General features: G+C 65.1%; 63 protein-coding genes and 1 pseudogene (1 of these 64 running past the window's edge). 46 read left to right on the forward strand and 18 right to left on the reverse strand.

What is annotated here, in order from left to right; genetic code table 11:
* The 15 genes and pseudogenes from tuf to J2X67_RS04355 all read left to right on the forward strand — a co-directional run.
* Positions 1–411 (forward strand): annotated as a pseudogene (tuf, locus tag J2X67_RS04285) (elongation factor Tu); the annotation flags it as partial.
* A gap of 21 nt (positions 412–432) precedes the next feature.
* Positions 433–747, forward strand: a complete 315-nt coding sequence (rpsJ, locus tag J2X67_RS04290; RefSeq protein ID WP_007838118.1) for a 30S ribosomal protein S10 — start codon at positions 433–435, stop codon at positions 745–747.
* A gap of 304 nt (positions 748–1051) precedes the next feature.
* On the forward strand, positions 1052–2503 hold the full coding sequence (locus J2X67_RS04295) for a hypothetical protein (protein WP_309950853.1): 1452 nt from the start codon (positions 1052–1054) through the stop codon (positions 2501–2503).
* 11 nt (positions 2504–2514) lie between these two features.
* Entirely contained in the window at positions 2515–3051 is a 537-nt protein-coding gene (locus J2X67_RS04300) for a hypothetical protein (protein ID WP_309950855.1), read from the forward strand.
* 243 nt (positions 3052–3294) lie between these two features.
* Positions 3295–3975: a 50S ribosomal protein L3 gene (gene rplC / locus J2X67_RS04305; RefSeq protein ID WP_157616207.1), complete on the forward strand. Its 681-nt coding sequence runs from the start codon at positions 3295–3297 to the stop codon at positions 3973–3975.
* Positions 3975–4595: a 50S ribosomal protein L4 gene (gene rplD / locus J2X67_RS04310; protein ID WP_028259871.1), complete on the forward strand. Its 621-nt coding sequence runs from the start codon at positions 3975–3977 to the stop codon at positions 4593–4595. The genes rplC and rplD overlap by 1 nt, the downstream gene beginning before the upstream one ends.
* On the forward strand, positions 4592–4927 hold the full coding sequence (rplW, locus tag J2X67_RS04315; protein WP_007838129.1) for a 50S ribosomal protein L23: 336 nt from the start codon (positions 4592–4594) through the stop codon (positions 4925–4927). The genes rplD and rplW overlap by 4 nt, the downstream gene beginning before the upstream one ends.
* A gap of 2 nt (positions 4928–4929) precedes the next feature.
* The gene (gene rplB, locus J2X67_RS04320) at positions 4930–5754 is read left to right on the forward strand and encodes a 50S ribosomal protein L2 (RefSeq protein ID WP_309950857.1); all 825 of its coding nucleotides are present in this window, start codon (positions 4930–4932) and stop codon (positions 5752–5754) included.
* A gap of 10 nt (positions 5755–5764) precedes the next feature.
* Complete coding sequence (rpsS, locus tag J2X67_RS04325) at positions 5765–6043, forward strand: 30S ribosomal protein S19 (protein WP_007838132.1); 279 nt, start codon at positions 5765–5767, stop codon at positions 6041–6043.
* A 9-nt stretch (positions 6044–6052) separates the two neighbouring features.
* On the forward strand, positions 6053–6385 hold the full coding sequence (gene rplV, locus J2X67_RS04330; protein ID WP_007838134.1) for a 50S ribosomal protein L22: 333 nt from the start codon (positions 6053–6055) through the stop codon (positions 6383–6385).
* Between the two features lie 17 nt (positions 6386–6402).
* The gene (rpsC, locus tag J2X67_RS04335; RefSeq protein WP_093017295.1) at positions 6403–7329 is read left to right on the forward strand and encodes a 30S ribosomal protein S3; all 927 of its coding nucleotides are present in this window, start codon (positions 6403–6405) and stop codon (positions 7327–7329) included.
* A gap of 28 nt (positions 7330–7357) precedes the next feature.
* A complete protein-coding gene (gene rplP, locus J2X67_RS04340; protein WP_021012789.1) occupies positions 7358–7774 on the forward strand; it encodes a 50S ribosomal protein L16 in 417 nt (138 codons plus the stop codon).
* Positions 7775–7829: 55 nt separating this feature from the next.
* Positions 7830–8039: a 50S ribosomal protein L29 gene (gene rpmC, locus J2X67_RS04345; RefSeq protein WP_026284221.1), complete on the forward strand. Its 210-nt coding sequence runs from the start codon at positions 7830–7832 to the stop codon at positions 8037–8039.
* 9 nt (positions 8040–8048) lie between these two features.
* Positions 8049–8318 carry a 30S ribosomal protein S17 gene (gene rpsQ / locus J2X67_RS04350; protein ID WP_015867662.1) on the forward strand — a complete coding sequence of 90 codons (270 nt, stop codon included), beginning with the start codon at positions 8049–8051 and terminating at the stop codon, positions 8316–8318.
* A 94-nt stretch (positions 8319–8412) separates the two neighbouring features.
* Entirely contained in the window at positions 8413–8919 is a 507-nt protein-coding gene (locus tag J2X67_RS04355) for a peroxiredoxin (protein ID WP_309950860.1), read from the forward strand.
* A gap of 5 nt (positions 8920–8924) precedes the next feature.
* Here the strand turns inward: J2X67_RS04355 and J2X67_RS04360 are convergent, their stop codons facing one another.
* Positions 8925–9512: a GNAT family N-acetyltransferase gene (locus J2X67_RS04360; protein WP_309950862.1), complete on the reverse strand. Its 588-nt coding sequence runs from the start codon at positions 9510–9512 to the stop codon at positions 8925–8927.
* Positions 9509–10222 carry a cytochrome b/b6 domain-containing protein gene (locus tag J2X67_RS04365; RefSeq protein ID WP_309950864.1) on the reverse strand — a complete coding sequence of 238 codons (714 nt, stop codon included), beginning with the start codon at positions 10220–10222 and terminating at the stop codon, positions 9509–9511. Before J2X67_RS04365 ends, J2X67_RS04360 begins: the two co-directional genes overlap by 4 nt.
* Positions 10223–10380: 158 nt before the next feature.
* Between J2X67_RS04365 and J2X67_RS04370 the strand changes: the two genes are divergently transcribed.
* Positions 10381–10827 carry a cytochrome c gene (locus tag J2X67_RS04370; protein WP_309950866.1) on the forward strand — a complete coding sequence of 149 codons (447 nt, stop codon included), beginning with the start codon at positions 10381–10383 and terminating at the stop codon, positions 10825–10827.
* Between the two features lie 30 nt (positions 10828–10857).
* On the opposite strand, the gene J2X67_RS04375 is transcribed toward J2X67_RS04370, so the two are convergent.
* Positions 10858–11355: a TlpA disulfide reductase family protein gene (locus tag J2X67_RS04375; protein ID WP_309950867.1), complete on the reverse strand. Its 498-nt coding sequence runs from the start codon at positions 11353–11355 to the stop codon at positions 10858–10860.
* A gap of 89 nt (positions 11356–11444) precedes the next feature.
* Between J2X67_RS04375 and J2X67_RS04380 the strand changes: the two genes are divergently transcribed.
* The 11 genes from J2X67_RS04380 (at position 11445) to J2X67_RS04430 (ending at position 20674) form a co-directional block, all read left to right on the forward strand.
* Positions 11445–11990, forward strand: a complete 546-nt coding sequence (locus J2X67_RS04380; protein ID WP_309950870.1) for a hypothetical protein — start codon at positions 11445–11447, stop codon at positions 11988–11990.
* Entirely contained in the window at positions 11987–13255 is a 1269-nt protein-coding gene (locus J2X67_RS04385; protein WP_309950871.1) for an MFS transporter, read from the forward strand. Before J2X67_RS04380 ends, J2X67_RS04385 begins: the two co-directional genes overlap by 4 nt.
* Complete coding sequence (locus J2X67_RS04390) at positions 13252–13707, forward strand: PTS sugar transporter subunit IIA (protein ID WP_307704013.1); 456 nt, start codon at positions 13252–13254, stop codon at positions 13705–13707. The genes J2X67_RS04385 and J2X67_RS04390 overlap by 4 nt, the downstream gene beginning before the upstream one ends.
* Entirely contained in the window at positions 13676–13945 is a 270-nt protein-coding gene (locus tag J2X67_RS04395) for an HPr family phosphocarrier protein (protein WP_157616201.1), read from the forward strand. The genes J2X67_RS04390 and J2X67_RS04395 overlap by 32 nt, the downstream gene beginning before the upstream one ends.
* A gap of 103 nt (positions 13946–14048) precedes the next feature.
* Complete coding sequence (gene ptsP / locus J2X67_RS04400) at positions 14049–15842, forward strand: phosphoenolpyruvate--protein phosphotransferase (RefSeq protein WP_309950874.1); 1794 nt, start codon at positions 14049–14051, stop codon at positions 15840–15842.
* A 106-nt stretch (positions 15843–15948) separates the two neighbouring features.
* Positions 15949–16320: a DUF4148 domain-containing protein gene (locus J2X67_RS04405; protein WP_309950876.1), complete on the forward strand. Its 372-nt coding sequence runs from the start codon at positions 15949–15951 to the stop codon at positions 16318–16320.
* A 42-nt stretch (positions 16321–16362) separates the two neighbouring features.
* Positions 16363–16830, forward strand: coding sequence for a Spy/CpxP family protein refolding chaperone (locus tag J2X67_RS04410; protein WP_309950877.1), 468 nt, complete (start codon positions 16363–16365; stop codon positions 16828–16830).
* A complete protein-coding gene (locus J2X67_RS04415; RefSeq protein WP_309950879.1) occupies positions 16823–17317 on the forward strand; it encodes a DUF4260 domain-containing protein in 495 nt (164 codons plus the stop codon). Before J2X67_RS04410 ends, J2X67_RS04415 begins: the two co-directional genes overlap by 8 nt.
* A gap of 115 nt (positions 17318–17432) precedes the next feature.
* Entirely contained in the window at positions 17433–18137 is a 705-nt protein-coding gene (locus J2X67_RS04420; protein ID WP_309951794.1) for a response regulator transcription factor, read from the forward strand.
* A 38-nt stretch (positions 18138–18175) separates the two neighbouring features.
* Positions 18176–19528: a HAMP domain-containing sensor histidine kinase gene (locus J2X67_RS04425; protein WP_309950881.1), complete on the forward strand. Its 1353-nt coding sequence runs from the start codon at positions 18176–18178 to the stop codon at positions 19526–19528.
* A 102-nt stretch (positions 19529–19630) separates the two neighbouring features.
* Complete coding sequence (locus J2X67_RS04430) at positions 19631–20674, forward strand: NADP-dependent oxidoreductase (protein ID WP_309950883.1); 1044 nt, start codon at positions 19631–19633, stop codon at positions 20672–20674.
* Between the two features lie 7 nt (positions 20675–20681).
* Here J2X67_RS04430 and J2X67_RS04435 read toward each other — a convergent pair whose 3' ends face one another.
* From J2X67_RS04435 to J2X67_RS04505, 15 genes are all read right to left on the reverse strand, one after another.
* On the reverse strand, positions 20682–21005 hold the full coding sequence (locus J2X67_RS04435) for a hypothetical protein (protein WP_157616194.1): 324 nt from the start codon (positions 21003–21005) through the stop codon (positions 20682–20684).
* 73 nt (positions 21006–21078) lie between these two features.
* On the reverse strand, positions 21079–21930 hold the full coding sequence (locus tag J2X67_RS04440) for a DMT family transporter (RefSeq protein WP_309950886.1): 852 nt from the start codon (positions 21928–21930) through the stop codon (positions 21079–21081).
* Positions 21931–22005: 75 nt separating this feature from the next.
* The gene (locus J2X67_RS04445) at positions 22006–22722 is read right to left on the reverse strand and encodes an AraC family transcriptional regulator (protein WP_309950888.1); all 717 of its coding nucleotides are present in this window, start codon (positions 22720–22722) and stop codon (positions 22006–22008) included.
* 41 nt (positions 22723–22763) lie between these two features.
* Positions 22764–23894 carry an SLC13 family permease gene (locus J2X67_RS04450; protein WP_309950889.1) on the reverse strand — a complete coding sequence of 377 codons (1131 nt, stop codon included), beginning with the start codon at positions 23892–23894 and terminating at the stop codon, positions 22764–22766.
* Complete coding sequence (locus J2X67_RS04455; protein ID WP_409050460.1) at positions 23875–25413, reverse strand: class I adenylate-forming enzyme family protein; 1539 nt, start codon at positions 25411–25413, stop codon at positions 23875–23877. The genes J2X67_RS04450 and J2X67_RS04455 overlap by 20 nt, the downstream gene beginning before the upstream one ends.
* Entirely contained in the window at positions 25410–26564 is a 1155-nt protein-coding gene (locus J2X67_RS04460) for a DegT/DnrJ/EryC1/StrS family aminotransferase (RefSeq protein ID WP_309950891.1), read from the reverse strand. The genes J2X67_RS04455 and J2X67_RS04460 overlap by 4 nt, the downstream gene beginning before the upstream one ends.
* Positions 26561–27484, reverse strand: coding sequence for a Gfo/Idh/MocA family oxidoreductase (locus tag J2X67_RS04465; protein WP_309950893.1), 924 nt, complete (start codon positions 27482–27484; stop codon positions 26561–26563). Before J2X67_RS04465 ends, J2X67_RS04460 begins: the two co-directional genes overlap by 4 nt.
* 10 nt (positions 27485–27494) lie before the next feature.
* Entirely contained in the window at positions 27495–28388 is an 894-nt protein-coding gene (locus J2X67_RS04470) for a sulfotransferase (RefSeq protein WP_309950895.1), read from the reverse strand.
* Positions 28385–28936: an adenylyl-sulfate kinase gene (gene cysC / locus J2X67_RS04475; protein WP_309950897.1), complete on the reverse strand. Its 552-nt coding sequence runs from the start codon at positions 28934–28936 to the stop codon at positions 28385–28387. The genes J2X67_RS04470 and cysC overlap by 4 nt, the downstream gene beginning before the upstream one ends.
* Positions 28926–29702, reverse strand: a complete 777-nt coding sequence (locus J2X67_RS04480; protein WP_309950900.1) for a hypothetical protein — start codon at positions 29700–29702, stop codon at positions 28926–28928. Before J2X67_RS04480 ends, cysC begins: the two co-directional genes overlap by 11 nt.
* Complete coding sequence (locus J2X67_RS04485; protein ID WP_309950902.1) at positions 29699–31183, reverse strand: glycosyltransferase family 4 protein; 1485 nt, start codon at positions 31181–31183, stop codon at positions 29699–29701. Before J2X67_RS04485 ends, J2X67_RS04480 begins: the two co-directional genes overlap by 4 nt.
* Positions 31180–32181, reverse strand: a complete 1002-nt coding sequence (gene lipA, locus J2X67_RS04490; protein ID WP_309950905.1) for a lipoyl synthase — start codon at positions 32179–32181, stop codon at positions 31180–31182. The genes J2X67_RS04485 and lipA overlap by 4 nt, the downstream gene beginning before the upstream one ends.
* Positions 32182–32188: 7 nt before the next feature.
* Positions 32189–32890, reverse strand: a complete 702-nt coding sequence (gene lipB, locus J2X67_RS04495) for a lipoyl(octanoyl) transferase LipB (RefSeq protein ID WP_309950907.1) — start codon at positions 32888–32890, stop codon at positions 32189–32191.
* Positions 32891–32905: 15 nt separating this feature from the next.
* Positions 32906–33217, reverse strand: coding sequence for a DUF493 family protein (locus J2X67_RS04500; protein ID WP_309950910.1), 312 nt, complete (start codon positions 33215–33217; stop codon positions 32906–32908).
* Complete coding sequence (locus J2X67_RS04505; RefSeq protein WP_309950913.1) at positions 33214–34119, reverse strand: D-amino acid aminotransferase; 906 nt, start codon at positions 34117–34119, stop codon at positions 33214–33216. The genes J2X67_RS04500 and J2X67_RS04505 overlap by 4 nt, the downstream gene beginning before the upstream one ends.
* A gap of 156 nt (positions 34120–34275) precedes the next feature.
* On the opposite strand from J2X67_RS04505, the gene J2X67_RS04510 reads away from it, so the two are divergent.
* The 19 genes from J2X67_RS04510 to J2X67_RS04600 all read left to right on the forward strand — a co-directional run.
* Positions 34276–34749 carry an ATP synthase subunit I gene (locus J2X67_RS04510; RefSeq protein WP_309950915.1) on the forward strand — a complete coding sequence of 158 codons (474 nt, stop codon included), beginning with the start codon at positions 34276–34278 and terminating at the stop codon, positions 34747–34749.
* Positions 34750–34773: 24 nt separating this feature from the next.
* Entirely contained in the window at positions 34774–35652 is an 879-nt protein-coding gene (gene atpB, locus J2X67_RS04515) for a F0F1 ATP synthase subunit A (protein WP_309950918.1), read from the forward strand.
* Between the two features lie 49 nt (positions 35653–35701).
* Entirely contained in the window at positions 35702–35959 is a 258-nt protein-coding gene (gene atpE / locus J2X67_RS04520) for a F0F1 ATP synthase subunit C (protein ID WP_309950920.1), read from the forward strand.
* Between the two features lie 34 nt (positions 35960–35993).
* Positions 35994–36464 (forward strand): F0F1 ATP synthase subunit B, encoded by a 471-nt coding sequence (locus J2X67_RS04525; protein ID WP_157616184.1) that lies wholly within the window; start codon positions 35994–35996, stop codon positions 36462–36464.
* Between the two features lie 7 nt (positions 36465–36471).
* Positions 36472–37002: a F0F1 ATP synthase subunit delta gene (locus J2X67_RS04530; protein ID WP_309950921.1), complete on the forward strand. Its 531-nt coding sequence runs from the start codon at positions 36472–36474 to the stop codon at positions 37000–37002.
* A 49-nt stretch (positions 37003–37051) separates the two neighbouring features.
* The gene (gene atpA, locus J2X67_RS04535) at positions 37052–38605 is read left to right on the forward strand and encodes a F0F1 ATP synthase subunit alpha (RefSeq protein ID WP_309950923.1); all 1554 of its coding nucleotides are present in this window, start codon (positions 37052–37054) and stop codon (positions 38603–38605) included.
* A gap of 21 nt (positions 38606–38626) precedes the next feature.
* Positions 38627–39502: a F0F1 ATP synthase subunit gamma gene (atpG, locus tag J2X67_RS04540; protein ID WP_281146723.1), complete on the forward strand. Its 876-nt coding sequence runs from the start codon at positions 38627–38629 to the stop codon at positions 39500–39502.
* Positions 39503–39550: 48 nt separating this feature from the next.
* Positions 39551–40966, forward strand: coding sequence for a F0F1 ATP synthase subunit beta (gene atpD / locus J2X67_RS04545; protein WP_309950925.1), 1416 nt, complete (start codon positions 39551–39553; stop codon positions 40964–40966).
* An 18-nt stretch (positions 40967–40984) separates the two neighbouring features.
* A complete protein-coding gene (locus tag J2X67_RS04550) occupies positions 40985–41404 on the forward strand; it encodes a F0F1 ATP synthase subunit epsilon (protein ID WP_126749114.1) in 420 nt (139 codons plus the stop codon).
* A 241-nt stretch (positions 41405–41645) separates the two neighbouring features.
* Positions 41646–42815 (forward strand): ROK family protein, encoded by a 1170-nt coding sequence (locus tag J2X67_RS04555; protein ID WP_309951798.1) that lies wholly within the window; start codon positions 41646–41648, stop codon positions 42813–42815.
* Positions 42812–44347, forward strand: coding sequence for a sugar ABC transporter ATP-binding protein (locus tag J2X67_RS04560; protein WP_309950927.1), 1536 nt, complete (start codon positions 42812–42814; stop codon positions 44345–44347). Before J2X67_RS04555 ends, J2X67_RS04560 begins: the two co-directional genes overlap by 4 nt.
* The gene (locus J2X67_RS04565; protein ID WP_309950929.1) at positions 44334–45335 is read left to right on the forward strand and encodes an ABC transporter permease; all 1002 of its coding nucleotides are present in this window, start codon (positions 44334–44336) and stop codon (positions 45333–45335) included. The genes J2X67_RS04560 and J2X67_RS04565 overlap by 14 nt, the downstream gene beginning before the upstream one ends.
* A gap of 46 nt (positions 45336–45381) precedes the next feature.
* Positions 45382–46344 (forward strand): substrate-binding domain-containing protein, encoded by a 963-nt coding sequence (locus tag J2X67_RS04570; protein ID WP_309950931.1) that lies wholly within the window; start codon positions 45382–45384, stop codon positions 46342–46344.
* A gap of 62 nt (positions 46345–46406) precedes the next feature.
* On the forward strand, positions 46407–47570 hold the full coding sequence (locus J2X67_RS04575; RefSeq protein WP_309950934.1) for a Gfo/Idh/MocA family oxidoreductase: 1164 nt from the start codon (positions 46407–46409) through the stop codon (positions 47568–47570).
* A gap of 52 nt (positions 47571–47622) precedes the next feature.
* Positions 47623–48327: a phosphatase PAP2 family protein gene (locus J2X67_RS04580; protein ID WP_309950936.1), complete on the forward strand. Its 705-nt coding sequence runs from the start codon at positions 47623–47625 to the stop codon at positions 48325–48327.
* Positions 48328–48405: 78 nt separating this feature from the next.
* Positions 48406–48918, forward strand: coding sequence for a DUF3617 family protein (locus tag J2X67_RS04585; RefSeq protein WP_309950938.1), 513 nt, complete (start codon positions 48406–48408; stop codon positions 48916–48918).
* A 70-nt stretch (positions 48919–48988) separates the two neighbouring features.
* Complete coding sequence (locus tag J2X67_RS04590; protein WP_309950941.1) at positions 48989–50110, forward strand: ligase-associated DNA damage response exonuclease; 1122 nt, start codon at positions 48989–48991, stop codon at positions 50108–50110.
* A complete protein-coding gene (locus J2X67_RS04595) occupies positions 50107–51762 on the forward strand; it encodes an ATP-dependent DNA ligase (RefSeq protein ID WP_309950943.1) in 1656 nt (551 codons plus the stop codon). The genes J2X67_RS04590 and J2X67_RS04595 overlap by 4 nt, the downstream gene beginning before the upstream one ends.
* On the forward strand, positions 51759–53831 hold the 5' portion of the coding sequence (locus tag J2X67_RS04600) for a ligase-associated DNA damage response DEXH box helicase (RefSeq protein WP_309950945.1). Its footprint extends 678 nt past the window's final position; only the first 2073 of its 2751 coding nucleotides appear in the window; it begins with the start codon at positions 51759–51761; its stop codon lies off the right edge, out of view. Before J2X67_RS04595 ends, J2X67_RS04600 begins: the two co-directional genes overlap by 4 nt.

The following is a 53831-nucleotide window of genomic DNA, read 5'->3' on the forward strand; positions in this document are numbered from 1 at the left end:
GAAATGTTCCGCAAGCTGCTGGACCAGGGTCAAGCGGGCGACAACGTGGGCGTGCTGCTGCGCGGCACCAAGCGCGAAGAAGTCGAGCGCGGCCAGGTGCTGTGCAAGCCCGGCTCGATCAAGCCGCACACGCACTTCACCGCCGAGGTGTACGTGCTGTCCAAGGACGAAGGTGGCCGTCACACGCCGTTCTTCAACAACTACCGTCCGCAGTTCTACTTCCGCACGACGGACGTGACCGGTGCGATCGAGTTGCCCAAGGACAAGGAAATGGTCATGCCTGGCGACAACGTCAGCATCACCGTGAAGCTGATCAACCCGATCGCGATGGAAGAAGGCCTGCGCTTCGCCATCCGCGAAGGCGGCCGCACCGTGGGTTCGGGCGTCGTGGCAAAGATCCTCGACATCTAAGCCGGACGCAAAGGAATCACCATGGCTACCAAGCAAAAAATCCGCATCCGCCTGAAGGCATTCGATTACAAGCTGATCGACCAGTCGGCAGCCGAAATCGTTGACACCGCCAAGCGCACCGGCGCGATCGTCAAGGGCCCCGTGCCCCTGCCGACCCGCATGAAGCGTTTCGACATTCTGCGTTCGCCCCACGTCAACAAGACGTCGCGCGACCAGCTCGAGATCCGCACGCACCAGCGCCTGATGGACATCGTCGACCCCACCGACAAGACCGTGGACGCGCTGATGAAGCTCGACCTGCCGGCTGGCGTGGACGTCGAAATCAAGCTGCAATAAGTATTTCGGCCTCGCGCCGCATTTTGTGACAAAGCCCGCCTGCAGAAATGCAGGCGGGCTTTGTTTTTTGCCGCCCGGATGTGGCATCCTCGCCGGGCGGCGGCCTCCTCCGTCGAGCCTTGTTGGGTTGAATCGAGGGCAGCACAGCATGAGACACGGCAACTCTTTTGCGTCGGCGGTAGCGGCATGCATCGCGGTAGCGGCTTTGCTGGCTGGCTGCGGTGGAGGTGGGGGCGGAGGGGGTGGCGGCCTACCGTTTCTGCCAGTAGCTCCCCCCGCGGCTCCTCCTCCTGCGGCGGGCTCGGTGACGTTGAGCGGTACAGCCACCTATGAGTCGGTGCCCAATCCGAGTGGCACCTTGGTTTATGCCAGCGCCTCTTCCAAGCCGGTGCGCGGCGCTGCGGTGGAAGTGATCGATGCGTCGACTTCTGCTCAACTGGCTACGGCGACCACCGACGACAACGGCGCCTACTCGGTGTCTGTGCCTGCGAACACGGCAATTGCAGTGCGCGTCAAGGCGCAACTGGCACGCGGCGGCACGGGGCCGAACTGGGACGTAACGGTGCGGGACAACACCCGTTCCAGTGCGCTGTATTCCATGCAGAGTCCTGCATTTTCCTCGGGGGCGGCTGCGCTGGTGCGCGACCTTCATGCGCCTTCGGGCTGGGGCGGTTCAAGCTACACCGGAGATCGGGTGGCGGCGCCGTTCGCCATTCTGGATACGGTCTACACAGCCGTTCAGAAAGTGGTGTCGGTAGCGCCTGCGACGGCTTTTCCGCCGTTGCGCGTGTACTGGAGTATTAATAATGCGCCGTCTTCCGGCAGCGTTGCGGCGGGCCAGATCGGCACCACATTCTTTATCAGCAGAAGTACTGGCCGCGAAATCTACGTGCTCGGCAAAGAAGACGTGGACACCGATGAATACGACAACTCGGTAATCGCGCACGAATGGGGCCATTACTACCAATCGGCTTTTAGCCGGGACGATTCGACCGGCGGGCGCCATTCGCAGAGTCAGCGTCTCGATCGGAGGCTCGCGTTTTCTGAAGGCTGGGGCAACGCCTGGTCGGGCATTGCGCTCGAGCGCCGAAACTATGTCGATTCGGGTGGTCCCCAGCAGGCGACCGCACAGCTCAGCACCAACATCGATCTGGCTGCGGGCGCCGCGACTACGCCGGGCTGGTACCGCGAACCGTCGATCCAGTCGATTTTCTGGAACCTCAACCAGCAGGTCGGGTTCAAGCCGATACATGATGCGCTAACCAGTGCTCAGTTCAGGGGCGGCGCTGCGGTCACTTCGATCCATCCGTTCTCCGCCGCCTTCAACGCCGTTGCGCCGGGCAGCGCTACAGCACTGACTGCCTTGCTCACCGGGCAGGGCATCAGCGCGGCGCCCGGCGACCCATTTGGTACCGCCGAAACGAACAACGGCGGGATTCCGGTCACGATTCCGATGTACCGGACTGCCGCTGTTGGTGGCGGCACAACCCAGGCATGCGTGTCCGACGACGCTGGTGCGGACGACAACAACAAACTCGGTAACTACTCCTACGTCCGTTTCACCGTGCCTGCGAGCGGCAGTTATCAGATTCTTGTGAACGGCCCGCCGGGATCCATCCCGGATTTCGACATCTTCAGGGGTGGGCTTGTTGCCAGAGCCGGCAACACGGTCAGCCTCCCGGCCGGCGAGTACGTTCTGGCTGTGACGAACCTCGGCACTGGCGATCCGTGCTTCGACGTCTCAATTCAGCAGTAAGAAAGGCCGCCATGAACACCCGTTCGACCTCCATGCTGGCAGCGGCATGTCTCGCTGTGGCGACGTTGTCGGCGCCGGCCGCAGCAGACGGCGAGCCTGCTGCGCGCAACGCCGGGCATCCGGCGTCGCATCGCCATGCTGCTCCCATGACCACAGCGCCACAGAAACCCGGCAGTTCAGGAGTCAAGCTCCAATACCGCCTCGAGGCCACGCCGCAGGTGGGGCGGGCCACACCCGTCGTGCTGCAATTCGAAGGTGTTACCGATGCTGACGGCGCTACGGTCCGCCTGAGCGCCGACCGCGGGCTGACCTTGCAGGGAAGCAGCACGCTGAAGCTGCCAACAGGTAAGCGCACCACCGCCACTGTCGTCGTGGTCAGTGAAACCGAAGGTCTCGCCTACCTTAACGTGTTTATCAGCCAGGGGGGCGCATCGAGCGCCGTTTCGGTCCCCGTCCAGACTGGCACGGCTGCGCCGAGCCTCAAATCGACTGGTGAGATGAAGGCGACGCCAAACGGCGAAAGCATCATCACGATGCCCGTTAAATAGGCAAAAAAAGGGGCAAAAGCGGGGCGCGACACCTCTAAAGCCCGCCCGTAATGCTGCTTGCACAGCGCCTGCATAGCGGGCTATAATCGCTGGCTCTGCCCTAGTTGCGTCTATATAGGCGCTGCAAGTGCGGAGATTTATCAACCTTCTTTCGCAAGCCGGGAAGCCTTCGGGCGATCGGCTAAACGCTGTTGCCAATTGAAGTGACAGCGGCGAAAGAGGATCCATTTTTGGAGAAAACAAATGAGTCTGAGCAACTCCCTCGGGTTGCTGGGCCGCAAGGTGGGGATGATGCGTCTCTTCACCGATGACGGGGACGCAGTTCCTGTCACGGTGGTGGATGTGTCCAACAACCGTGTGACCCAGATCAAGTCGCAAGAGACCGACGGCTACGTCGCGCTGCAAGTGACGTTCGGTTCGCGCAAGGCATCGCGCGTGACCAAGCCCCAAGCCGGCCACCTCGCCAAGGCGGGTGTCGAAGCTGGTGAAATCATCCGCGAATTCCGCGTGACCGCCGATACCGCAGGTCAGCACAAGGCTGGTGGCGTCATTGCCGCAAGCAGCGTGTTCTCCGTGGGCCAGAAAGTCGACGTGCAAGGCACCTCGATCGGTAAGGGCTACGCCGGCACCATCAAGCGCCACAACATGAGCTCGCAACGCGCGTCGCACGGTAACAGCCGTTCGCACAACGTTCCCGGCTCGATCGGTATGGCACAAGACCCCGGTCGCGTGTTTCCCGGCAAGCGCATGACGGGCCACCTCGGCGACGTCACCAAGACGACGCAGAACCTCGATGTGTTCCGCATCGACGAAGCGCGTCAACTGCTGCTCATCAAGGGCGCGATCCCGGGCGCAAAGGGTGGCTTTGTCACCGTGCGTCCCGCCATCAAGGCCAAGCCGCAAGCGGCTGAAGGAGCGAAGTAATGCAACTCGAACTCCTGAACGAACAAGGCCAGGCCGCGTCGAAGTACGACGCTCCCGAGACCGTGTTCGGCCGTGACTACAATGAAGACCTGGTTCACCAGATCGTCGTTGCATTCCAGGCCAACGCCCGCCAAGGCACGCGCGCCCAGAAGGACCGCGAGCAGGTCAAGCACTCGACCAAGAAGCCTTTCAAGCAAAAGGGAACGGGCCGTGCCCGTGCCGGTATGACGTCCTCGCCGCTGTGGCGCGGGGGTGGCCGGATTTTCCCGAACATGCCTGACGAAAACTTCTCGCAGAAGATCAACAAGAAGATGTACCGCGCCGGCATGGCCGCCATCTTCTCGCAGCTCGCTCGCGAAGGCCGTCTGGCCGTGGTGGATTCGCTGACCGTGGATTCGCCCAAGACGAAGCCGCTGGCAGCCCGTTTCAAGGCAATGAATCTCGAGTCCGTGCTCGTGATCGCCGAAGAAGTCGACGAAAACCTGTACCTTGCCTCGCGCAATCTGGTGAACGTTCTCGTGGTCGAACCCCGCTACGCCGATCCGGTGTCGCTGGTTCACTACAAGAAGGTGCTGGTCACCAAGGGTGCCGTCGACAAGCTCAAGGAGATGTTCGCATGAGCCGCGTGAACCCTACCGCCGCTGAACGTACGTTCGAAGAAGGCCGCCTGATGGCGGTGCTGGTCGCCCCGATCGTGTCCGAAAAGGCCACGATGGTCGGCGAGAAGTCGAACGCTGTCACTTTCAAGGTGCTGCAAGACGCCACCAAGCCCGAGATCAAGGCCGCTGTCGAACTGATGTTCAAGGTCGAAGTCCAGGGCGTGTCGGTGCTCAACACCAAGGGCAAGACCAAGCGCTTTGGCAAGTCCATCGGCCGCCGCGACAACGTTCGCAAGGCCTATGTGACCCTGAAGCCCGGTCAAGAGCTCAACCTCGTCGGGGAAGGCGCTTAATCATGGCCGTCATCAAGATGAAACCCACTTCGCCGGGCCAACGCGGCGCGGTGAAGATTTCGCGGGACCACCTGTTCAAGGGTGCTCCTCACGCGCCTCTGCTGGAACCCCAGTTCCAGAAGGCTGGCCGCAACAACAACGGCCACATCACGATCCGTCATCGTGGCGGCGGTGCCAAGCACCACTACCGCGTTGTCGACTTCGTGCGCAACAAGGACGGCATTCCGGCCAAGGTCGAACGTGTCGAATACGACCCGAACCGTACCGCCCACATTGCCTTGGTCTGCTACGCCGACGGCGAGCGCCGCTACATCATCGCCCCGCGCGGTCTTGAAGCCGGTGCAACGCTGCTGAGCGGTTCGGAAGCCCCGATCCGCGCCGGCAACACGCTGCCGATCCGCAACATTCCGGTTGGCTCGACGATCCACTGCATCGAACTGCAACCCGGCAAGGGTGCGCAGATCGCGCGTTCGGCCGGTACGTCGGCCACGCTGCTGGCTCGCGAAGGCGTCTACGCCCAGGTCCGCATGCGTTCGGGTGAGGTGCGCCGCATCCACATCGAATGCCGCGCCACCATTGGTGAAGTCGCAAACGAAGAGCACAGCCTGCGCCAACTCGGCAAGGCCGGTGTGAAGCGTCACATGGGTATTCGCCCGACCGTTCGCGGCGTGGTGATGAACCCGGTCGACCACCCGCACGGTGGTGGCGAAGGCAAGACCGGCGAAGGCCGCCATCCTGTCGACCCATGGGGCAACCTGACCAAGGGCTACCGTACCCGTAACAACAAGCGCACGCAGGTCTTCATCGTGTCGCGCCGCAAGAAGTAAGGGATAGCAAATGACTCGCTCTCTCAAAAAGGGTCCGTTTGTTGACCATCACCTCGTGGCCAAGGCCGACAAGGCAGTGACGACGAAGGACAAGAAGCCGATCAAGACCTGGTCGCGCCGCTCGATGGTTCTGCCCGAGTTCATCGGCCTGACCATTGCCGTGCACAACGGCAAGCAGCACGTGCCTGTCTACATTACCGATCAAATGGTCGGCCACAAGCTCGGCGAATTTGCGCTCACGCGCACGTTCAAGGGGCACCCCGCGGACAAGAAAGTCCAGAAGAAGTAAGGAACGACCATGTCTGAAACACGTGCAGTCCTCCGCGGTGTCCGCCTCTCGGTCGACAAGGGCCGTCTGGTCGCTGACCTGATCCGCGGCAAGAAGGTTGATCAAGCGCTCAATGTTCTGCAATTCACGCAGAAAAAGGCCGCTGTGATCATCAAAAAGGTGCTCGAGTCGGCAATTGCCAACGCCGAGCACAACGATGGCGCCGACATCGACGAACTGAAGGTCAAGACCATCTACGTCGAACAGGGCGCAACGCTCAAGCGCTTCACCGCGCGAGCCAAGGGTCGCGGTAACCGCATCAGCAAGCCCACGTGCCATGTGTACGTGACGGTTGGCAACTAAGAACGCCTGGAAGAAATATGGGACAGAAAATCCATCCGACCGGCTTCCGCCTTGCGGTTACCCGTAACTGGTCCAGCCGCTGGTACGCAAGCGACCGCGATTTCGCGGGCATGCTGGCCGAAGACATCAAGGTTCGCGAATACCTGAAGAAGAAGCTGAAGAACGCTTCGGTGTCGCGCGTCATGATCGAGCGTCCCGCCAAGAACGCACGCATCACGATCTACTCGGCTCGTCCGGGCGTCGTGATCGGCAAGAAGGGCGAAGACATCGAAAACCTCAAGCGCGAACTGGGCAAGCAGCTCGGCGTGCCGGTGGCAGTGAACATCGAAGAAGTGCGCAAGCCCGAAATCGATGCCCAGCTGATCGCCGACAGCATCACGCAGCAGCTCGAAAAGCGGATCATGTTCCGCCGCGCCATGAAGCGCGCCATGCAAAACGCCATGCGTCTGGGTGCCCAAGGCATCAAGATCATGTCGGCTGGCCGCTTGAACGGTATCGAAATCGCTCGTACCGAGTGGTATCGCGAAGGTCGCGTGCCCCTCCACACGCTGCGCGCCGACATCGACTACGGCACCTCGGAAGCCAAGACCACCTACGGCGTCATCGGCGTCAAGGTCTGGGTCTACAAGGGCGACACGCTGGGTCGTAACGACCTGCCGGCTGTCGAAACGCCGCGTCCCGACGAAGAGCGTCGTCCGCGTGGTCCCCGCCGTGATGGCCGTCCTGGTGGCGACCGTCCGGGTGGCGACCGTCGTGGTCCCGGCCCTCGCGCCGGTGCCCGTGGCCCGATCGGTGGCAACACCGCCCCGGCCGACGGCAGCGACAAGCCCGCAGAAGCTACTGGCGCAGCTCCCGCTGCTCCGGGTGCAGACTCGAAACCCGCCGTTAAGCGCGTCCGCAAAGCCGCGCCAGCTGCAGCAGCTGACGGTGCCAAGACCGAGTGATCGGTCTTAGAACTACGGAGTATTAAAAATGCTGCAACCTGCACGCAGAAAGTTCCGCAAGGAACAAAAGGGCCGCAACACCGGCATCGCAACCCGGGGTAACTCGGTTGCCTTCGGTGACTTCGGTCTCAAATGCACCGACCGCGGCCGCCTCACGGCGCGCCAGATCGAAGCCGCTCGCCGCGCGATTTCGCGCCACGTGAAGCGTGGTGGTCGTATCTGGATCCGCGTGTTCCCGGACAAGCCGATCTCTACCAAGCCCGCCGAAGTGCGGATGGGTAACGGTAAGGGCAACCCCGAGTACTACGTCGCTGAAATCCAGCCTGGCAAGATCGTGTTCGAGATCGTCGGCGTGCCCGAAGAACTCGCCCGCGAAGCGTTCCGCCTGGCCGCCGCCAAGCTTCCGCTGCGTACGACGTTCGTCGCTCGCCAGCTCGGCGCCTGAGAGGAGAACATCCATGGCAACACGTAAGAAAAAAGAAACCGCGGCTCCGGCCAAGGTGACCAAGGCTGCAACCCTGCGCACGAAGGACGTCGCAGGCCTGCAAGCTGAAATCAAGGACCTGCAGAAGGCCCATTTCGGTCTGCGCATGCAGAAAGCCACGCAACAGCTGTCGAACACCTCGACGCTGCGCGTGACGCGCCGCGACATCGCGCGCGCCAAGACCATTCTTGCTCAGAAGCAGCAAGAAACCCAAGCCGCCAAGTAAGGAGTGAACATGACGGAAGCTAAAAAATCCCTCAAGCGCACCTTGATCGGCAAGGTGGTCAGCGACAAGCGTGCCAAGACCGTGACCGTGCTGGTCGAGCGCCGTGTGAAGCACGAGCTCTACGGCAAGATCGTGGCCAAGACGAGCAAGTACCACGCCCATGACGAAAAGGGCGAGTACAAGCTGGGCGACACCATCGAGATCACGGAAAGCCGTCCGATCTCGAAGACCAAGAACTGGGTCGTGACCCGTCTGGTCGAGAAGGCCGTGCTGGTCTGATCGCTGGTTGATCTGCATCGGGAAGCCTCTTGAAGGCAGCCCAAACCGAAACGGCCCACAATGTGGGCCGTTTTTCTTTTTCAGGAGCATCTAGATGATCAAAGTCGGCGACACCCTTCCTTCGGCAACCCTGCAGGAATATTCCGAGGTCGAGGGCGAAGGCTGCAGCATCGGCCCCAACCCTGTGGACGTGAGCAAGGCGACGGCTGGCAAGACCATTGCGCTGTTCGCTCTGCCGGGCGCTTTTACGCCCACCTGCTCGGCCAAGCATGTGCCCGGCTATGTGCAGCACTTCGACGACTTCAAGGCCGCCGGCGTGGACGAGATCTGGTGCGTGAGCGTGAACGACGCGTTCGTGATGGGCGCCTGGGCGCGCGATCAGAAGACCGGCGCCAAGGTGCGCATGCTGGCCGACGGCAGCGCTGACTTCGCCAAGGCCACCGGATTGACGCTGGACTTGACCGCCCGCGGCATGGGCCTGCGCAGCAACCGCTATTCGATGCTCGTGAAAGACGGCAAGGTGGCAGCGCTCAACGTCGAAGCACCCGGCAAGTTCGAGGTCAGCAACGCCGAGACGCTGCTCGCCCAAGCGCGCGGCTGATCAGCTCAGAGATCGACCTTGAGGTAGTGCGCGCCCGCGATCGGGTTGTGATAGTAAGGCGGCACTTCCTCGAAGCCGAGGTCTTCGTAAAGCGCGCGGGCCGATTCCATGTCGTCCAGCGTATCCAGCAGTACGCAGGCGTAACCCGCGCCGCGAGCCGCATCAAGAATGGCTTCAGCCAACTGGCGGCCGACGCCCAGTCCGCGAAAGCCCGGTCGCACAAACAGGCGCTTCATCTCCGCGGCGTTGGCGTAGTCGGCGTTGTCGAGTGGACGCAGCGCGCAGCAGCCGGCCACGTGCGCCAAGGCTCCGTTCGGACGCAAAAGGGTCGGCGCCTGCTGCCCGGCGGGCTCCTTGATGTGGGCGGGGTCGACCAAGGCCAGCAGCAGGGCGCCGCGCGGTTCCGCGTAGTCTCCCGGGAGCGCGGCAACTTCCTCCTCGAAGTTCTGAAAGCACAGGTCGATGTTCAGCGAGGCGGCGTAGTCGCGAAAAATAGCGCGCGCCGCATCGAGTTCATGGGTTTCGTCCGGCGCCAGCAGCACGACGGCCGGTGTGTCTGCCAGCGGCAAAGGGCGTGAAACGGAAAAGCTCATACGCGCAACGATGCAATCCAGTAGGCCGCGCCTGCGCACGCCGCGAACAAGGCCAGCGCCAAAAAGCGGGAGACGGCATCGTCGCGGCTTGTTGGCACCTGGTTGCCGGCAGGCCTGATCAGCTTGTCGCCCGAAACCATGGGCCGCACCAGCCGATGCCGTTTGACCAGCACGTAGAACAGCACGGCCAGAACGTGCAGGGTCACCAGGGCGATCACGATCGTCTTTCCTTGCGCCTTGTGCCAGCCAGTTGCAAGGCTCACCACTTCCCCTGAAACAAAGCGCGTGAGCGGTCCGGCTGCGGAAATTTCGTCGTCCGCCACCAGCCCGGTTGCAACCTGTACCACCAGCACCGCCAGCACGGCAAATACCGACAAGGCCCCCAGCGGCGTGTGCCCTATCACGTGATCAGGATGGGCTCGCCCGCGCAGGTAGGCAACAACGGAGCCCGGCCCGTAGAAGAACGAGGCAAAACGCGACCAGCGCCCGCCCACGAACCCCCACAGCAGGCGGAAGAGCAGCAGCGCCAGAACCGTATAGCCGAAGCGAAAGTGCCATTCCATGATGCCGCCGAGGCCGGTCGCAATCAGGCCTATGACAGCAACGCTCAATGCCCAGTGAAAAACACGCGTCGGCAGATCCCAGATGCGCGCGCGCACAGGGGCCTCGGGCGCGGCGGCCTGCAGGGAGGCCACGGAGGAGTCGGTCATCGAAGAGGCAAAGTGCGCAAAAACTGCGGAAGGCGCAGATTAGCAAAGTCCGGGACGCCGCATGCATCGGGTTGTTGCTATGCCCGGCTGCAATGCTGCCCCTACACTCTGCGCGGCGCCGCTTTTGGCGGTGCCGAACCAACAACTAGGACACCCCGATGATTCGACTCGCTTCGTTCGCCCTGGCCGCTGCCTTTGCCGCGATTTCCCTGCCGGCCACGGCCCAGTTCGCCAAGCCCGATGACGCCATCAAGTACCGCCAGAGTGCTCTGTTCGTGATGGGCCAGCATTTCGGCCGTGTGGGCGCCATGGCCAATGGCCGCGTTCCCTACGACGCCGCAGTAGCTGCCGCCAACGCCGACATCGTGGCCGAGATGGCCAAACTGCCCTGGGCCGGGTTCGGTGCGGGCACGGAAGGGGGCAAGGCCAAGCCCGAGGTCTGGAAGGAAGCAGCCAAGTTCAAGGAGCACCAGGACAAGATGATTGCTGAAACCGGCAAGCTCGCGGTCGCCGCCAAGGCTGGCAACATCGACGCGCTCAAGGCGCAGTTTGGTACCACCGCCGGCAGCTGCAAGGCCTGCCACGACAGCTTCCGCAACCAGTAAGCCCCCGAAAAAGAGGCGGCGAGCCGGGGTTCAGGCCTCGGCGAGCAGCTTTTCGATCAGCTTGTGGAGCTCTGCGAAATCGGGCTCGCCCACGTAGCGCTTCACGATCTCGCCCTTCTTGTTGACCAGGTATGTGGTGGGCGTGAGTTTCACGTCGCCCCAGGCTTGCGCCACGCTTCCGGTGTTGTCGATGGCCACCTTGAACGGCAGCTTGCGGGTTTCGGCAAAGTTGACGACGTAGCTCGGCGGGTCGTAGCTCATCGCCACGGCCAGCGTGTCGTAGCCCTTCGACTTGTATTTGTCGTAGGTTGCGATGACTTTTGGCATTTCGGCCACGCAGGTCACGCAGCTCGTTGCCCAAAAATTGACCAGGGTGACCTTGCCCTTCAGGTCGTCCGTACTTTTCTTGCTGCCATCGAGCAGCACGAAGGTCGATGCCGGTGCTGCTGTGGTGCCCGAACCGAAGTACACACCCACGCCGGCGGCCAATGCGAGGACGACTGCTGCGGCGGCGATGTATTTTTTCATGACAACTGAAAGAGGAGGGCGGCGTGATTTTAGTTCCGCCGGCCGGATTGCGCTGGCGCATGCCACGGTCGCTCGATAATGCCTCTCCGATGCCCTCGCTTGTTCCCCGCTCCTGGCCTGCGCTGTTCGCAGCCACCGCCGCCGTTTCGCTTGCCGCCTGCAGCCCGACCTTCAACTGGCGCGAAACGCCGATTGCCGATGCCGGCCTGGTCGCCATGCTTCCCTGCAAGCCCGACCGCGCCGACCGCGCCCTGCCGCTCGGCGCCGACTCCGTGAAGGTCGATATGGCTGGCTGCGAGGCGGGCGGCGCAACCTTTGCCATCGCCCATGCATCCGCCGGCAGCCCTGAACAGGCCGAAGCCTGGCTCCGTGCATGGCGCGCTGCCACCCGGAACCAGCTAGCCAATGCGCAGGTGACCGAAGCGCCGGCAACGATGAAACGTGCCACTGCGGCGCCTCCGCCGGTCAGGCTCGACGCCCAGCCGCAGCAGCAGGGCGCAGCGCCCATCCAGGTCCTCTGGTTTGCCCAATCGCAAAAAGACGGGCGCGTTTCGCTTTATCAGGCCACGGTGCTCGGTCGGCCATCGGCGCCGGAGGCGGCGAAGACCTTCTTCGACGGCCTGCGTCTCCCGTGAACGCCGCAAGCACCTCGACCGGCGGCCTGCTCGCCGGGCGGCAGCGGATTGCCACCGTTTTCCTGGCCTTTGCCGTCGCCTACTTTTTCTCGACGCTGGTCCGTGCCATCACCGCCACGCTGTCGCCGACCCTCACTGCCGAGTTCGAACTCGAATCGCGCGATCTCGGCTTGCTGGCAGGAGGCTACTTCCTGGGCTTTGCTTTCACGCAGCTGCCCATGGGCACATGGCTCGACCGATACGGCCCGAAGCGGGTCATTGTCTGCTTCCTCTCCGTTGCCATCATCGGGTGCCTGCTGTTTTCCGCGGCGACGAGTTTTCCGGTCCTGCTGGCCGCTCGCGTGCTGACCGGTGTGGGCGTCAGCGCCTGCCTCATGGCACCGCTCACCGGCTATCGGCGCTGGTTGACGCCGCCGATGCAGCTACGCAGCAACTCCTGGATGCTGATGGTGGGTTCCTTTGGCCTTGTCGGCGCCACGCTGCCGGTGCAATGGCTGATGCCGCTCCTGGGCTGGCGACCGCTGTTCTGGCTGCTGGCAGCCGGCGTGCTGGTTTCGATGGCATTGATTGCATGGGCCGCACCCGCGTGGCACGCAGGCCAAGACGCAAACCAGGAAAGTGAACAGAAACCAGGCGGCTACGCTGCCGTGTGGCGCGACCCCTTCTTTCGCAAGCTCGCGCCGGTCGGCTTTTTCAACTACGGCGGCTTCGTCGCGATGCAAACCCTATGGGTCGTGCCGTGGCTCACCCGTGTGGCGGGCTATACGCCGCAAGAGGCGGCCGGTGCCCTGTTCTGGATCAGCATCGCGCTGCTCGCCACTTATTGGCTCTGGGGCGTGACCAATCCCAAGCTCGCGCATCGCGGCATTCCTGCAACCCGGCTTTTGAGCTGGGGCATGCCGCTGGCAATGCTCGCGCTTGCTCTTATTTTGGTAGCGGGTTCCGCTGCAGGAACCATCGCCTGGATCGGTTTTCTGTGCATCTCCACTGTCGTCACCCTGGCCCAGCCCGCGGTCGCGCTTGCCTTGCCGCCCGCCCTCGCGGGGCGTGCGCTGTCGGCCTACAACCTGGTGGTTTTTGCGGGTGTATTCGTCGTGCAGTGGGGTATCGGCTTGCTGATCGACCTGTTTGCCCGTGCCGGGCTCGACACCGTCGGGTCCTTTCGCGCGGCCTTGGCCGTTTTCCTGGGTTGCTGCGTTATGTCGTATACCTACTACCTTTGGGCGCCCCCGCATAATCGGCGCGTAGTTCCCCGACCCGCATGAACAGCATTCTCATCATCGCCCACTCACCGTTCGCGCAGGCGCTGCGGCGATGTGCGCTGCATGTGTTCCCCGACTGCGAACAAGCAGTGGTCGCACTCGACGTGCTGCCCAACGTGTCCCCCGAAGAAACGCTGGCCGCGGCCCGCATCACACTCGAGCAGCAGCTCATTGCACCGCGCTCGCAGGTGCTGGTGCTTGCCGACGTGTTCGGCGCAACGCCGTGCAATGTGGCCCAGAAGCTGGTGGACGGCGTGCGCTCGCGGCTGGTGGCGGGCGTCAACCTGCCGATGCTGCTGCGGGCGGTAACCTACCGCCACGAGCCGCTCGAAACGCTGGTGCAGCGCGCCATCGCGGGCGGCACGGCCGGGGTCATGCAGGTGGCCGTGGCCGCACCCCAGAACCAGGCGAAGAGAAAGCACAGTGATCAAGAAATCCGTGACCATCAGCAATAAGCTGGGCTTGCATGCGCGCGCATCGGCCAAGCTCACCAAGCTCGCAGGCAGCTTTCCCTGCGAAGTGTGGCTCTCGCGCGGCGACCGCCGCATCAACGCCAAGAGCATCATGGGCGTCATGATGCTTGCGGCCGGGCTGGGCTCAACGGTTGAGCTAGAGACCAACGGCCAGCAGGAAGAAGAAGCCATGGACGCCATCATTCAATTGATGAACGACAAGTTCGGCGAAGGCGAATGAATGTGGCCCACACGCTCCGCACTGCGTGTCGTCGCTGCCCCTCGAGGGGGCTCGGCCGCCTTGGGGCGGCCCGGCGGCGGCCGATGACCTCCGGTCGATTCGCATGACCTTCGCAGTCCACGGCCTTCCCGTTGCCCGTGGCATTGCCATTGGCCGCGCGGTGCTGGTGGTGTCCAGCCGCATCGACGTGGCTCACTACTTCATCAAGCCCGAAGAGATCGAGACCGAAATCGATCGTGTCCGCACGGCGCGCAATGCGGTGGCCGACGAACTCGCCAAGCTGCAGACCAGCGTCGCGCAGATGGGCCCCAACGACGCGCCGCACGAGCTTGCGGCCCTGCTCGAAGTGCACCAGATGCTGCTGCAGGACGAGGCGCTCACCGGCGGCGTGAAGCACTGGATTACCGACCGTCTCTACAACGCCGAATGGGCGCTGACCACGCAACTCGAAATCATCGCTCGCCAGTTCGACGAGATGGAGGACGAGTACCTGCGCGAGCGCAAGGCCGACCTCGAGCAGGTCGTCGAGCGGCTGCTGCACCGCATGAAGGGCACGGCTGCGGTGCTCGCGCCCAGCCCGCCGCGCCGCAAGCGCCCCGCCGCCGAAGACGAAGACGACCCCACTGCCGGTGACGGCATCGATGCGCCGCTGGTGCTGATTGCGCACGACCTGTCCCCGGCGGACATGCTCCAGTTCAAGAAGAGCGTGTTCGCAGGCTTTGTGACCGACGTGGGCGGGCGCACGTCGCACACCGCCATCGTTGCGCGCAGCATGGACATTCCGGCCGTTGTGGGTGCGCGCACCGCAAGCCAGCTGGTGCGCCAGGACGACTGGGTGATCATCGACGGCGATGCCGGCGTGGTGATCGTCGACCCCTCGCCCATCATTCTTGCGGAGTACGGCTTCAAGCAGCGCCAGGGCGATCTCGAGCGCGGACGGCTCGCGCGCCTGCGCCACAAGCCCGCAGTCACTCTCGACGGGCAGCGTGTCGAACTGCTTGCCAACATCGAAATGCCCGAGGACACCGTGGGCGCCATGAAGGCGGGCGCCGTCGGAGTCGGGCTGTTTCGCAGCGAGTTCCTTTTCATGGGCCGCGAGTCGCAGCGCCAGACCCGCCTGCCCGACGAAGAAGAGCAATACCAGGCCTACAAGCGCGCAGTGGAGGGCATGCAGGGCATGCCGGTCACCATTCGTACCATCGACGTGGGCGCCGACAAGCCGCTCGACGGCAAGGCGGGCATCAAGCAGGAGCACCTGAACCCCGCACTCGGGTTGCGCGCCATTCGCTGGAGCCTGGCCGACCCGGCCATGTTCCTCACGCAGCTGCGCGCCATCCTGCGTGCGGCGGCGCACGGCGAAATCCACCTGCTGATTCCCATGCTCGCGCACGCCAGCGAGATTCGCCAGACGCTCTCGCTGATCGAGTTTGCGCGCACCGAGCTGGACAACCGCGGCGCCGTATACGGCAAGGTGAAGCTCGGCGCCATGATCGAGATTCCGGCCGCGGCGCTCACGCTCAAGACCTTCCTCAAGTACTTCGACTTCCTGTCGATCGGCACCAACGACCTGATCCAGTACACGCTGGCCATCGATCGCGCCGACGAGGCTGTGGCTCATCTCTACGACCCGGCCCACCCTGCGGTGCTGAAGCTCGTGGCCGACACCATTGCCGAATGCCGTCGCCAGGGCAAGGGCGTGGCCGTGTGCGGCGAAATGGCCGGCGACGTCGCGTTCACCCGCCTGCTCCTCGGCCTTGGTTTGCGCAGCTTCTCTATGCATCCCTCGCGCATCCTCGCCGTCAAGCAGGAAGTGCTGCGCGCCGACACCGGCAAGCTCGAAGCCTGGGCCAAGAGCGTGCTCGAGTCGGACGATCCGGCAGCGGCCCTTGCGGGCTGAGCTGCGCACGAAATAAAACGAAACACGCCGAAACGGCGGTGAAAGGACTTGTCGCGCCGCGGCAAGCACCATCAGGTCTCCTCTTCCACAACAGAAAGGCCTGATCATGAAAGCGCTCTCCCTCACCCAGATCGTCGCCGTCGGCTCGTTCGCTTTGCTCGCCGCGGCCGGCGCCAAGGCTGAAACCTACGAAGGCGTCCAGCCGCTCGCGTCGGCCAAGAGCCGCGTCGAAGTCAACGCCGAAGCCGTGCGCACGGCATCCGCCCCCGACCAGAACGTGGTGCGCGGCTCGCGCGGCGCCGAAACCATGGCAACGTCCCGGGACCGCGCCGGCGTTGTCTTCGAAGCCATGCGCACCGCCGCCGCACCCGACCAGAACGTGACCTCGGGCTCGCGTGTGAACAGCAAGGTCATCTCCACGATGCAGAACCCCGTCGATGCGCGTGCCGCAGCCGCCGGCAACAGCAACAAGCTTTAAGACTCACGCCCGCAGGAGACCCCTGGGGCTGCAAGGAACATCATGAAACACTGGATCAAACGCACTCTCTTCGGTTTCGCCGGCCTTGCGGTCGTGGCTGGCAGCATTGCCGGCTGCGCCGGCCATCGACATGGTTGGGGCGGCGGCGACAGCGCCGAGTTCCGCACCAAGATGGTCGAGCGCGTCGGCAGCAAGCTGGAACTCGATGCGTCGCAAAAGCAGAAGCTCACCGTACTGGCCGAAAAGATGCAGGCGCAGCGCGAAGCAATGCGCGGCGCAGGCGGTGCGGGCGATCCGCGTTCGCAGTTCAAGGCGCTGTTCGCGGGCAACAAGCTCGACCAGGCCGGCGCTGCGCGGCTGGTCGAAGAGAAGACCACGGCCGTGCGCAATGGCAGTCCCGAAATCATTGCCGCCGCCGCCGATTTCTTCGACAGCCTGAACGCCGCGCAACAGCAGAAGGTGCGCGACTTCATGGACCGCGGTGGCCGCCGCTGGGGCCATCGTGGCTGAGCTTGACTCGCCCCCGGGCCTGGCACCCTTCGTGTCGCTTCGCCAAGCCTCTTCGTGGGGGCAGAAGCTCTGGTCCGACGAAGCCGTATCCAAGGCGTCGCGCGAACGGGGTGTGGGCGGCGGTGTGCGCCTGCTGCTGCGCGGCGAAGGCGTCGTCGTGCTTGCTGCGGCGCTTGCAGCCTATGCGCAGTTTGGCGCGGGCTGGGGCATGTTTGCAGTCTGGCTGCTCGTGCCCGACCTTTCGATGCTCGGCTACCTTGCAGGCCCGCGCGCGGGCGCGGCGCTCTACAACGCGGCGCATTCATACGCCGGCGCCGTTGCCTTGCTGGTGCTCGGCGCGCTTGCCGCAATGCCATGGGCCGTGGCCGGTGGCTTGATCTGGTGCGCGCACATCGGCCTCGACCGCGCGCTCGGCTACGGGCTCAAGTACGGCGCGGGCTTTGCCTCCACGCACCTGGGCCGCATTGGGCCGACCGATCCGTGGTGAGGGTTGAACGATGGCCCGCACCACGGCTGGCAGCTACAACCCGTACGGCCGCGGGGGTGCAATGCCCGCAGGCCTGATCGTCAGCCAACTGTTTGCCAGGAGGCACAATCCCGTCATGCCGCGCATCCTGCTGATCGACGACGACGAACACCTCGCCGCGCCGCTGACCACTTACTTCGCACGCTTCGGCTGCACGCTCGAGAACGCCGTTCGGCCGAGCCAGGGGCTCGCCATGCTGCGTGCCGGCCAGTACGACGCGGCCATCCTCGACGTGATGCTGCCCGAGATGGACGGCTTTGCGCTGTGCCGCGAGATCCGCAAAGAGAGCGACATCCCCATCGTGATGCTCACCGCGCGCGGCGAGGTGATGGACCGTGTGGTCGGCCTGGAGCTCGGCGCCGACGACTACGTGCCCAAACCCTTCGAGCCGCGCGAACTGGTCGCGCGCGTGCAGACCATCCTGCGGCGCCAACGCAGCACGCCTGCTACGGCCGGTGGCAATGGCAATGCCACGCAGCACCGCGTGTTCGACGGCCTGTCGATCGACCTCGACCGGCGACAGGTGCTTCGCCATGGCGAGCGCGTGGAATTGACCGGCACCGAGTTCGAATTGCTCGCGTTGCTTGCGGCCGAACCCGGCAAAGTGTTCAGCCGCGACGACATCCTGAATCGCCTTCGCGGCCACGAAGCCGAGCTCTATACCCGCGCGGTCGATATTGTGGTGAGCCGCTTGCGCAAGAAGCTCGAGCCCTTGGACTGCATCAAGACGCTTCGCAACGCCGGCTATGCGCTGGCCGTCGCGCGCAGCGAGCCCGCATGAGATCTCGCCGCAGAGGCTGGCGCAACGCGTGGCACGAAATGAGATGCCGCCGGGCGGAGCTGCACAGGCAGTGGCACGAGCAGTGGCACGAGAAGGTGCAGGGCAAGCGCCGCTGGCGCCGCTCGCTGCGCATCCGGCTGGTGATGATGTTCGTGTTGCTGGCGCTGGTGATGGCCGTGGTGTTCATGGGGGGCATGAAGAAGTCCTTCTCCACCGGCTGGGCCGAGGCCGCCAAGCCGATGCTGGTCGACTACGCCGATCGTCTCGTCGCCGAGATCGGCACGCCGCCCGACATCGCGCGCGCGCAGGCGCTGGTAAGCCGGCTGCCCATCACGATCCGCATCGTGGGGCCCCAGGTCAATTGGGATTCGAACCCCGGCGGCGCCAACAGCCCCGGCGGCTGGATGCACGACCGCGACGAAGAACCGTGGAACGACAAGTGGTTCATCCGCCCCACGGCAGACGGCCACCGCGTGATCTTCGGCTGGGCACCCAAGCTCTGGAACCTTGCGCCGCGTGCCGCAGGCTGGGCGACCCTCGGCGTGCTGCTGCTGCTCGTGGTGCTGGGCTATGCCTATGTAAGCCGCCTGCTGCGGCCGTTGATAGACATCCGCGAGGGCGCGCAGCGCTTTGGCCGCGGCGAGTTCACGCAGCCCATTCCAGTCCGCCGCAACGACGACCTTGGCGATCTCGCGGAACGTATCAACACCATGGCCGACGACATCCAGGCCATGCTCGACGCAAAGCGCGGCCTGCTGCTCGCGCTCAGCCACGAACTGCGCTCCCCTCTCACACGCGCCCGGCTCAATGCAGAGCTGCTGCCGGCCACGCCCGAAGGCGCCGCCGAGCGCGAGGCGCTGCTGCGCGACCTCAACGAGATGCGCGACCTGATCAGCGACCTGCTGGAGAGCGAGCGCCTGGCAAGTCCGCATGTGGCGCTGCAGCGCGAGCCGGTCGACCTGGCCATGCTGGTGCGGGAAATCGTGGCTGAAATGCCGGGCGCGCAGAACGTGCATCTCGACCTGGCAGAGGGCCTGCCGCCGCATGCCATCGACCGCATGCGCATTCGCCTGCTGGTGCGCAACCTGCTGGACAACGCCTTGCGCTACAGCACCGGCGCCCCGCGGCCGCCTTGTGTTGCGCTGCGGGCCGTGGTGGACGGCAAGGTCCAGGGCGTTGAGCTGGAGGTGCGGGATTTTGGGCCCGGCGTGGACGAGACGCAGGTCGACCGGCTCACAGAGCCCTTCTACCGCACCGACGGCGCGCGGGCGCGTGCCACGGGCGGCGTGGGGCTGGGCATGTACCTGTGCCGGCTCATTGCCGAGGCGCACGGCGGCACCTTGACCGTGCGCAACGCGCATCCGGGCCTGCAGATCGTCGCGCGGCTCTAGTCGGCTCGCGGCATTCTTCGGTGTCGCCTGCGCTACCAAGGGGCGCGGGGTGCGGAGCTACGATGCGCCTCCGTGCCAGCGCCCGTCAATCAAGGAGACACCATGAGCAGCTCACTTACCAATCACCAGGTTCGCCTTGCGAAGCGCCCGGAAGGTGCGGCCACCCGCGAAAACTGGAAGTTCACCACCGAACCCGTCGGCGAGCCGGCCGAGGGCGGGGTGCTGGTCAAGACGCTGTCGCTTTCGCTCGACCCCGCCATGCGCGGCTGGCTCAACGATGCCAAGAGCTACATCGCGCCAGTGGCTATCGACGAAGTGATGCGCGCTGGCGGCGTCGGCCGCGTGGTCGCTTCCAGGAATCCGCAGTTTGCGGTGGGCGATGCGGTCTACGGCACGCTCGGCGTGCAGGAATACATCCTCGTTCCCCAGGACCAGATCAAGCGCAACGGCCTCGTGAAGATCGACCTGAATGTCGGCACCATCACCCAGTGGCTCAACGTGCTCGGCATGCCGGGCATGACCGGCTATTTCGGTCTCATGGACGTAGGCCAGCCCAAGCCGGGCGAAACCGTCGTGGTCTCGGGCGCAGCCGGCGCCGTGGGGCAGACGGTAGGCCAGCTGGCCAAGATCAAGGGCTGCCGCGTCGTCGGTATTGCGGGCGGCGCAGCCAAGTGCGAATGGGTGGTGAAAGAGCTCGGCTTCGATGCCTGCATCGACTACAAGGCCGGTGCGGGCGCGGTGCGAGAAGGCCTCAAGACGCATTGCCCCACCGGCGTCGACATCTACTTCGACAACGTTGGCGGAGAAATTCTCGATGCAGTGCTGGCGCGGCTCGCTCGCAAGGCCCGCGTGATCATTTGCGGCGCCATCAGCCAGTACAACAACGCCAACAGCATGCCGGGAGCGGGCCCGAGAAACTACCTTAGTCTCTTGGTGAACCGTGCGCGCATGGAAGGCATTGTGGTGTTCGACTATGCCGACCGGTTTCACATTGCCGTTGCCGAAATGGCTGGCTACCTGAAAGACGGCCGCATGAAGAGCAAGGAAGACATCGTGAAGGGGCTCGACACCTTCCCCGAGTCGCTCAACAAGCTGTTTGCCGGGGAGAACTTCGGCAAGCTGGTGCTGCAGGTGGCCGAAGACTGAGCAAGGCTCAGGGCTCGCTGGGCCGCATGGGGATATCGCCCATCGCCTCGTCTTCGCGCAGGCCGCGTGCGGCCTTCAGGGTTTCGATCGACAGGCCGTCGCCGTGGCCGGCGAAGCCCTTGGCAATGCCTTCGAGCACGGTCGATAGGCCTGTCTCGCCGTCTGCACGGGCATCCATGCTGATGTTGAGTACCCGTGCCGCCATTTGCCTGTAGGTAATCGCGCCCGCGCCCTGGAGCGCGGCCACAAGGTCGAGGTACAGCGCAAGGTTCAGGTCGAACACCAGCTTGGGGGTGATCTCGAAATCTTCGTTATTGTTCTTGTTGTCCATGGGTTGGCTCCTTTTTTCCGGAGCTTCCACTCTAGCCATAAAAACGGCCCCAATCCGTCGGACACGAACGTATTCAGCGCACGCGCGTGCCCATTACCGCGGCCGAAATGATCAGCCCCGCCGCAAGCGCAATGCTCCAGGTGAGCGGGCGCCCGGTCACTGCCAACAGCAGTGCGGTGGAGCCCAGTGGCGTGATGTAGCTCAGGATGCCGATCTGCCGCGCATCCCCGCGCTTGAGCGCCATGTCCCAGACAAAGAATGCCGCACCGAGCGGGCCAAGCCCGCACAGCGCGAGCAGCAGCCAATCGTTGGCGGAGAGCACGGCCGGCGATTCCAGCAGCGCATGGCAGGCCAGCGAGAGCACGCCCGAGACCAGGCCGAACAATCCGATGGCCGAGGTGGGGAACGCCTTCACGCGTTTTGTCCACAGCGAGTAGCTGGCCCAAATAAAAGCCGAGCCCAGGGCCGGCAGAAAGCCCCAGTAGCCCGGTGAGGCGCCGAGGCTGGAAGCGGCACCTTCACGAGCCCCGAGAATCGCGATTGCGGCGCCCGCAAAGCCCAGCAGCGCGGCCACCACGTGCAACGGCCGCAGGGACATGCCCGGAAGCAGCACCGGTGCCAGCACCACCATGAAGAGCGGCCACAGGTAATTGACCAGGTTGGCCTCGACCGGCGGCGCATGCCGCAGTGCGATGAACAGCAGAAAGTGAAAGCCGAACAGGCCGTAGACGCCCAGTGCCAGCGTGCCCGGAGGTACGCGCCAGGCGCCGCGGTCGCGCAGCACCAGCGGCCAGCTCGGAATGCTGCCGATGATCAGCGCGAGGCCAGTCAGCAAAAAAGGTGGCAGATGCGAAAGCGCAGTGCCCAGCGAGGCAAGGGTGGCCCACAGCGCGATGGCGGCCAGGGCAAGGAGAGTAGGCGACATTGCGCCGAGCTTAAGCGTCGCCGTCGTCGCGCAGCGCCTGTGAATCGTCGCGCGGCGACGATCCTTCATGCAGGCTCAGCGGCCGCCGGGCCTGCGCAGTGCCGCGGTGAGTGCGGAGGGCGAGCGGTAACCCGTGCGGCGCGCAGTTTCTGCCACGCCCACGCCAGCCAGACGCAGTTCGCGCGCATGCGCAAGCCGCAGTGCGCGCAGCCAGTGCATCGCGCCCATGCCCTGCTCGTCGCGGCAGCGCTGTGCAAACTGGCTGGGGCTCAGGCAAGCCACGCTTGCGAGGTCGGCAACAGCCAGCGGTTGGTGCCAGCGAGCCCGCGCCCAGGCGGCCAGCGCGTTCCAGTCGATGTGGCGGCTGCGCGCATGGACCGCCGGTGCCGCGCCCCAGGCTTCGAGCAGCAGCGCCGGGCCGTGCTGCAGCGCCAGGGCAGACGCTTGCGGATGCTGCGCGCACTGCGCGAGGTACTTTGCCAAGGCATGCAGCCGCGAAGCATCTGCGGGCGGGCGTCCGGCGCACCGCGCCCAATGGGGCTGGGCGGTATCGAGAATGAGGCATCGGCTGCCGCTGCGAGATTCGAAATCGTGCCGGTCGCCCGGCGCCACCACATGCGCCTCACCGGCCCCTACGCGCGCTCCGAGGCCTTCCACTTCGAGCTCGAGCACGCCCGCGAGGCCGATCAGCACCTGGAAGTGGTCATGTGCGTGGCTGCCACGCGAAGGCCCGTAGTCGCGCACCGAAACGCCGTACGGAGCTTGGGAAGAGGGTGGTGCTGGCGTTTGCATGGGCAAGTTCGGTGGAATTGTCGTTCCGCTCCCCGTAGCTGTCACCCCAGCCGAAGCAGCAGCGCCGAAACCGCGCACACCAGCAAAAAAGGAATGCTGATGCGATGAAACTCGCGCAGCCCGTGCGGCAGCTTGGCGAGCCGCAACGCAATCAGGTTGGCCAGCGAACCCAGGACGCAGCCGAATCCGCCCACGCTCACGCCGGCAGCGAGTGCCGGCAAGTCGCGCATGTGGCCGTCGAGCAGGATCGCAGCGGGCACGTTGCTGATGAACTGCGAAGCGACGATGGCTGCGAGATAGGCGCGCCATCCCTCGGTAATCGGCCAATGGTTCAGTAGCGCCACGACCGCGGGCAGCTCGGCCAGCTGGCGCAGGTCGACGAACATCAGCGCAATGATCGCGAGCAGGGCCCAGTCGATCCCGCGCAGCACTCGCGGGTACGTCACTATGAACACGCCGAACACCACGCCCAGGCCCGCCAGCAGCCAGTGCCGGTCCAGCGCGACCACGAACCCGACGAACAGCAAACCCGCCAGCGCCAGCAAGCGTGGCTGCACCGGAGTGGCTCCGGCCTGGGGCTTGAGCGCAATGGGCGTGCGCGGCACCAGCAGCCACACGGCCACAAAAAGCCAGAACAGCATCACCGCCACCGTCGGACCCATCATTCCCATGAAGGCGAAGAAGCTCTCGCCCGAGCGGTGCCAGAGATAGAGATTCTGCGGATTGCCGATGGGCGTGAGCGCCGAGCCCGCATTCACCGCGAGCGCCTCGAGCACCACCAGCCGCGCAAGCGGCAAATGCGCCTGGTTGGCGAGCACCCGTGTGAGCGGCACCAGCAGGAACAGGCTCACGTCGTTGGTCACGAGCGCCGAGAGAAAGGCCGCGCTCGCGGTCAGCAGCAACGCCAGGCTGCGCTGGTTGTGCGTGCGCGCGAGCAGGCGCTGCGCGGCGGCCTGCAGCATGCCGCTTTTTTCCACACCCTGCGTAATGGCCAGCAGCCCCGCGAGTGCCCCCACGGTTTGCCAATCGACCAGCTGCAGCCAGTCCATGGGCGCGCGCGGGCGCAAGAAGGCGAACGCCACCGCGACGGCGATGAGTACCCACAGCAGGCCGTTGCCCCCGCCGCCGTGTTCGTCCGGCGTTGGCTTGGCTTCAGCTGCCGACAAGGTCACGCAACTCGCGCTTGAGCACCTTGCCGATCGCACTGCGCGGAAGCTCGTCGATGAAGTGAAGGCGCGCCAGGCGCTGCGTCTTGCCGAGCTGGTCGTTGGTCCATTGCAGCAGAGCGGCCTCGGTGGTGGCGTCGCCCTCGCGGCGCACCACGAAGGCCACCGGCGTCTCGCCCCACTGCTCTGAAGGCACGCCCACCACCGCCACGTCGGCCACCGCCGCATGGCCGCGCAGCACGGCTTCGAGATCGCTCGGGTAGATGTTGAAGCCGCCGCTGATGATCATGTCCTTCTTGCGGTCGAACAGCGTCAGGAAGCCATCGGCATCGAAGCGGCCCACGTCGCCGGTGCGGATGAAACGCTTGCCGGCGGCGTCGAACCATTCGGCTTCGCGTGTCTTGGCAGGCTGGCGGTGGTAGCCGGTCATCATGCCGGCCGAGTGGCCCACCACCTCGCCGGCCAGTTCGGTGTTGCCGCGCGCGATTTCGTTGCCGTCTTCGTCGATCAGGCGAATATCGCTGCCCTCGGCCGGGCGGCCCACGGTATGAAGCTTGTCGGGGTTCAGGTGGGCTTCCAGGATGCAGGTGCCGCCGCCCTCGGTCATGCCGTAGAACTCGATCAGCCCGCCCGGCCAGCGCTTGAGCACATCGGCCTTGAGCGCGGCATTGAAGGGCGCGCTGGTGCTGAACTTGAAGCGGAACGACGACAGGTCGTGCGCATCGAAGCGCGGATGCGCCATCAGCCGCTGGTACTGCACCGGCACCAGCATGGTGTGCGTCACCCGGCGCTGCTCGGCCAGCTGCAGGTAGCCGAGCGCATCGAACTTGGGCATCAGCACCACGCAACCGCCGAAGGCGAGGGTTGGAAAGAACACCACCAGCGTGGTGTTCGAATAAAGCGGGGTCGACAGCAGCGTGACCGTGTCAGGGCCGTACTCGTACTTGGCGCCGCGCTGCACATGCGCCCAGCGCATGCCGTGGCCCTGCACGATGCCCTTGGGCTCGCCGGTGGTACCCGATGAATAGATGATGTTGAAGGGCCACGACGGCTGCGTCGCTACCGCGGTTGGCTGTGCGCCGGCCGCAGCCAGCCAGCTCTCCAGGCTTTGGCCGGCGGCGGAGCCATCGAGCGCCACGCGCAAAATGCCGCCGTCCTTCGCCGGGCCGATGACTTCGGCCGCTGCGGCATCGGTGACGAGAACGCGCGCCTCGGCATCCTCGATCATGCGGGCCAGGCTGGCCGGTGTGGATCCGGGCGCAAGCGGCGCGACCGCGACGCCGGCGCGCAGGGCCCCGAGGAACACTGCCGCATAGTTCACCGAAGAAGCCGCGCAGATTGCAATGGCGTCGCCGGGCTTGAGCCCCGCTTGCTGCAGGCTGGCCGCGATGCGGTCCATCAGCGCATCGAGCTCGCCGTAGTTCAGGCTGCGCTCGTGGTCGGCCAAAGCTGCGCGGCCCGGCGCATGTGTCGCATGCTCGTGAATCAACTCAGGAATGGTGCCGAACTCCTGCATCGTGTTCATGTCTGACTCTGTCTGGTTAAGTTGCCGACGGCGTGTCGTACGGTGTGAGTGATGTATTCGATTTCATCGTCGCCGAGCATCGGGTAGAGCGGCAGGGCCAGCGCACAGCGGGCCAGCCGCTCGCTGTGCGGCAATGGGCTCTCGCCTCGCCAGCGCTGCAGCGCCTCGTGCAGGTGCAGCGGCTGTTCATAGTAAACGCGGGTGGCAATTCCCTTTGTCGCCAGTTGGACCGCCAGCGCATTTCGCTCATGCGTGTCGTGCAGGACAACGACGAAATAGTTCCAGGCATGGCCCGCTGCGTCTCGCGGCAATTGCATTGCGCAGCCGGCCCATGCCTCCAGGTAGTGCGCGGCGATGGCCCGGCGCCGGGCAATGGCGCGAGGAAAATCGTCCAGCGCCACCTGAAGAAGGCACGCCTGCAGTTCGTCCATTCGGCTGTTCTGGCCCAGGCATGTATGAAGTCCGTCCTGGTACCCGTGATTGCGCAGCAGCCGGGCTTTCTCGGCATGGTGCGGGTGCTTGAATGCCAGGGCTCCTGCGTCGCCGGCAGCGCCCAGTGTCTTGGTCGGGTAGAAGCTCATCGCCGCTGCATCGCCCCAGGTGCCCGCAGGTTGCGAGAGGCCATCGGCGCCGCGAGCGTTGGCGCCCAGGCATTGGGCGACGTCCTCTATCAGCTGAAGCTGCTCGTCGCGGCAGTACTCGGCCAGTTCTGGCAGACCGGTGGGGTCGCCGAACAGTCCGACCGCAAGAACGGCACGCGTGCGCGGCGTTCGTGCATCGCGGAAATGCGCGAGCGGCACCAGAAAATCGTCAGGCGCGCTGTCTACGAACACTGGCCGTGCACCAGCGGCGATCACTGCCTCGGCGCAGGCGACGAATGTGTAGGAAGGAAGCAGGACTTCGTCTTCGGCATGTCCACCCGCCGCGCTGCCGATGCCCAGGCTCTTGAGGGCGAGCAACAGCGCGTCCGAACCCGAGCTGACCGCCACCACCTGGCGTTGCAGCAATAGTTGAGACAGCCTGGCCTCGAGCGTGCGGACCTGTGGACCGAGAACATAGGCGCCACTTCGCAATACCGCGGCACATGCCTGGGCAAGGCGGTCGGCCATGGGCTCGGCACAAGCCGCCGAACGGAACAGCGGAATCTTCATGCGTGCAGCACCTGGGACGCGCGCACGACAGCGGCCAGGCCATCAATGCCAGAGGCAATGCGTCCGCCACTGCCCTGAACGGCGCGACGAAAATCCCGGTACTGGCGCGCCAGCGCATCGTCGTCGCCCTCCTTCGTACTGTGTGGCTTGCGCAAGTCCAGTACGTGTTGCCGGCCGCTGCTGCACACCTGCAGCCGGGCAGCGGGGAGCATGCTGCCGTAGCCGCTTTCCAGCTCCGCGACCAGGCCGCCAAGGCGCACCCGGGCGCGGACGCTGCGCGCGCCGATCTGCCGGCCGATCAAGTGCAACTGCGCATCGGCCGGAATGTCGCAGAGCCAGGCGAGCAGGTCCAGGTCGTGCACCATCAGGTCAAGCACACTGTCCACCGCGCTGGCCTCACGGCAGGAAAAACGGCGAAATCGCAAGAAGGGGTGGGTGCTGCCGCGGTGGAGGAGGGCAGCGCGGCGTATCCATGACAGCGAGGCTGCATCGAACGCCGCATTGAAGCGTTCGATGTGCCCTGTGCTCAGGACGACGCCGCACCGCTGCGCCGTTCGCAGCATCTGCGCTCCGTCCAGCCGGTCGATGCAGAGCGGCTTTTCGACCAGTACATGGCAACCGCGCCGCATGAGCGCCATTGCTACTTCCGCGTGTGTTCCGTCGTTCGTGGCTACCGTGGCCGATGCGATGCCGGGCGGCAAATCGTCGACGTCCGACAGCAGCGGCAGCGCAGCGAGATCGGCTGCGGGCCGGGCTGCAGGAGAGCGGTCCACCACGGCGCAAAGCTGGAAGCCCGGCAACCCGCCGAGCTTGCGCGCATGGGTGCTGCCGAAACGCCCCAGTCCGACGACCGCATGAGGCAGGTCGGCACCGACGAGCGCGGCCTCCGCATCGGCTTCGCCGCCGCCGCCGGAGATCACCTCTGCGCTGTCAACCGTTGCTTTGCAATTCATAGCCGAGCTGACACAGGAGGCCACCCGCAATGCGCTCGAAGCGATGCACTTCTTCGTCGCTCATCGTCTCGCGCCAGGAACCGATGCGTCCGGTCCCGGGTTGCTCCATTGTTCTGCGTTGCTGGTGAAGGCGCTGCGCATGGCTCACGACAAAACTGCCGTCGAGCGAGACGCGAGCCCGGTGTTCCTCAAGCCTGGCGGGGGCGCGTTCATGGTGGTTCAGCATCTGGCTCGACCAAGGAAGCTCCAGAAACTCGCACAGGCGGCGCAGCACTGGTTCCGGCCGCGACACAAGGTCTTCGTAGAGCACCTCGGTGTAGTGAGCGCAAGCGGAGCCTGCGCTGCGAGCAGCTTCAACGCGGTCCATCCACGCGCGCGCCAGCACTTCGGGCTCCTGGCCCGGTGAGAACCACTGCTGGCGCCACGAGGCCGCCACGTCGCGGCCATCGCGAATGAGATGAACAAACCGGGCTTCCGGCAACAGCGCGGCAATGATCGCGATGTGAAACGAATAGTCCGGCGTCTTTTCGCCCCAGCGCGACTTGCCGAAGCGCTGTGCGTAGAGCCGGTAGAACAACCGCAGTCCGTCAGCCACTGTGAAGGGTTCGAGTGCGTGCACAGCTGCGGCGAGCGTTTCGCGCGGAATGCCAAAGTCCTGCCAGTTGGGCGCCGCTGGCGGAAAGGCGGTAATCGTGTCCACAAAGCGGGAGCGAAGATCGTCACCCTGACCGTCGAGCGCCGCGACTGCGGCGACGAAGCTGGTTTCCGGCGGAATCGCCAGGTCTGGATGGGCATCGAGCATCAGCCGCAGCAGGGTCGTGCCCGAGCGCGGGGCGCCCACGATGACGGGCATCGGCGGGCGATTGCTCATGGGGCTGTGTCCTCACCCAGGGCAAGTAGCTTTGCCACGGCGAGCCCCAGGCCGATGCGCATGGGATCGATCGCCAGGCTTGGGGCCTCCGGAGCCTCATAAGGCGCACTGACGCCGGTAAATTGGGCAAGCTCGCCCAGCCGGGCCTTGCGATAGAGGCCTTTGGCATCCGCCGCCTCGCAAACGTCCAGCGGGGTGCTGACGTGGATTTCGAAGAAGCGGCGAGCGCCGACGATGAGGCGCGCTTGCGCCCGGTCCACCCGCAGAGGAGAGATCAGCGCCGCAACCACGAACAGGCCGGCATCGTTCATCAAGCGCGCAACCTCGGCAGTACGGCGGATGTTCTCGCTGCGCTCCGCCGGGCTGAAACCGAGGTCCCGGTTCAGCCCTTGGCGCAGGGCATCGCCGTCCAGCACGACGCAGCGACGCCCGCTTTCGTCGAGCGCCTGCGCCAGCGCCTTGGCCAGGGTGGTCTTGCCGGCGCCGGACAAGCCCGTGAGCCACAGGGTGCGAGGCGTGTCGGCGCGCATCGATGCTTCAGCGAACATTACCGCTCAGCCGATCGGCCACAGCCTGCAAGTGGGTGCCGCGAATGACATGCTTGTAGACGCCGGCCGCAACCCGCTGTTCGCCCGCAACCTCGAAAAAAGGCTTGGTGACGGGCGCTTCTGCCTGCTCGTAGCGCGTGGGCCGCGCGGCAAAGAGGCATTCCCTGCCATAGGCTTGTGCGCCGAACTCCGCAATGAAACCGTCGAGCTCGCGCTGCAGCTGTCCACCAAAGTGTTGGGCGTAGCCTCGCATGTCGGCCAGCTTGGCGTGCAGTTCCTGAGCGTCGAGTTCGACTACCAGATGGTTCTCGACCGCAAGCCGCGCCGGCGGGCTGGGATGGCCCACGGTGGGGTAGCCGAAAGACAGAACCGGGTGGCCGCGCGCCGTTGCGTGGCGGGCAACCTGGTTTGCCAGCAGGCGACACAGGTCATGGGAGGGGTTGTAGTCCTCCGCTTCGTCCGCGACGATGCATTCGATGCCTTGCGAGACAACGTATTCCGTCAGGCGCTCCAGCCACTGCGCGAACATGTCGGCGTTGCCGTCCAGCAGTGCCTGGTAGATCTCGGCGTCGGCCACCGGCGATATCACCTGGGATATCCAGCTTGCGCCTGCTTGCGCCAGGTTGTCGGCCGTGGGCGCCAGGCGCGGCGCATCGTTCGATCCGGCGCCGTTGGTGAGCACCACGACATCCGGGCGTTCATTCCGCAGCCATTTCCAGAGCAGGAGCTCGTGGCCCGGATGCGCGGCGATCAGCAGATGTTTCATGGACGTTGAACTCTGGCCTGGATGAAGGTGGAGATCTTGCGCAGCGGAGCGGTAACGCGCCAGGACCGGCTCGCATAAATTTCGCGGAGCCGTGCGTCCATGACGGCGGCGGTTTCGAGCATCTGGCGCTCGGCGTGAGCCAGGCGCGAACCGGCTTCGGCCAGCCGTGCGCCGAGCACGGCGTGTGCAGTCGATGCTGCAGCCATTGCGGATTCCGCATCCCGCTTTTGCGCGGCCAGTTCGGTTTCGGCCGCTTGCAACCGCGCGGCCAAGGCCGCAGCATGTTCCGACTGCCGCTGAGTATCGGCGCGCAAGACCTCGGCCTGTGCTTGGTGCGCGCGCTGCTGGTCGTTGAATATCTGCTGCAGCCACGCCGCGTGCTGATTCAGCGACGCAAGGCCGATGTGCGCGCTGGTGGCGCTTCCGCGCCGGATCCAGTCGTCCATGTAGCGCGCCATCTCGCGCGCACGTTGCTCGGCAGGCACTGAAATGATTGCCCGCTCGTCGATCATGCGTTTGACACATGCCTCGAGTGCGGACAGCGTCATGTCCAGCCCCGCGTTCGCACGCATCCAGGATGCGGCCTGCGTTGCATCCTGCGCGTCGAATTTATCGAGCTCGGCCATCACGTTCTTCCGGGTGATCGGCCGGGTCATCAATGCCCGGCCGAAGTTCCAGCGCCGCGCATGCGCTACCGTGCCGGCCGACACCATTTCCCCCATGCCAGAGCTCGGGTCGAGCACCACCACTGCATTGCCTGTGACCAGCGCTTCGGTGGCACAGCGTCCCTTGCCGAACACGATGTCGTAGCGGCCGAGGGCGCCGGCCGGGTCGGGCAGGTGGTTGCCGGTGCCGCTGCCGATCACATCCAGCGCAAGGCCACGCTCGGTGCATGCGGCGCGAATTTCTTCCAGTTGGGCATCGTGCGATGCATAGTTGCTGAAGACGAGCGCGGTGCGAGCCGCGGCGGGCAACGGCTCACGCGGCAGGAAGCGTGAAAGATCGATCCCGTTCTGGATCAGTTCGATCTGCTCGCGCCCGATGCCGAACTCGTGCACCAGGCGCTCTGCGCAGTTCTCGTCGACTGCGATATGGCGCACCACCTGCGAAAACTGCGGGGGGCGGCCGTGCTCCGCGCTGCGGTCGTGGCAGATCGTGAGCACGGGCACGTCATGAAAGTGGAGCAGGGCGCGCACCGTCTCGTGGTGGGTGTTGCCGATGATCACATCCGGCCGGGCCGCCATGTCGGCCACATCGGTGATGCATGCAATCGACGCGTGGCGCAACTCGTCGGCCATGTCGCCGAAGGCCGTTGCAAAAATGGTAACGGCATGCCCGCGCCGCCGCAGCCACAGTGCGAGATCCCGGGTGAACATCTCCGCGCCCGTGCGGTGCACGAGGTAGCACATCGCAATCAGGATGCGCTGTGGCCGCTCCGTCGTGGAAGCGCCTGCCTCCCCTTCGGACGCGGACGCGTTCAATCGCCGAGCGGCGTGCCCGCCAGAACGTGCCCTGCCTGCTGATCCGCGTGGTAGCTCGAACGCACCATCGCGCCCACTGCCGCGTGGCTGAAGCCCATCTTGTAGGCCTCTTCCTCGAACATCTTGAAGGTGTCCGGGTGCACATAGCGGCGAACCGGCAGGTGCGAGCCCGACGGCGACAGGTACTGGCCGATGGTCAGCATGTCGATGTCGTGGGCGCGCATGTCGCGCATCACCTGCAGGATCTCTTCGTCGGTTTCGCCCAGGCCCACCATGATGCCGCTCTTGGTCGGCACGTCGGGGTGCAGCGCCTTGAACTTCTTGAGCAGGTTCAGGCTGAACTGGTAGTCGCTGCCGGGCCGCGCTTCTTTATAAAGGCGGGGTGCGGTCTCGAGGTTGTGGTTCATCACGTCCGGCGGCGCGGCCTTCAGGATCTCGAGCGCGCGGTCGTCGCGGCCGCGGAAGTCGGGCACCAGGATTTCAATTTGCGTCATCGGCGAGAGCTCGCGGATGTTCTTGATGCAATCGACGAAATGCTGGCTGCCGCCGTCGCGCAGGTCGTCGCGATCGACGCTGGTGATCACCACGTACTTCAGCCGCAGCTTGGCAATGGTCCTGGCAAGGTTGAGCGGCTCGTCCTTGTCGAGCGGATCGGGGCGGCCGTGGCCCACGTCGCAGAACGGGCAGCGGCGCGTGCACTTGTCGCCCATGATCATGAAGGTGGCCGTGCCGTTGCCAAAGCACTCGCCGATGTTCGGGCACGAAGCCTCTTCGCAAACCGTGTGCAGGTTGCTTTCGCGCAGGATCTGCTTGATTTCGTAGAAGCGGGTGGTGGGGCTGCCGGCCTTCACGCGAATCCACTCGGGCTTCTTGAGCACCTCGCCCTGCTGCACCACCTTGACCGGGATGCGCGAGAGCTTGGCCGCGGCCTTCTGCTTGGCCAGGGGGTTGTAGGTTTCGGCGCTCTGGGCGTCGCGGACGACTTCGGTGGTGCTCATTGGATTGCTAGGGCGCCAGGTAGGTGGTGAGCTTCTGGCTCAGGACCCGGGCAGCGTCTTCCCATGTGGTTTGAATGCCGATTGTAGAAAGATCGACCGTTTGCAGCCCTGCATACCCGCAAGGGTTGATGCGCGAGAAGGGTTCAAGGTCCATCCGGGCGTTGAGCGCCACCCCGTGGTAGGTGGCGTGGCGGCTCACCTTGATGCCCAGCGCGGCGATCTTGCCCAAGCCTCGAAAAGGGTCGCCGGCGGGCAGCGGGCCGGTCAGCGCGGCATGGGAAAACGGGTCGTCCAGCCGCACATAGATGCCCGGCGCGCCCGCCACGCGGTGCCCCGTCACGCCGAAGTGCGCCAGCGTGCGCAGCACCGATTCCTCGATGCGGTAGACGTATTCCTTCACGTAGTAGCCGGCGCGGCGCAGGTCGATGAGCGGGTATCCCACCACTTGGCCGGGGCCGTGGAAGGTGACCTGCCCCCCGCGATCGGTCTGGACGACCGGGATGTCGCCGGGGTTGAGTATGTGGTCCTGCTTGCCCGCAATGCCTTGCGTGAACACCGGTGCGTGCTCGCACATCCATAGCGCGTCGGGCGTATCAGGCTTGCGCTCGAGTGTGAAGAGCTTCATTGCCTCGAAGGTCTCGGCATAGCCGACCCGGCCCAGCCATCGGGGGGCGATGGCGGCAGCCGGTGCGTGTTCTGCGACCGTCATCAAGGCTTCCGGCTGTTAGAGAACGACCTTGACGGACGGATGCGACGACAGCGCGCGATAGAGATCGTCGAGCTGCTCTCGGCTGGTGGCCGTCACGGTGATCGTCACGCCCAGGTAATTGCCCGCCTTGCTGTCGCGCAGCTCGACAGTGGTGGCATCGAAGGTGGGGTCGAAACGCTCGGCAATCTGGGTAATGGCGTGCACGAAGCCGTCGGCCTTGGCGCCCATGACCTTGATCGGAAATTGCGAGGGGTACTCGATCAGCGATTCCTTGCGCGGATCGGGAATCGGAGTGCTCGTGTCGGTGTTGCTGCTGCCGGTGGTCATGCGGGGGTCACTCCTTGCTTCTGTGGCTTCTCTGCGTTGCGCTGCTTGGCGTTCTGGTAAGCAGCGTACAAGGCTTGATAGATGGGGCCGGGACGGCCGTTCCCAATGGCCTGGCCGTCGAGCGTCACCACCGGCAGCACTTCCTTGCTGGCCGAAGAGAGCAGCAATTCATCGGCGCCGAAGACTTCGTCGCGCGAAATCCGGCGCAGCGCGAACGGAATGCCGCACTCGGCGCACAGGCGCTCCAGCAAGCCGTAGCGGATGCCGGTCAGCACCAGGTTGTCCTTAGGCGGACCGATGAGTTGCCCGTCCTTGGCGATCCACACGTTGCTGGAGGAGGCTTCGCTCAGCCATTCGCCCCTGAACATGATCGTCTCGGCGGCGCCGGCTTCCACGCTGATCTGCCGCGCCAGCACTGCGCCCAGGAGGCTCGTGCTCTTGATGTGCGCCTTCTCCCAGCGGAAGTCGGCCGCAGTCACGCAGGCCACGCCCTTGGCGCGCACGGCGTCGGCCACCGGGGGCAGCGGATTCACCATCACGAACACCGTCGGGCGCACGCCTTTGGTCATGGCATGATCGCGCGGCGCAACGCCACGGGTAATCTGAAAGTACACGGCTTGGGGCGCATTGCCGCCTGGTTCGGTCAGCCGCATCACGATGTCTCGCCATTGGGCAAGCGTCAGCGGATTGGCAATCTGCAGCTCGGCCAGCGACCGATCGAGCCGCGCCATGTGTTCTTCGAAGCAAAAGGGCTGGCCGCCGTAGACGGGGACGACTTCATAGATGCCGTCGCCGAAAATGAAGCCACGGTCGAGCACGCTGATCTTTGCGTCCCTGAGGGCGGTGTACTCGCCGTCGAGGTAGCAGAGCGTGGAGGGGAGAGCGGCAGTAAGAGGGTGCATGCGGGAATTATGGTTGTGTGCGCCCGGTCGGGCTCCGGTCAGCCAAGGAGGCCTCGTTTTGCAAACGTGACAGATCGGGTGGTCGGGCAGGCTGGGTTTCTACTTATAATCAATGGCTTTGTTAAATTCACGGCTGACAACGCGAGCGGCATTCCAATGACAACCAGCGCTCCTGTCTCCGAGATCGATGCTGAAGTCTCCGACTTCAAGCCGCTGACCGCCGAAGAGGCCCAGCGGCTTCGCGAGAAAAATCCCGAAATGTCGCCCTGGTGGGTGATTGGGGCCCAGGTGGCCGTGGGATTGCTTGTGGCCGGAGTGGCATGGATGTGGACTCAGCGGCCAAGTGCCGCGGTGTCGGCTTTTTACGGAGCCATGGCGGTAGCCATTCCGGCGGCGTTGTTCGTCCGGGGTGTGCGGCGGGCACGGGGTGTTTCGTCGCAGTCTGCTGTCATGCTGCAGTTTTTTGTGTGGGAGTTGATCAAGATTGCGTTGACCGTTGCCTTGCTGGCGGCGGCACCGTGGCTGATCGAGGGCATCAGTTGGCTGGCCTTGTTGGCCGGCGTGGTGGTCGCCATGAAAATGTACTGGGTGGCCCTGCTGGTGCGGCCCGGATTGTTGAACCGGATTTGACTGTTTAAAAAGAGACGCTGAAAGATGGCCGCCGAAGGACACGCCCCGACCGCGAGTGAATACATCGTTCACCACCTCCAGCACTGGCAAGTTGACTGGAGCCTCAATCCCGTGGTCCAGAAGGCCATCGTCGACTTCAATGTCATCAACCTCGACTCGGTGCTCTATGCACTGGTCGTCGGTGCCCTGGGCTGCTTTGTGCTGTGGCTGGCTGCGCGCAAGGCCACGCCGGGCGTGCCGGGCCGTTTCCAGGCTGCGGTCGAAATGCTTGTCGAAATGGTCGACAACCAGGCCAAGTCGAACATCCACAACGCAAAAAGCCGCAAATTCATTGCGCCGCTGGCGCTCACCGTGTTCGTCTGGATCTTCCTGCTGAACGCCATGGACATGCTGCCGGTCGACCTGCTGCCCTCGCTCTGGGCCAAGGTTTTCGAGGCGGCCGGACACGATCCGCACCATGCCTACATGCGCGTCGTTCCTACGGCCGACCTGTCCACCACGCTCGGCCTGTCCACCTCGGTGCTGCTGCTGTGCCTGTTCTACAGCGTGAAGATCAAGGGCCTGGGCGGCTGGGGCCATGAGCTCATCACTGCGCCTTTCGGTGCGCACCCCGTGCTCTGGCCGATCAACCTGCTGATGCAGGTCATCGAGTACCTGGCGAAGACCGTCTCGCACGGCATGCGGTTGTTCGGCAACATGTATGCGGGTGAACTCGTTTTCATGCTGATCGCGCTCATGGGTGGTGCGATGGCAGCCTCGTTCTCGGGAGTGATGCTGCCCATCGGGCACATCATTGCCGGTACCGTCTGGGCGATCTTCCACATCCTGGTGATCACGCTTCAGGCATTCATTTTCATGATGCTGACCCTGATCTATCTCGGCCAGGCTCATGAAGCGCATTGAGTTTTCTTTTTTCTTTTCGTTTGCTTTCAATCTGTATTAAGGAGTCATCATGGAAAACGTTCTCGGTCTCGTCGCTCTGGCTTGTGGTTTGATCGTCGGTCTCGGCGCGATCGGTGCTTCCATCGGTATTGCACTGATGGGTGGCAAGTTCCTCGAGTCGTCGGCTCGTCAGCCTGAACTCATGAACGAACTGCAAACCAAGATGTTCATCTTGGCCGGTCTGATCGACGCTGCGTTCCTGATCGGCGTGGCAATTGCCCTGCTGTTCGCTTTCGCCAACCCGTTCATCGCTGCCATCCCGAAGTAATTTCCGTTCAACGCCACTCCAGAAAGGTGTTGCCGTGAGTATCAACGCGACCCTGTTCGTTCAGGCCATCGTCTTCCTGCTGCTTGTGCTGTTCACGATGAAATTCGTGTGGCCGCCGATCGCGAAGGCCTTGGACGAACGAGCACAAAAGATCGCTGCGGGCCTGGCGGCCGCCGAGAAGGCCAAGGCCGAACTGGCCTCCGCCAACCAGCGTGTCGAGCAGGAACTGGTGGCGTCTCGTAACGAGACCACCAATCGCCTGGCCGATGCCGAGCGCCGTGCCCAGCAGATCATCGAAGAGGCCAAGAGCCGCGCAACCGAGGAGGCCAACAAGATCGTGGCCGCCGCGCGCGAAGAGGCCAACCAGCAATCCGTGCGTGCGCGTGAGGCGCTGCGCGAGCAGGTGGCCGCATTGGCCGTCAAGGGTGCCGAGCAGATTCTCCGCAAGGAAGTCAACGCCGGCGTTCATGCCGACTTGCTCAGCCGCCTGAAGACCGAGCTCTGAGGACGACATGGCCGAACTCGCGACCATTGCCCGTCCTTACGCCGAGGCGCTGTTCAAGGCTTGCCAGGACGACCTCGAAGGCACGGCTGGCTGGCTCGACCAGCTGGCGTCCGTCGCCGGCAGCCCGCAACTCCTGGAGTTCGCGGCCAATCCGAAGGTGCCGCCCGAGCAGGTGTTCGAGCTGGTCTCCGGGCTTTCGAAGCAGCCCTTGCCCGATGCGGGCAAGAACTTTCTGCGCGCCGTGATCGACAACGGCCGGTTGGCTGCATTGCCCGAAGTGGCAATCCAGTTCCGTGCCTTGTGCAATGCGCGCAGCGGGGCTGCCGATGCCGTGATCTACAGCGCTTTTCCGATCGACGACGCGGCGCTGCAAGAGGTTGGCGCGGCGCTGGAGCGGCGCTTTGCGCGCAAGCTCACGACGCGGGTCGAACTCGACCCCTCGCTCATCGGCGGCATCCGTGCCGTGGTTGGCGATGAAGTGCTCGACACCTCGGTCAAGGCGCGCCTCGAACAAATGAAAGCGGCGCTGACCGCCTGACGGCGGCCCGCAGCCAGTTGGCCCCATTTACAGAAAGAAGGAAAGAGTCATGCAACTCAATCCCGCAGAAATTTCCGAACTGATCAAGAGCCGCATCGAGGGTCTCGGCGTCAGTGCCAACATCCGCAACGAAGGCACCGTGGTTTCGGTGACCGACGGCATCGTGCGCGTGCACGGCCTGTCCGACGCGATGCAAGGCGAAATGCTGGAATTCCCGCCAAGCGCTGACGGCACGCCGTCGTTCGGCCTGGCGCTGAACCTCGAGCGCGACTCGGTCGGCGCCGTGATCTTGGGCGAATACGAGCACATCTCCGAAGGCGACACGGTCAAGTGCACCGGCCGCATCCTGGAAGTGCCGGTCGGCCCCGAGCTCGTCGGCCGCGTGGTCAACGCGCTCGGCCAGCCAATCGACGGCAAGGGTCCGATCAACGCCAAGATGACCGACGTGATCGAAAAGGTCGCTCCGGGCGTGATCGCCCGCAAGTCGGTCGACCAGCCACTGCAAACCGGCCTGAAGTCCATCGACTCGATGGTGCCGATCGGCCGCGGCCAGCGCGAGCTGATCATCGGCGACCGCCAGACGGGCAAGACCGCCGTGGCCATCGACGCGATCATTGCCCAGAAGGGCCAGGGCGTGACCTGCATCTACGTTGCGATCGGCCAGAAGGCTTCGTCGATCAAGAACGTGGTGCGCGCGCTCGAGCAAGTGGGCGCCATGGACTACACGATCGTGGTGGCCGCTTCGGCCTCCGAATCGGCAGCCATGCAGTACGTGTCGGCCTACTCGGGCTGCACCATGGGCGAATACTTCCGCGATCGCGGCCAGGATGCCCTGATCGTCTATGACGACCTCTCCAAGCAGGCTGTTGCATACCGCCAGGTGTCGCTGCTGCTGCGCCGCCCGCCAGGCCGCGAAGCCTACCCCGGCGACGTGTTCTACCTCCACAGCCGTCTGCTCGAACGTGCCGCGCGCGTCAACGCCGACTACGTGGAAGCCTTCACCAAGGGTGAAGTCAAGGGCAAGACCGGCTCGCTCACCGCGCTGCCGATCATCGAAACGCAAGCCGGCGACGTGTCCGCTTTCGTGCCGACCAACGTGATCTCGATCACCGACGGCCAGATCTTCCTGGAAACCAACCTGTTCAACGCAGGTATCCGCCCCGCCATCAACGCCGGTATCTCGGTGTCGCGCGTGGGTTCGGCGGCCCAGACCAAGATCATCAAGGGCCTGTCGGGCGGTATCCGTACCGACCTCGCGCAGTACCGCGAGCTGGCTGCGTTCGCGCAGTTCGCTTCCGACCTGGACGAGGCCACCCGCAAGCAGCTCGACCGCGGTGCCCGCGTGACCGAACTGCTGAAGCAGGCCCAGTACAGCCCGCTGCCGATCTCGCTGATGGGTGCCACGCTGTTTGCCGTGAACAAGGGTTTCATGGACGACCTGGACATCAAGAAGGTTCTGCCCTTCGAGCACGGCCTGCACCAGTTCCTGAAGACCAGCCACGGTCCCCTGCTCGACAAGATCGAGCAAGCCAAGGCGCTCGACAAGGACGCCGAGGCCGAACTGACGAGCGCAATCACCGCGTTCAAGAAGTCGTTCGCCTGATCGACCTGACAAGGAGCCCCCATGGCAGCTGGTAAGGAAATCCGCGGCAAGATCAAATCGGTGGAAAACACCAAGAAGATCACCAAGGCCATGGAAATGGTCTCGGTCTCCAAGATGCGCAAGGCGCAGGAGCGTATGCGCGCCGCGCGCCCCTACAGCGAGAAGATTCGCAACATTGCGGCCAACCTGGGCCGTGCAAACCCCGAATACGTTCACGCCTTCATGAAGACGAACGAGGCCAAGGCCATCGGCTTCATCATCGTGACGAGCGACAAGGGTTTGTGCGGCGGCTTGAACACCAACCTGTTGCGCGCCGTGACCACCAAGCTGCGCGAAGCGCAGGCGGCCGGCACGGCCATCGAGTCGGTGGCCATCGGCAGCAAGGGCCTGGGCTTTCTGAACCGCATCGGCGCCCGCGTGGTCGCGCACGTCACCCACCTGGGCGACACGCCTCACCTGGACAAGCTCATCGGCCCGGTCAAGACGCTGCTCGACGCCTATGCCGAAGGCAAGCTGTCCGCGGTGTACCTGTGCTACACCAAGTTCATCAACACCATCAAGCAAGAGCCGATCGTGGAGCCCCTGCTTCCGTTGGCGGCCGAGTCGCTGAAGATGGAAGAAGGCCAGCACTCGTGGGACTACATCTACGAGCCCGATCCTGAAAGCGTGATCGATGAGCTGCTGGTGCGCTATGTGGAGTCGCTGGTCTACCAGGCCGTGGCCGAGAACATGGCTTCCGAGCACTCGGCCCGCATGGTTGCGATGAAGGCTGCAACCGACAACGCCGGCAATGTGATCAGCGAGCTCAAGCTGGTCTACAACAAGACCCGTCAGGCCGGCATCACCAAGGAACTCTCCGAGATCGTCTCGGGCGCGGCGGCAGCCGCGGGCGTGTAAGCCAGTTTCAAGGTCGTCCCCCTACAAACAATTTTTATCGGAGCACACATGGCTCAAGCAAACGCAGTGCAAGGCAAGATCGTTCAATGTATCGGCGCTGTGGTCGACGTGGAGTTTCCGCGCGACCGGATGCCAAAGGTCTATGACGCGTTGAAGTTCGAAGGCAGCGCGCTGACCCTCGAAGTCCAGCAGCAGCTCGGCGACGGCGTGGTGCGCACCATTGCGCTCGGCTCTTCCGACGGCCTGCGCCGCGGCCTGATCGTGACCAACACGGGCGCGCCCATCACCGTGCCGGTCGGCAAGGCCACGCTGGGCCGCATCATGGACGTGCTCGGCTCGCCCATCGACGAGCGCGGCCCGGTCGGCCAGGAGCTCACCGCTTCGATCCACCGCAAGGCACCCGCATACGACGAACTGTCGCCCTCGCAAGACCTGCTGGAAACCGGCATCAAGGTGATCGACCTCGTGTGCCCGTTCGCCAAGGGCGGCAAGGTGGGCCTGTTCGGCGGCGCCGGCGTGGGCAAGACCGTGAACATGATGGAACTCATCAACAACATCGCCAAGGCTCACTCGGGCCTGTCGGTGTTCGCCGGTGTGGGTGAACGTACCCGCGAAGGCAACGACTTCTATCACGAGATGGCCGACTCCGGCGTCGTGAACCTCGAGAAGCTCGAAGACTCCAAGGTGGCCATGGTCTACGGCCAGATGAACGAGCCCCCGGGCAACCGTCTGCGCGTGGCCCTGACCGGCCTGACCATTGCCGAGTCGTTCCGCGACGAAGGCCGCGACGTGCTGTTCTTCGTGGACAACATCTACCGCTACACGCTGGCCGGTACCGAAGTGTCGGCACTCTTGGGCCGCATGCCTTCCGCCGTGGGCTACCAGCCGACGCTGGCCGAAGAAATGGGCCGCCTGCAAGAGCGCATTACCTCGACCAAGGTCGGCTCGATCACCTCGATCCAGGCCGTGTACGTGCCCGCCGACGACTTGACCGACCCGTCGCCCGCCACCACCTTCGCCCACCTGGACTCCACCGTGGTGCTGTCGCGCGACATCGCTTCGCTCGGTATCTACCCCGCCGTGGACCCGCTCGACTCGACCTCGCGCCAGCTCGACCCGAACGTGGTCGGCGAAGAGCACTACAACGTGGCCCGCGCCGTGCAAGGCACGCTGCAGCGCTACAAGGAACTGCGCGACATCATCGCAATTCTGGGCATGGACGAACTGGCACCGGAAGACAAGCTTGCCGTGGCTCGCGCCCGCAAGATCCAGCGTTTCCTGTCGCAGCCGTTCCACGTGGCCGAAGTGTTCACGGGCTCGCCCGGCAAGTACGTGCCGCTGGCCGAAACCATCCGCGGCTTCAAGATGATCGTGAACGGCGAAGCCGACCACCTGCCGGAACAAGCGTTCTACATGGTCGGTACCATCGACGAGGCTTTCGAGAAGGCCAAGAAGGTCGCGTAAAGCGGCGCAGGAACGCACATGGCAAACACCATTCACGTCGACGTGGTCTCCGCAGAAGAGTCGATCTTCTCGGGTGAGGCCAAGTTCGTCGCGCTGCCCGGTGAAGCCGGCGAGCTCGGCATCTATCCGCGCCACACGCCGCTGATTACCCGCATCCGTCCGGGTGCGGTGCGCATCGAAACGGCCGACGGCGGCGAAGAGTTCGTCTTTGTGGCTGGCGGCATTCTCGAAGTGCAGCCCGACACCGTCACCGTGCTGTCCGACACCGCCATTCGCGGCAAGGACCTCGACGACGAAAAGGCCAACCAAGCCAAGGCCGCCGCGGAAGAAGCGCTCAAGAACGCCAAGAGCGACATCGACATTGCCATGGCGCAGTCCGAACTCGCCGTCATGGCTGCCCAAATCGCAGCGCTGCGCAAGTACCGCCAGAAAAAGTAAGCCCGCCCTCGGGCTTGCTGGCAGAAAAGGCCGCCTTCGGGCGGCTTTTTTTCGTCCGGAGACGCCGTTTGGCAACCCGTCCGAATCCGGCTTCGATCTGAATTTGGTCGAAGTTCAGCCTTGTCCGGCTGAAGACCTGCCTCTAGTATTCGCGATCAATCACCTGCGGCAAGTTTCTGCGCAGGCAACAAGATGGAGACAACAACGCGTGACACGCTGGAGCGGCATCACTGCGGATGAAATGCGGTTGCTGGAGACCACGTTCTGGTCGGCCGGCGGCTCGCGCCATGCCATGGCTGAACAGCTCGGCTTCTCGAAGAGCAAAGCGAATGCGCTGATTGCGGGCCTGGTCGAACAAGGCCTCCTTGCTGAAGCCGGCCTCCAGCGCTCATCGGGCGGGCGGCGCGCCGAAAACCTGCAGCTGCATGCCGGCCTGGGCGTGCTGGTCGGCATCGACATTGGCGCCACCAGCCTCGACGTTGCGGTGCTGCGGCCGGACCTCACAGTGCTCGCGCAGCACGACGAACCTGCCGACGTGCGCGAAGGCCCCGCCGTTGTACTGGCCCGGGTGCGCGTGCTGATGCGCGAACTGCTCGCACGTTGCAACAGCAACGCAAGGAACGTGCTCGGCATCGGCATTGGCGTGCCCGGCCCGGTCAACTTCGAGATTGGGCAATTGGTGAACCCGCCGCTGATGCCCGCATGGGACAGCTTTTCGATTCGCGACTACCTGCGCGAGGACTACGCGGCACCCGTCTTCGTCGACAACGACGTGAACCTGATGGCGCTCGGCGAGCTCTGGCGTCTCAAGCGCTCGCTCAACAACTTTCTCGTGATCAAGATCGGCACCGGCATCGGTTGCGGCATCGTCTGCCATGGCGAGGTCTATCGCGGTGCCGCCGGATCGGCCGGCGACGTGGGGCATATCTGCGTCGACCAGGAAGGCCCGCGCTGCCACTGCGGAAATGTGGGCTGCGTCGAGGCCATGGCTGCAGGGCCGGCCATCACGCGCATGGCCGTGCAGGCAGCCGAAGCCGGCGAAAGCGCCATGCTCGCCGAATGCCTGCGCGTGCATGGCCGCATCGAGGCCGTCGATGTCGGCCAGGCGAGCCGCGCGGGCGACACGGCGGCCAACGGCATCATCCAGCGCGCCGGCAACCTCATCGGCCAGATGCTGGCGTCGGTGGTGAATTTCTTCAACCCGTCGCACGTGTTCATCGGCGGCGGCATCACGCGCATCGGGCCGCTCTTTCTGGCGGCCGTGCGGCAGAGCGTGTACCAGCGTTCGCTCGCGCTATCCACCCGGCACCTCGAGATCCAGTACACACCGTTGGGCGTGCAGGGCGGGCTGATCGGCGCCGGCGTGCTCGCCATGCACGAAACGTTGAAAGTCCGCGGAGTGGCACCATGACCGCAGCAGAAACCAAGGGAAGCGTCGCGGTCGAGTTTGCCGATGTGGTGAAGGCCTTCGGCCCGGTGCAGGTGCTGCACGGCGTGAGCTTTTCGCTGGCGCCGGGCCGTGTGTACGGGTTGCTCGGCGAGAACGGCGCCGGCAAGTCGACGTTGATGAAGATTCTCTCCGGGTATGAACAGCCGACCGGCGGCACCCTGCGCATCAACGGCCAGCCGCAGCAGTTCGCAAGCTCGCGCGATGCGGAGGCGCTGGGCATCGTGCTGATCCACCAGGAATTCAATCTTGCCGAAGACCTGAGCGTGGCGCAGAACATTTTTCTCGGCCACGAAAAGAAAAAAGGCTGGCTGCTCGACGACGCCTCGATGGAACGCGACGCCGCCGCAGCGCTGGCCGCGGTGGGCCTGCAGGTCGATCCGCGCACCAAGGTCAGGCGTCTCATCGTGGCGGAAAAACAGCTCGTCGAAATTGCCAAGGCCATTGCCCGCCGCGCGCGCCTGCTGGTCATGGACGAGCCCACCGCCACGCTGACGCCCGGCGAGACCGAGCGGCTCTTCAAGCTCATTGCGCAGCTGCGCGCCGACGGCGTGACCATCGTCTACATCTCGCACAAGCTCGACGAAGTGGAGCAGGTGACCGACGAGGTGATCGTGATGCGCGACGGCCGCTTTGTCGCTCGTGCACCTACGCCCGAGGTCTCGCGCCAGCAGATGGCCAACCTCATGGTGGGCCGCGAACTTGCCGACCTGTACCCGCCGCGCGACGTGGTGGTGGCCGCCGATGCGCCTGCCATGCGCGTGCGCAACTTCAGCGTGCCCGGCTGGGCGCACGACGTGAGCTTTGAAGTGCGTCCCGGAGAGATCCTCGGCTTTGCGGGGCTGGTCGGCGCCGGCCGCACCGAGCTGTTCGAAGGCCTGCTGGGCCTTCGGCCAGCCAGCGGCCAGGTCGAGATGCTCGGCAAGCCGGTGCCCGACCGGAAGGGGTGGCGCAATCCGCGTGACGCCGCAAAGCACGGCCTCACCTACCTGAGCGAAGACCGCAAGGGCAAGGGCCTGCACGTGAACTTCGGGCTGCGCCAGAACCTCACGCTGATGGCGCTCGAACGCTACACCCGCCCGTGGCTCCAGCCCGATGCCGAGCGCGATGCGCTCGCCGAGGCGGTGAAGGACTACGGCATTCGCACCGGCTCGCTCGACGTGCGCGCTTCATCCCTCTCGGGCGGCAACCAGCAGAAGCTTGCGCTTGCCAAGGTGCTGCAACCCAAACCCAAGGTGGTGGTGCTCGACGAGCCCACGCGCGGCGTCGACATCGGTGCCAAGCGCGACATCTATTTTTTGATCCAGCGACTTGCCCGCGAAGGGCTCGCCGTGATTGTCGTTTCGTCGGAACTGATGGAACTCATCGGCCTGTGCCACCGCGTGGCGGTGATGCGCGCGGGGCGCCTCGTCGCCACGCTCAACGCCGACAACCTGACTGAAGAGGAGCTCATCGCTCATGCCACCGGAACAGCAGACACCCATGCCGCAGCCTGAGGCCGCGCAGCACCGCAGCGAAAGCAAGCCGCGCTGGACCGAGCGCCTGCACGGCCTCGGCCCGGTCATCGGACTCGTGCTGCTGTGTATCGGCGGCACGCTGCTCAACAGCGACTTTGCCACCGTCGACAACGCCATGAACGTGCTCACGCGCACGGCCTTCATCGGCATCATCGCGGTGGGCATGTGCTTCGTGATCATCTCGGGCGGCATCGATCTTTCGGTGGGCTCGATGGCGGCGCTCATCGCTGGCAGCGTGATCATGTTCATCAACTGGGCCGGGCCGGCCTTGGGTTCGCCGCTCATGGCGGTGGTGATGGGCGCGGTGCTTGCGGTGGTGCTGGGCGCCCTGTTCGGCCTGGCGCACGGCCTGCTCATCACCAAGGGGCGCATCGAACCCTTCATCGTCACGCTGGGCACGCTCGGCATCTTTCGCGCCTACCTCACCTACTTTGCCGATGGCGGCGCGCTCACGCTGGACAACGACCTGTCGGACCTCTATGCGCCGGTGTACTACGCAAGCCTTGCGGGCATTCCGGTGCCGGTGTGGGTGTTCGTGATCGTCGCGATCATCGGCGGTGTCATCTTGAACCGCACGGCCTACGGCCGGTATGTGCAGGCCATTGGCTCCAACGAGCAGGTGGCGCGCTATGCGGCGGTCGATGTCGACCGCGTGAAGATCCTCACCTACGTGCTGCTCGGCGTGTGCGTGGGCATTGCAACGCTGCTCTACGTGCCGCGCCTGGGCTCGGCGTCGCCGACCACGGGCCTGCTGTGGGAGCTCGAGGCGATTGCCGCGGTCATCGTTGGCGGCACCGCGCTCAAGGGCGGGGCAGGCAGCATCACGGGCACCGTGGTCGGCGCCATCCTGCTCTCGGTCATCAGCAACATCCTCAACCTCACCAGCATCATCAGCGTGTATCTCAACGCAGCGGTGCAGGGCTTCGTGATCATCATCGTCGCGTTCCTGCAGCGCGGCCGCCGCTAGTTCGTTCCCGTTCCGCTTCACCATCAACCACAAGGAGACATCCAGCATGACAAGCTTCACCCGTCGCATCGCACTCACGGCCGTGGCGGCCGCGGCGCTCGCGAGCCTGCCCGCATTCGCTGCCGAGAAAGTGAACCTCGGCGTTTCGATTCCGGCGGCCACGCACAGCTTCATGGGCGGCATCAACTACTGGGCCAACCAGGCGAAGAAAGATCTCGAGAAGGAACACAAGGACCTGAAGATCACCATCAAGACCGCCGCCAACGCACCCGAGCAAGCCAACCAGCTGCAAGACCTTTCGACCGTCACCAAGATCAACGCGCTCGTGGTGTTCCCGTTCGAATCGGCTGCGCTGACCAAGCCGGTGGCACAGGTCAAGGCCAAGGGCGCCTACGTGACCGTGGTCGACCGCGGCCTCACCGACACCAGCGCGCAGGACGCATACGTGGCAGGCGACAACACCGCCTTCGGCCGCATTCCGGCTGAATACATTGCCAAGCAGCTCGGCGGCAAGGGCAACGTGGTTGCGCTGCGCGGCATTGCCACCACGCTCGACAACGAGCGCATGGATGCTTTCAACGCGGTGCTCAAGAACCATCCGGACATCAAGCTGCTCGACGCCAAATACGCCAACTGGAACCGCGACGACGCCTTCAAGGTCACGCAGGACTACCTCACCCGCTTCAAGCAGATCGACGCCATCTGGGCGGCCGACGACGACATGGCCGTGGGCGTGCTCAAGGCCATCGAGCAAGCCAAGCGCGACGACATCAAGATCGTCTTCGGCGGTGCGGGCGCCAAGGGCATGGTCAAGACCATCATGGACGGCAAGGACAAGCGCATTGGCGCGGACGTGAGCTACTCGCCCAAGTTCATCTACGACGCCATCAAGCTCACGGCCGAGGCGCGGCTGAAGGGCGAGAAGTTGCCCGCGACCACCATCATTCCTTCGGTGCTGATCACCAAGGAAAACGCGAAAGACTTCTACCACCCGAACTCGCCGTTCTGAGGTCGCATGCCTTCCTCCCTCTCCCCGAGGGAGAGGGAATAGTTACCAGGAATTTCCAACCGATGACTGATCAACCTTCTCGCAAGCTCCGCTGCGCCATGGTCGGCGGCGGGCGCGACGCCTTCATCGGCGCCGTGCACCGCAAGGCCATGGCGCTCGACGGGCAGATCGAGCTCGTGGCCGGCGCGCTGTCTTCGAGCCCCGAGAAGGCGCGCGCCTCTGGCCGCGACCTCGGGCTGGCGGACGACCGCAACCACGGCGACTGGCAGTCGCTGCTGGCCGATGAGCTCAAGCGCCAGCCGCACGAGCGAATCGACTTCGTCTCGATCGTCACGCCCAACCATGTGCACTTTCCGGTGGCGCAAGCCTTTGCCGAGGCGGGCTTTCATGTGGTGTGCGACAAGCCGCTGGTGCACACGCGCGAGCAGGCCGATGCGCTCGTGGCCACCGTGGCAAGGCAGGGCACGGTGTTCGGCGTGACCTACAACTACACCGGCTACCCGATGGTGCGGCAGGCGCGCGAAATGGTCCGCTCGGGCCAGCTCGGCGAGCTGCGCAAGGTCGTCGTCGAATACAACCAAGGCTGGCTCGCGAGCCAGCTCGAAGACACCGGCAACAAACAGGCCGACTGGCGTACCGATCCCGCACGCAGCGGCGCGGCCGGCGCCATCGGCGACATCGGCTCGCATGCCGAGAACCTCATTGCAAGTGTGACCGGGCTGGAAATCGAAAGCCTCTGCGCCGACCTGAGCGCGCTGGTGCCGGGCCGCATGCTCGACGACGACGGCAGCCTGCTCTTGCGCTTCAAGGGCGGCGCTCGCGGCGTGCTGATTGCGTCGCAAATCAACACCGGGCTGGAGAACGACCTGCGCCTTCGCATCTCCGGCGCGCTGGGCACGCTCGAATGGCGCCAGGAGCGGCCGAGCGAACTGCTGCACCTGCCGCACGACGGACCCAAGCGCACTCTCACCCGCGGTTCGCCGTGGCTTTGCGAATCGGCGCAGCGCGCAAGCCGCCTGCCGGCCGGGCACCCTGAAGGCTTCATCGAGGCCTTTGCCAACATCTATGGCGGCGTGGCCGCGGACATCCGCGCGCGCATCGAGGGGCAGCAGGCCGACGCCATTGCAGCGGACTATCCGCGCGTGGAAGATGGCGCCCGCGGTGTTCGATTCATCGAGCGCACGGTGGCTTCAGCAAAAAGCGAATTAAAGTGGACGCCCTGGTAGCCGTGCCGCATGCCCGCACCCGCGGGCATGCAACGCACGGCGCCTGGCGCCCATGACACGTTCCTCCCTTCGAGACCTGCCGCTTCGCGGCCCGCCGCCCTGGCTTCGCGCCCTGGGCCGGCGATGCCTTGCGCTCTGGCCGCTGAAGCTCGTCGGCAACACGGTGGCCACCATCGGCTTCTTCCCGTTGTACTTCTGGATCATGAAGAACGCCGGCCAGCCCTGGACATTGCCGCTCACCGCGTTCGACCGGCTGGTCGCCTTCTGGCCCGCGCTGCTGCCGGTCTATCTATCGCTGTGGGCCTACATTGCCTTGCCCGTGTTCCTTGCCAAGGACAGGCGGGAGTTTCAGGGCTTTGCATTGAGCTGCGCGGTCATGACCTTCATCTCGCTCGCGGTGTTCTGGTTCGTGCCCACGGCCATCCCCAACTTCACCATCGACGCAACGCCGGGCACCTCGCTTCATTTTCTGAAATCGGTCGATGCGGCAGGCAACGCGTTTCCGTCGCTGCACGTGTCGTTCTCGGTGCTTGCCTGCGTGGTGCTGGCGCGGCAATTGCGCGACGTGGCCGCGCCCATGTGGCTCCGCGCGTTCAACATCGCGTGGGCCGCAGCCATCGTTTATTCGACGATGGCGGTGCGCCAGCACGTGCTCGTCGACGTGCTCGGCGGACTGGCGCTGGGCATCGCGTTCGGGCTGGCTTCGCGGCCACGCCACGCCGTTGCGGCCGCACCTGTACAGGCGGAGCCGGCGTAGGCCGATCGCGCTATTCCTCACGCCCGGCGCCTGCGGTAAAAACCGGGCATCGTTCCCTTGATTCGACACGGAGCCGCCATGAAGATCACTGCCGCTGCTTTCTTCACGCTGGCCTGCGCGGCCGCCATGCCCGCCATGGCCATTGACTACCCCGCGCGCAAGCCTGGCCTGTGGGAAATCCAGACCGGCGATGGCACCGCCGCCAAGGGCGCGAGCCAGACCATCCAGCAGTGCATCGACGCGGCCAGCGACAAGGCCCTGCGTGACATGGGCCAGGGCATGGGCAAGGACGCCTGCTCCAGGCAGGAGCTGCGCAACGAAGGCGGCAAGCTGGTCGTCGATTCGGTCTGCAAGATCGGCTCGACCACCGCCACCTCGCACGCGGTGATGAGCGGCGACTTCAGCTCGGCCTACCGCATGGAAAGCAAGTCGACCTACAGCCCGCCGCTGATGGGCCGCGCCGAAGGCTCGGCCGTCATCGAGGCCAAGTGGATCGGCCCCTGCAAGGCAGGCCAGAAGCCCGGCGACATGATCATGTCCAACGGCATGAAGATGAACGTGCTCGAAATGGCGGGCGCGCGCAAGAAGTAGGCGCCGGCCCACAGCGCTTCGCGGCCCGCATTCGGCAACGCGAAAGCCGGCCACCGCCTACGATGCGGCCATGGCCGCGAAGGAAGAAGATCTCGTCGTCGCACGCCCGGAGGGGCTGTATTGCCCGCCGGGCGATTTCTACATCGACCCCTGGCGGCCGGTGGCGCGCGCCGTCATCACGCATGCCCACTCCGACCACGCGCGTGTGGGCCATGCGCACTACCTGGCGCATACCGACAGCGCCGGCACGCTGCGTACCCGCCTGGGCAGCGACATCGCGCTGCAGACGCTCGGCTACGGCGAAGCCATCGAGCACCACGGCGTGCGCGTTTCGCTGCATCCGGCCGGCCACGTGCTGGGTTCGGCACAGGTTCGCCTTGAACACGGCGGGCGCGTGTGGGTGGCCTCGGGCGACTACAAGACCGAGCCCGACGGAACCTGCGCGCCCTTCGAGCCCGTGCCGTGCGACACCTTCATCACCGAATCGACCTTCGGGCTGCCCATCTATCGCTGGCCCACGCAGGCCGCTTTGTTCGCGGAGATCGATGCATGGTGGCGCACCAACGCGGAGGCCGGCCGCGCATCGGTGCTGTTCTGCTATGCCTTCGGCAAGGCACAGCGCATCCTTCACGGCGTAGATGCCTCCATCGGGCCGATCGTGGTGCACGGCGCGGTCGAGCCGCTCAACGCCGTTTATCGCGCCGCGGGCGTGGCCTTGCCGGAGACGCTGCGCGTAACCGACCCCGGTGTGGACGCCGCGCTCCTGAAGCGCGCGCTGGTGCTGGCGCCGCCCTCGGCCCAGGGCACGCCGTGGATGCGCCGCTTCGGCAACTATGCCGATGCGTTTGCGAGCGGCTGGATGCAGCTGCGCGGTACGCGCCGCCGGCGTGGTGTGGACCGGGGCTTCGTCATGTCCGACCACGCCGACTGGCCGGGCCTGCAGCAGGCCATCGCGGGCACGGGGGCCAGCAGGGTATTCGTCACACATGGCAGCGTGGCGGTCATGGTGCGCTGGCTCACCGAGAACGGTCTGGAAGCGCAGGGCTTCAAGACCGAGTACGGCGATGAAGATGACCAAGAAACTCCCTCCCCTTCCGGGGGAGGGCCGGGGAGGGGGCCAGCGGCGCCCGATGCGGACGCTGGCAGCCCCCATCCCAACCTTCCCCCGGCAGGGGAAGGAGCAAAGGCATGAAGGACTTCGCCGCGCTCTACCGCGAGCTCGACGCCAGCACATCGAGCCTTGCCAAGCAGGCCGCGCTGCAGCGCTACCTGCGCGAGGCCGACGCTGCCGATGCGGCATGGGCCGTGTACTTCCTCGCCGGCGGCAAGCCGCGCCAGCTGGTGCCCACCAAGCTGCTGCGCCTGCTCGCGCAAGAGTCGGCGGGCCTTCCCGAATGGCTGTTCGACGAAAGCTACGAGGCCGTCGGCGATCTCGCGGAAACCATCGCGCTGCTGTTGCCGCCGCCTACCGAGGCGCACGATCTGGGCCTGGTGCGCTGGGTCGAGGAGCACCTGCTTCCGCTGCGCGAGGCCGGCAAGTCGGCGCCAAACGAACTGCCCGCCCGGCTGCGCGCGCAATGGCGCCAGCTTGCGGCCGAAGAGCGGCTGGTGTACTTCAAGCTCATCACCGGTGCGTTTCGCGTGGGCGTGTCGAAGCTGCAGGTCACGCAGGCGCTTGCCGCCGTGGGCGGCATCGACGCCAAGCGCGTGGCGCAGCGGCTCATGGGCTACACCCACATCGGCGGCCGCCCGCGGGCCGACGACTACCGCGCGCTCATCGCGCCGGAGTCTGGCGCGGAGCAGGTTCAAAAGACCAGTGGGCAGCCGTATCCCTTCTTTCTTGCGCATGCGTTCAACCTGCCGCTCGAACAGTTCGATGCGGCGCTCGGCCCGCCGGCCGACTGGATCGTCGAATGGAAGTGGGACGGCATCCGCGCGCAACTGGTGAAGCGCGCGGGCGCGGTCTGGCTGTGGTCGCGCGGCGAAGAACTGGTGACCGAGCGCTTTCCCGAACTTGCCGTGCTCGGTGAGGCATTGCCAGACGGCACGGTGCTCGACGGCGAAATTGCCGTGTGGCGCGAAGACAGGGTGCAGCCCTTTGCGGAGCTGCAGAAACGCATCGGCCGCAAGACCCTGGGCGCGAAACTGCTGCGCGAAATACCGGTGGTGCTGCTGGCCTACGACATTCTCGAATGGGAAGGCCGAGACCTGCGGGCGCTGCCGCAATGGGAGCGCCGCGCGCTGCTCGACGAGCTTGTCACGCGCATGCAGCATCCGTCGCTGCTGCCGAGCCCGATGCTCACCGGCGCCGAGTGGGGCGACCTTGCCCGCCAGCGCGAAGCAGCGCGCAGCATGGGTGTCGAAGGCATGATGCTCAAGCGCCGCGATGCGCAGTACGGCGTGGGCCGCACCAAGGACGTGGGCGTGTGGTGGAAGTGGAAGATCGATCCGCTCAGCATCGACGCCGTGCTCATCTACGCGCAGCGCGGCCATGGCCGGCGCGCCAGCCTCTACAGCGACTACACCTTTGCCGTATGGGACGGCCCGCCCGAACAGCAGGACCGCAAGCTCGTGCCCTTTGCCAAGGCCTATTCGGGCCTGACCGATGCAGAGATGGCGCGTGTGGACGCGATCATCCGCAAGACCACCGTGGAAAGCTTCGGGCCGGTGCGCAGCGTGGAGCCGACCCTTGTGTTCGAGCTCGGCTTCGAAGGCATTGCGCGCAGCACGCGCCACAAGAGCGGCATTGCCGTGCGCTTTCCGCGCATGCTGCGCTGGCGCGAGGACAAGCCGGTGGCAGAGGCCGATACGCTGCAGACGCTGGCTGCGCTGCTGCCGTCATGACCACGCCGCCGGACTCCGAATTTCTCCCTCCCCTCCCGGGGGAGGGCAGGGGTGGGGGCAAGCGGCGTATCAAGAATCAGCTGCCTGTTGAAGGCCGCTTGCCCCCATCCCGACCTTCCCCCGGGAGGGGAAGGAGCAAGACAGCAGTCAAGGCGGCGCTCGATGCATGGTTTGCCGCTCGCGGCTGGAAGCCCTTCAAGTTCCAGCGCGACGTGTGGAAAGCCATTGCCGAAGGAAAGTCCGGCATGCTGCATGCGACCACCGGCGCGGGCAAGACCTACGCCGTGTGGCTCGGCGCGCTGCAGGCCTTCTCGCAAGCCAAGAAGGAAACCGCGCGCCCCACAGCGCCGCCGCTCACGGTGCTGTGGCTCACGCCCATGCGCGCGCTTGCGGCCGACACCCTGCGCGCGCTCAAGCAGCCGCTCGACGCATTGGGTGCCGAGGTGCATCCGTGGAGCGCCGGCGCACGCAGCGGCGACACATCGTCCGCCGAGCGCGCCGCGCAGAACGAGCGCCTCCCCACCGTGCTTGTCACCACGCCCGAGAGCCTGTCGCTGCTGCTCGCGCGCGCCGATGCCAGCGAAGTGCTCGGCCGCGTGAAGATGGTGGTGGTCGATGAATGGCACGAGTTGCTCGGCAACAAGCGCGGCGTGCAGGTGCAGCTGGCGCTTGCACGGCTCAGGCGCTGGAACGCAGGGCTCGCGGTGTGGGGCATGTCGGCCACGCTGGGCAACCTGCAGGAAGCCATGCACGCATTGCTCGGCGACGAAGAGGGTGTGCTCGTTCAGGGCGCGGTGCCCAAGAAGCTGGTCGTCGATTCACTGCTGCCCGGCCGCGCCGAGCGCTTTCCGTGGGGAGGTCACCTGGGCCTCACGATGCTGCCGCAGGTGCTCGATGAAATTGCTGCCAGCAGCACAACACTGGTGTTCACCAACACGCGCTCGCAATCGGAGATCTGGTACCAGGCCATGCTCGAGGCCCGTCCCGAATGGGCGGGCACCATTGCGCTGCACCACGGATCGCTTGATCGCGCAGTGCGCGAATGGGTGGAGCTTGGGTTGAAGAGCGGTGAGCTCAAGGCGGTGGTTTGCACATCGAGCCTCGACCTGGGCGTCGACTTCCTGCCGGTGGAGCGGGTGTTGCAGATCGGCTCGCCCAAAGGCGTGGCGCGGCTGCTGCAGCGCGCAGGGCGTTCGGGCCATGCGCCGGGCCGGCCGTCGCGCATCACGCTCGTTCCCACCCACAGCATCGAAATGGTCGAAGGCGCCGCGGCGCGCGCGGCCATTGCGGCCGGCCACATCGAGGCGCGCCACACGCCGGTGCAGCCGCTCGACGTGCTGGTGCAGCACCTCGTCACGGTGGCGCTCGGCGGCGGCTTCGTGCCCGACGACTTGTATGCGGAAGTGCGCGGCACCGCTGCCTATGCGGGGCTCTCGCGGGAGAGTTGGGAGTGGTGCCTGTCCTTCGTCTCGCAGGGCGGCCCTTCGCTGGCCGCGTATCCCGACTACCGCCGCGCAGTGCCCGATGCCGAAGGGGTCTGGCGCGTGCCGGACGCGCGGCTTGCACGGCGGCACCGCATGAACATCGGCACCATCGTGAGCGACGCCAGCATGGCCGTGCAGTACATGGGCGGCGGCAAGATCGGCAGTGTCGAAGAGGGCTTTGTTGCGCGCATGAAACCCGGCGACTGCTTCCTGTTCGGCGGCCGGCTGCTCGAACTCGTGCGCATTCATGACATGACGGCCTGGGTGCGGCGCGCCACCGGCAAGCGCGCCGCGGTGCCGCGCTGGAACGGCGGGCGCATGCCGCTTTCGACCACGCTGGCCGATGCCGTGGTGCAGCAGCTCGCATTGGCCGGCGAAGGGCGCTATGACTCGCCCGAGCTGCAGTGCGTGCGGCCGCTGCTCGAGATCCAGCAGCAGTGGTCGGCCCTGCCCACGCCGCAAACCCTGCTGGCCGAAACGCTCACCACGCGCGAGGGTTCGCACCTGTTTCTTTATCCCTTTGCGGGCCGGCATGTGCACATGGGGCTTGCAAGCCTGCTGGCCTGGCGCGTGGCGCAGCATGAT

Source organism: Variovorax sp. 3319, from assembly GCF_031456585.1.
GTDB lineage: Bacteria > Pseudomonadota > Gammaproteobacteria > Burkholderiales > Burkholderiaceae_C > Variovorax > Variovorax paradoxus_P.

Excerpts from the sequence above, each read along its gene's own strand:
- J2X67_RS04425 (WP_309950881.1), top strand. The coding sequence starts at position 18,176 with ATGAGATGCCGCCGGGCGGAGCTGCACAGGCAGTGGCACGAGCAGTGG.
- rpsC (WP_093017295.1), top strand. The coding sequence starts at position 6,403 with ATGGGACAGAAAATCCATCCGACCGGCTTCCGCCTTGCGGTTACCCGT.
- J2X67_RS04360 (WP_309950862.1), bottom strand. The coding sequence starts at position 9,512 with ATGAGCTTTTCCGTTTCACGCCCTTTGCCGCTGGCAGACACACCGGCC.
- rplP (WP_021012789.1), top strand. The coding sequence starts at position 7,358 with ATGCTGCAACCTGCACGCAGAAAGTTCCGCAAGGAACAAAAGGGCCGC.
- rplW (WP_007838129.1), top strand. The coding sequence starts at position 4,592 with ATGAGCCGCGTGAACCCTACCGCCGCTGAACGTACGTTCGAAGAAGGC.
- J2X67_RS04355 (WP_309950860.1), top strand. The coding sequence starts at position 8,413 with ATGATCAAAGTCGGCGACACCCTTCCTTCGGCAACCCTGCAGGAATAT.
- J2X67_RS04570 (WP_309950931.1), top strand. The coding sequence starts at position 45,382 with ATGACAAGCTTCACCCGTCGCATCGCACTCACGGCCGTGGCGGCCGCG.
- atpD (WP_309950925.1), top strand. The coding sequence starts at position 39,551 with ATGGCTCAAGCAAACGCAGTGCAAGGCAAGATCGTTCAATGTATCGGC.
- atpE (WP_309950920.1), top strand. The coding sequence starts at position 35,702 with ATGGAAAACGTTCTCGGTCTCGTCGCTCTGGCTTGTGGTTTGATCGTC.
- J2X67_RS04460 (WP_309950891.1), bottom strand. The coding sequence starts at position 26,564 with ATGAAGATTCCGCTGTTCCGTTCGGCGGCTTGTGCCGAGCCCATGGCC.
- J2X67_RS04375 (WP_309950867.1), bottom strand. The coding sequence starts at position 11,355 with ATGAAAAAATACATCGCCGCCGCAGCAGTCGTCCTCGCATTGGCCGCC.
- J2X67_RS04510 (WP_309950915.1), top strand. The coding sequence starts at position 34,276 with ATGACAACCAGCGCTCCTGTCTCCGAGATCGATGCTGAAGTCTCCGAC.
- J2X67_RS04555 (WP_309951798.1), top strand. The coding sequence starts at position 41,646 with ATGCGGTTGCTGGAGACCACGTTCTGGTCGGCCGGCGGCTCGCGCCAT.
- J2X67_RS04370 (WP_309950866.1), top strand. The coding sequence starts at position 10,381 with ATGATTCGACTCGCTTCGTTCGCCCTGGCCGCTGCCTTTGCCGCGATT.
- cysC (WP_309950897.1), bottom strand. The coding sequence starts at position 28,936 with ATGTTCGCTGAAGCATCGATGCGCGCCGACACGCCTCGCACCCTGTGG.
- J2X67_RS04580 (WP_309950936.1), top strand. The coding sequence starts at position 47,623 with ATGACACGTTCCTCCCTTCGAGACCTGCCGCTTCGCGGCCCGCCGCCC.
- J2X67_RS04445 (WP_309950888.1), bottom strand. The coding sequence starts at position 22,722 with ATGCAAACGCCAGCACCACCCTCTTCCCAAGCTCCGTACGGCGTTTCG.
- rpsJ (WP_007838118.1), top strand. The coding sequence starts at position 433 with ATGGCTACCAAGCAAAAAATCCGCATCCGCCTGAAGGCATTCGATTAC.
- rplC (WP_157616207.1), top strand. The coding sequence starts at position 3,295 with ATGAGTCTGAGCAACTCCCTCGGGTTGCTGGGCCGCAAGGTGGGGATG.
- ptsP (WP_309950874.1), top strand. The coding sequence starts at position 14,049 with ATGACCTTCGCAGTCCACGGCCTTCCCGTTGCCCGTGGCATTGCCATT.
- rplV (WP_007838134.1), top strand. The coding sequence starts at position 6,053 with ATGTCTGAAACACGTGCAGTCCTCCGCGGTGTCCGCCTCTCGGTCGAC.
- J2X67_RS04420 (WP_309951794.1), top strand. The coding sequence starts at position 17,433 with ATGCCGCGCATCCTGCTGATCGACGACGACGAACACCTCGCCGCGCCG.
- atpG (WP_281146723.1), top strand. The coding sequence starts at position 38,627 with ATGGCAGCTGGTAAGGAAATCCGCGGCAAGATCAAATCGGTGGAAAAC.
- atpA (WP_309950923.1), top strand. The coding sequence starts at position 37,052 with ATGCAACTCAATCCCGCAGAAATTTCCGAACTGATCAAGAGCCGCATC.
- J2X67_RS04565 (WP_309950929.1), top strand. The coding sequence starts at position 44,334 with ATGCCGCAGCCTGAGGCCGCGCAGCACCGCAGCGAAAGCAAGCCGCGC.
- J2X67_RS04585 (WP_309950938.1), top strand. The coding sequence starts at position 48,406 with ATGAAGATCACTGCCGCTGCTTTCTTCACGCTGGCCTGCGCGGCCGCC.
- lipB (WP_309950907.1), bottom strand. The coding sequence starts at position 32,890 with ATGACGGTCGCAGAACACGCACCGGCTGCCGCCATCGCCCCCCGATGG.
- atpB (WP_309950918.1), top strand. The coding sequence starts at position 34,774 with ATGGCCGCCGAAGGACACGCCCCGACCGCGAGTGAATACATCGTTCAC.
- rpsS (WP_007838132.1), top strand. The coding sequence starts at position 5,765 with ATGACTCGCTCTCTCAAAAAGGGTCCGTTTGTTGACCATCACCTCGTG.
- J2X67_RS04300 (WP_309950855.1), top strand. The coding sequence starts at position 2,515 with ATGAACACCCGTTCGACCTCCATGCTGGCAGCGGCATGTCTCGCTGTG.
- J2X67_RS04455 (WP_409050460.1), bottom strand. The coding sequence starts at position 25,413 with ATGAACACGATGCAGGAGTTCGGCACCATTCCTGAGTTGATTCACGAG.
- J2X67_RS04595 (WP_309950943.1), top strand. The coding sequence starts at position 50,107 with ATGAAGGACTTCGCCGCGCTCTACCGCGAGCTCGACGCCAGCACATCG.
- J2X67_RS04380 (WP_309950870.1), top strand. The coding sequence starts at position 11,445 with ATGCCCTCGCTTGTTCCCCGCTCCTGGCCTGCGCTGTTCGCAGCCACC.
- J2X67_RS04505 (WP_309950913.1), bottom strand. The coding sequence starts at position 34,119 with ATGCACCCTCTTACTGCCGCTCTCCCCTCCACGCTCTGCTACCTCGAC.
- J2X67_RS04550 (WP_126749114.1), top strand. The coding sequence starts at position 40,985 with ATGGCAAACACCATTCACGTCGACGTGGTCTCCGCAGAAGAGTCGATC.
- J2X67_RS04435 (WP_157616194.1), bottom strand. The coding sequence starts at position 21,005 with ATGGACAACAAGAACAATAACGAAGATTTCGAGATCACCCCCAAGCTG.
- J2X67_RS04500 (WP_309950910.1), bottom strand. The coding sequence starts at position 33,217 with ATGACCACCGGCAGCAGCAACACCGACACGAGCACTCCGATTCCCGAT.
- rplB (WP_309950857.1), top strand. The coding sequence starts at position 4,930 with ATGGCCGTCATCAAGATGAAACCCACTTCGCCGGGCCAACGCGGCGCG.
- J2X67_RS04410 (WP_309950877.1), top strand. The coding sequence starts at position 16,363 with ATGAAACACTGGATCAAACGCACTCTCTTCGGTTTCGCCGGCCTTGCG.
- J2X67_RS04470 (WP_309950895.1), bottom strand. The coding sequence starts at position 28,388 with ATGAGCAATCGCCCGCCGATGCCCGTCATCGTGGGCGCCCCGCGCTCG.
- J2X67_RS04365 (WP_309950864.1), bottom strand. The coding sequence starts at position 10,222 with ATGACCGACTCCTCCGTGGCCTCCCTGCAGGCCGCCGCGCCCGAGGCC.
- rplD (WP_028259871.1), top strand. The coding sequence starts at position 3,975 with ATGCAACTCGAACTCCTGAACGAACAAGGCCAGGCCGCGTCGAAGTAC.
- J2X67_RS04390 (WP_307704013.1), top strand. The coding sequence starts at position 13,252 with ATGAACAGCATTCTCATCATCGCCCACTCACCGTTCGCGCAGGCGCTG.
- J2X67_RS04430 (WP_309950883.1), top strand. The coding sequence starts at position 19,631 with ATGAGCAGCTCACTTACCAATCACCAGGTTCGCCTTGCGAAGCGCCCG.
- lipA (WP_309950905.1), bottom strand. The coding sequence starts at position 32,181 with ATGAGCACCACCGAAGTCGTCCGCGACGCCCAGAGCGCCGAAACCTAC.
- rpsQ (WP_015867662.1), top strand. The coding sequence starts at position 8,049 with ATGACGGAAGCTAAAAAATCCCTCAAGCGCACCTTGATCGGCAAGGTG.
- J2X67_RS04590 (WP_309950941.1), top strand. The coding sequence starts at position 48,989 with ATGGCCGCGAAGGAAGAAGATCTCGTCGTCGCACGCCCGGAGGGGCTG.
- J2X67_RS04440 (WP_309950886.1), bottom strand. The coding sequence starts at position 21,930 with ATGTCGCCTACTCTCCTTGCCCTGGCCGCCATCGCGCTGTGGGCCACC.
- J2X67_RS04480 (WP_309950900.1), bottom strand. The coding sequence starts at position 29,702 with ATGAAACATCTGCTGATCGCCGCGCATCCGGGCCACGAGCTCCTGCTC.
- J2X67_RS04575 (WP_309950934.1), top strand. The coding sequence starts at position 46,407 with ATGACTGATCAACCTTCTCGCAAGCTCCGCTGCGCCATGGTCGGCGGC.
- J2X67_RS04560 (WP_309950927.1), top strand. The coding sequence starts at position 42,812 with ATGACCGCAGCAGAAACCAAGGGAAGCGTCGCGGTCGAGTTTGCCGAT.
- J2X67_RS04405 (WP_309950876.1), top strand. The coding sequence starts at position 15,949 with ATGAAAGCGCTCTCCCTCACCCAGATCGTCGCCGTCGGCTCGTTCGCT.
- J2X67_RS04530 (WP_309950921.1), top strand. The coding sequence starts at position 36,472 with ATGGCCGAACTCGCGACCATTGCCCGTCCTTACGCCGAGGCGCTGTTC.